This window comes from Pseudomonas akapageensis (assembly GCF_011355085.1).
Lineage (GTDB): Bacteria > Pseudomonadota > Gammaproteobacteria > Pseudomonadales > Pseudomonadaceae > Aquipseudomonas > Aquipseudomonas akapageensis.
Genome location: NZ_VXCP01000005.1, coordinates 1 through 57,671, shown reverse-complemented (window position 1 = coordinate 57,671; position 57,671 = coordinate 1). Strand labels below are relative to the sequence as shown.

The window sequence follows — 57,671 nt, the reverse complement described above, 5'->3', positions numbered from 1 at the left end:
CGATGTTGTACCGTCGCCACGTAGTTGTAGTGCACGGTGCTGACGTGGTAGCCGTCCAGGCCATTTTCATTCTGCAGTTTCCAATTGCCGTCGTAGGTGTAGTTCGACTTGCCTGGTAGCACTTCCAACTCTCCAGTAGACGACTGCGCAACCATCATGTCGAAGAACACTTTGGCGTCCCCGAGGTAGTCTTCAAGGCTGTCGCTGCCGTGTACATCGAGGCTGACAAAGACAAAGCCCTTGTAGCTTTCGATGCGAGCCTTCTTCAGGCCACGCGTGGCCTTGTCAAAGTCTTCCGGGTACTCGCCGGGTGCCTTGACCTTCACCAAACGGCCGTCGCTCTTGTAGCACCACGCATGGAAAGGGCAGGTAAAGGTTGACTGGTTGCCTTTGCCGACCCGCGTCAGGGTGGTGCCACGGTGTTGACACGCATTGATCAGCGCATTGAGCTGGCCTTGGCCGTCACGAGTGATGATCAGCGGCTGACGTCCGGCACGCATTGTCATGAAATCGTGGTTATTGGCAATCTCGCTTTCGTGGCATGCGTAGATCCAGTTCTTTTCGAAGATGAGTTCCATCTCGAGGTCGAACAGTTCAGGTTCTGTAAACATATCTCGGGCGATACGGTAGATGCCCTCGACAGGGCGGAAATCCAGGCAATTCTCGATAAATTGCTGCCATTGCTTCACGCTTCGTGTAGTGCTCATCAGGGGCTCCTTTTAGAGTCATTGGCTTGACTCGATTGAAGCGCCGTCAGAGCGACCCATCTATCCGTTTTACCGGCACAAGCTATCCGTTGGCGCCTGCTTCACGGGCACTGCGATATAGCGTTGTGCGCGCTGGATAACCTTGGTGGCCTAACTGGATAGCTCCTGTGGCCTGTCGGTTCAAACTACCCACAAGGGATGAAGTCCCGCATATCACGGGGTACAGAGAACCTTTGCGGGTTCCGGCAGGGACGAACGCGTTAGCAGTCCTTGTCAGATCAGGCCTGCTTATGGACGCATGTCATATTCACAGGAGAGACAACATGTCTACAGTCATCATCGTTGGCAACCCTAAGCCAAAATCGAGAACCGCACATGCCGCGGAGTTGCTGGCCACTGCGATAACCGGAAGTACTTCACATGAAGTTATCGATGTTGTTGATTTGGGGGCTGCCTTGCTCGGTTGGGAAGAACCAGCGGTACAGAAGGCCATCCAGGTCGCGGCAAATGCGGATTTGCTGATAGTTGCCAGCCCGACTTTTAAAGCCACCTACACCGGTTTGCTCAAACTGTTTATGGATCAGTTTGCAACCGGCGATGGATTGCGCGGAACTGTGGCTGTGCCGCTAATGCTTGGTGCAGGCCCCGCGCACGCGATGGCTCCTGACCTGCTGCTCAAGCCTTTGCTTGTAGAGCTGGGCGCGACTTGCCCGGCGGCGGGTATTTACCTTTCGGATAAGACCTACGAAGACGGAGTGCAGATCGGTAAGTATGTAGACGTTTGGGGAGCACTCCTCAATCACGCAATGGCGGGGAGGGCAAGCTAATGTCTCGTATTCCTGAAGTCAATTTAGTACCGGATCCACCCTTTCAGTCGCTCAAAGGTTTGGAAGAAGAAACCAAACTTCTGAGAAACGCATTCGGTTGCTTCCCAACGGGTGTCGTCGCCGTCAGCGCGGTAGCAAATGATGAGCCCGTTTGTCTGATTGCCAGCAGTTTCGTGGCGGTCTCCATCGATCCTGCGCTGGTCGCTTTTTGTGTCCAGTGGAATTCGCATACCTGGGATATCCTCAAAGAGTTACCCCGGTTAGGCATTAGCGTTCTTGGATACCAGCACAATGAATCTGTTCGTCGACTCGCTTCCCGAGCAGAGGACAAATTTGAAAAGTTAAACTTGTCGATCAGTCCTGAGGGCGCGGTATTTATCGACGGGGCTACTGCGTGGCTTGATTGCACTCTCGAAAATGTATTGCCGGCAGGCGATCACGGAATCGTACTGTTGCGCATTAACGCCTTAACGACCCGTCCATTGGAAGAGCCCCTGGTTTTTCACGGAAGCGCATTTCGTAACTTGGAATCAAAGCCTGCTTCCAGCTGACCGGGCAGCAACAGGAAAAGATGGGGACTATTGTCCCCATTTTTTGTTTAAGCCTTTGTTGCTGTGGTTTCGTCCACCCTTTGCTCAGGGTTGGTTAATTTCCCCTGGAAAAACCGGTTTCGTGCCGCTCATGTGAGGCTGAATTTTTACGGATGGACAGAACGAGAGGCTAAAACGGATAGGCGAGTGTAAGTCGATGCGTTCAAATGAGTTATGCCCAATCGACTCGGTAACAAGGAGTTAAGTCTTGCCTGAAGGGTTTTTAACTCTTGAGGATGCTCCGAAGGATGGGCTAATCATTCGATCGTAGGAGAACAAAATGTCCGAGCATCACATTAAATCCGTGGCTTGGGAATGGGACTGGGAAAAGGACATGCCTCCAGCGCCTGCCATTCGTGCAGGGAACACGATCTACCTCTCGGGGCAGATCGCGCTTAACCCAAAAGGAGACATTGTTGGAGAAGGCGACTTGGAAGCGCAAGCGACGCAGTGCTTCGAAAATATAAAGGCAATTCTGAAACGTGAAGGCGCCGCGATGTCGGACATTGTGAGACTCACCACTTATTTTGCATGCCCCCTCACTTCAGAAGTAACAAAGGAATACTGGGGAGTGCGCAAGAAGTATTTCGGCGAGTACCGGCCAGCAAGTACTGGAGTTGAAGTCAATGCACTGATCTTCCCCTCCATCCTGATTGAAATTGAAGCAGAAGCCGTCGTGCGTTCCTGAGACGGCTGACTGACCCAGTATTTACATTGTAAGTAGCTAACTTTCATTGAGGTGCTCAAGTGAACGATTCAAAATTGATTGAAGTTGGTGTCTTTCTGCCTGTAACAAACAATGGTTGGGTAGCGTCAACTAACGGGCCCAAGCTCCCAGGCACCTACGAGTATGTAAAGCAGGTGACTCTCCTTGCCGAGAAAATGGGGTTCGACTTTGCGCTCAGTCAGGCGAAATGGCGAGGCTACGGCGGCGCAACTAACCATTGGAACACTTCTCTTGAATCGCTGAGCACCATGGCGGGGTTGGCTGAAGCAACGTCCTCGATTGGTGTCTGGGGCACCGTTCACATGATGATTTTTCCGCCAGCAATCGTAGCCAAGATGATCGCTACGATGGATCAGATTTCCAACGGCCGTATAGGTCTGAACCTCGTATCCGGTTCCAACCCGTTTGATCTCGGCCAGATGGGCCTTTGGCGCGATCTGGATCACGCATCCCGCTACGCACTTGCGGAAGAATGGATCAAGGTCGTTCAGCAACTCTGGACGCAGGATCGCGTCAGCCATAAGGGTGACTTTTTCGAGTTGGATGATTGCATGTCCAACCCGAAGCCCAAAAAGATGCCTCCGATCATATGTGCTGGAGCATCAGACCGAGGCTTCCAATTTACAATCGACAACTGCAACGGCAGCTTTTTCCCTTGCAGCGACGACGAAAAATCTCTGGCCCGAGGCAAACGCGTTAAAGAGCTGGCGGCCAGGGCGGGGAAACCTGACTTCAAGTCTTATGGATTGTTTACCTTGATTCCAGGCGCCACCGATGCAGAAGCCAAGGATCGTCTGGATTTCTTCGATGCGGGTGTGGATCGTGAGGCGCTGGCTCGCCAGGCAATGGAATATTCGACGGACAGGAGCGCCAAGGAAAACTTCGCCGCTCAGTATTTCATCAATCAGAATGAGCATGTGAGTTCGGTTCTCGGCGGTGCCTTGACAGGTTCTGTCGAGACACTTGCACGCCGAGTCGCTCATACCATCACTGAAGGGCAATTGGACGGCATCACGATTATCGTCCCCGATTTTGTGGACGATTTGAAAATTGTCGGTGAGCAAATTATCCCGATGATGGCCGACTTTGGCGTTAACACCAAGGTATCTGCACTCGCGTCGAAATAAGCTCGCTTTTTGAACTGATAAGAAGTTGCTCGGCAGGTGGATTTTGCCGGGTGACTTCTCAGGCTGGAGTGTCATGGAAGCAAGGCTGTACGGATGCTGGGTGGCTTTCACATTGGATTTCAGGACGCCATTTCAGCGAGTTCTGAAGAAAATGTTCTGAGCGGCAAAACTGATTAAAGTTGCGCTGATCTTCAATAAGATAAAGAAACCACATTATGTCCAAAGTCGAACACGACCTCTATTTTGAAAGCGTTGAACAACGTAACGTTCAATACAATGCCCGTGGTTCCGTTTCAGATTTCGACGCTTGCGTGCGCGAATACGCGGAGCTTTCTTGCGCTGCCAAGGCAGCCTGTGTGGGTATCTACGATCTGAAGTACGGGTTGGCAGCTGCTGAACGGCTCGACTTGTTCCCGGTCTCGACCGTCAATCAGCCTGCGCCGCTTTTTATATTTATTCACGGAGGATACTGGCGCTCGCAGACCAAAGAAGATGCTGCCCTTATGGCAAAAGTGTTCACCGATGCCGGGATAGCGGTGGCGACAGTGGAGTACACGTTGTTGCCACACGCGACGCTCGCAGAAGTCGTCAGGGAAATACGCAGCGCTGTAGCTTGGCTGTATCGAAACGTTGTGAAGTTTGGTGTGAATCCCTCGCAATTCTATGTGGGTGGTAGCTCGGCCGGCGGGCATTTGGTGGGGATGTTGCTCGCCTCGCAATGGCAAGAGGAATTCGATGTTCCGCCCAACCTGATCAAGGGGGCTGTCGCCTTGAGTGGGCTGTTTGATATTGAACCGCTGTGTGATATAGGGCCCAACGAATGGCTTCGCCTGGAACCCTACCAAGCAAAAGCACTCAGTCCTATCCACCTTATTCCAGAAAGTGCGCCACCCTTGATTTTATCGGTCGGGGGGCTCGAGACCGATGGTTTTAAAAGACAAACCCAGGCTTACGAAGCGGCGTGGAAGGACAAGGGACACGCGGTGTTGACCGTCGCTGCCCCTGAGCGAAACCACTTTAATTTGCTATCGGAACTGTCGCGGCCGGAACAGCCGCTGACTCAAGCAATCATTAAATTAATCCAGGAAACATCGCGCGACTGAGCTGCACTGTTACTAAATTTTGTATGTCTACCCGAACAAAGAACTCGTTTCAATTTAATTATTTCGCCTAAGAGCGAAAGGAGTGGTCATGAATAACAGATGGGTGGCTTTGGCTGTAATAGCAGTCTCATTCCTTCAGTGTACGCTGAACTGGTTCAGCATTGTTCCAACCTTTGGCGCACTGATGATAGAGATGAATCTTGGATATCCTCAACTGGCATTGCTAGTGGGTATATTTGTCGCAGGTTACGGTATTGCACATATCCCTGCAGGAATGATTTCAGAAGCACTCGGATTGCGCACCGCAATGTTGTTGGGCATTGCGGTTCTAACTCTGGGGACGCTCATGTCTGCCAAAGCGCCCAATTATGATCTATTACTCGCTGCCCGATTTGTCAGTGGAGTTGGCGCTTCAATTTATGTCGGTAGCGCGCTTGGCCTCACTGCAGCCTGGTTCAGGGGACGCGAGCTAGGTACAGCGAATGGCATCGTCGACGGCATCGCATTTACCTTGGGTGCCTGCCTCGGGCTGTACGTCTGGATTGATGTCGTTAATCACCATGGCTGGCGCGACGCGCTGCTCTTGGCGGGGCTTGTTGCCGCTGTCACATTTGTGGTCATGCTGTTTTTCTTTCCAACCCCCAGAACGATCGCTGGGAATGGCGTCGACAGAAAGTCGCTCAATATCGAGTCGCTCAAGCGAATCTTTGGGAATCGAAATCTGTGGGTATTGGGTGTTAGCTTTATAGGCGGATACGGTAGCTATTTTACGGCGGCTCAATTACTGCCTCAATACGCCACAGAGCAGTTACATTTGGAGGCGCACGAAGCAGGTCTGCTGGGAGCAATCCTTTTAGTAAGTGGGGCCATAGGTGGCCCGTTGGGAGGATGGCTTGCCGACAGGGTATTCGGTGTAATTCCGACTTTCGTCGTGGCCTGCCTCGTCGAATCAATTGCACTGTTACTGGTGCCCCAACTTGGGCTCGCAGGCTTGCAGGTTGTAGCTGCTGTAATCGGGGCTTCAACAATTATGGCGTTTGCTGCTTGGATCTCGGCCCCAGGATTCTATCAAAACGATCTTGAAGTTTCGGACATTCCAACAGCCTGCGGTTTGATGCTCACACTCTCGGCTATTGGTGGATTCATCGTGCCTGTTATATACGGGTGGTTCATAAGTAATGTCGGAAATAATGCCGCCTGGATTGCTTTGGCTGCAGCTTCTTTCTTGACCACATTGCTTTGTTTTTTTGCAGTGTCTCCAAAAAGTGAGGATTCTGTGCAAAGAACCTTGCTCGTGGATCAATAATAAACTGGCAGATAACCGTCCGGCTTTCAGCCGGACGGCTCGGTAGCCGGAAGTCATCCACTAGGTCTTAAGGACGATCTCACATGCCGCTGAGTAGCATCGAAGATATTATCCGAGACATTCGCGCCAGAAAAATGGTCATTCTTATTGACGATGAGGATCGTGAGAACGAAGGCGACTTGATCATTGCTGCTGAATGCATTACTGCGGCTCACATTAATTTTATGGCTAAGCATGCACGCGGATTGATTTGCATGCCGATGTCTAAAACGCTTTGCGATCAACTATGTCTGCCCCTGATGGTGACCGGTAATGCCTCCGGTTTCGGTACCAGGTTCACAGTATCCATAGAAGCAAAGGAAGGAATTAGTACTGGTATTTCCGCTGCGGATCGAGCACATACGGTACAAGTCGCGGTATCCAGGAATGCCAAATCAAGCGATTTAGTGAGCCCCGGTCACATGTTTCCGCTGATGGCGCAGCCTGGCGGCGTGCTTGCGCGCGCAGGGCATACGGAGGCGGCCTGCGATCTGGCACGTATAGCTGGCTTTGCCGAATGTGGTGTCATCTGCGAGATCATGAACGAGGATGGAAGCATGGCGCGTCGTCCCGAGCTTGAAGCATTTGCCGAAATGCACGGGCTGAAAATTGGCACGATTGCTGATCTCATTCACTATCGCCTGCTCCATGAGCACACCGTTCGGCGCATCGATGAACAGACATTGGAAACCGAACAGGGGCCGTTTCGAATGTTTACTTATCGAGACGAGATCGAAAGCGACGTGCACCTGGCCCTGGTTCGGGGAGATCTGGCCAGCCACGAAGTGCCCCTCGTGCGAGTACACAACATGGATCCCTTGCGTGATCTCTTGCACGTTCAGCAGCCCGGTAGATGGAGTTTGCGCGCCGCCATGGCCCGGGTGGCCGACGAAGGAACTGGCGTGGTGCTCTTGCTGGGAAATTCCCTTGAAGGCGAAGACCTGGTGGCACATCTACGACAACCGACAAAGGCATCCAAAGTACTAAATACCTACAGTACCGTTGGCGCTGGTTCACAAATTTTACGTGATCTTGGAGTGCGTAAAATGAGGCTGCTCAGTTCACATGTAAAGTTCAATTCGCTCTCAGGCTTCGAGCTGGAAGTCATGGATTATATTTCACCCGATATCTGAGACTCGAGAGTAGGGCGCACTTTCTGATAGCGATTTCAAAGCAGAACTATTCGCAGTCATAGACGCAGTAGCTGCTATAGACATCCAGTACCTTCGCCAGTGCTGTGTGTACATGCCGGATAACCCATCACGGTATGTTCTCTTGTGAAGAAAAACTTCCCTCAATGGGGTTGGGTGACAAAGTGATCCTTTGTCGCCCTTTTTTTTGGGGGGGCTTCAGCACCGTTCACTCTTCGCTTGATGCCCATGCATCGAGCAACGCCTTGGCTTGCAGTAAATCAACGCTGTCGAAGCCTTCGGTGAAGAAGCTATAGATATCGGCCAGCATTTCTCTGGCCGCCTCCTTGTCTTGTGTCTCCCATAGCTGAGCAAGGTTCACTGTGGCGCGTAGCTCGAGTGACTTTGCCCCTTGTTGCCGAGCGATCGAGATCGCCTTGTGAAAGCATGCTTGCGCTTTCTGCCGCACGGAAGCGTCCTGTCGTTCTTCTCCTGGACATTGCAGGGTAAGAGCGCCCTTGAGGCGGTACAGCTCTGCTTCGTAAAAGTGCTCGCCTGTTCTGTTCACCATAGCCAAAGCGTCGGTCACGGCCTCCAATCCTGCCTGCGGTTGCCCGGCGCGCCCGTGCGCTGCGGCCAGCAGGGCCAGAAAATAAGAACATCCAAGCTCCGCTCCAGCGGCTTGGTAAGTGGCGATACTGTTGGTGATCTGAGCGATTCCCTCGTCAATGTTTCCCTGCTCGGCGCGAGCCCAACCTTGAAGAATATTCCCCCATGTCAAATAAAACGGAAACCCTCGTTCGAGTGAAAGCTTGATGGCGGCATCTGCACACTCTTCGGCGAGTTTTACGTCGTGCCGAAATTGCCCCAGTATCGACGTAGCGGACAGGGTGAAGGCCAAGCTGAACGGGTGGGACACCTTGGCCAGAGCGAGGGTATCCCGGCTACGCGTGCTTGCCTGATCAGGGAATCCCAAGTACCAAAGACTCCAGGCCGAAAATGACAGGACGTAGTCCGGATCCATGCCGTACGTAATGGCATGAGTGCGATGTCGGTCCGGGTTGTAGAGAACACGTGCCCGCTCCTGATGTTCAAAGGCTTTGCGCAGATCACCCTGGCAAAATAATGTCGCCCCGAGTGCGGCATGGGCATCCACGAGCAAGTCCGGATCCTGCGCAGTTTGCGCAACACTGAGCAGTCGTTCACCCAGTTCGCGTGCAGTTGAGTATTCTGCACGCAACGAGTAGTAAGTCCGCAGTCCCAGCAGCGCAGGGAAAAGCACCGAGTCGTCCCCGACTTGCGCACACAGCGCCAGTGCGCGGGTGTAAGTGGCCGCTACCTCGGGCGCACCATAGCCGCGCACGGCCATCAAGGCCGGCCCCAGGGCGAGTAGCAACGTCAGTTCCTGATGAGCACGGGCGGGCGTGTCGGGCAAATGCTTGAGCAATTCCAGCGCCGCACCGAGGTGACGCATTGCATCGGAAAGGGCGCAATGCTGGAGGGCCTGTTGCCCGGTACGGTGCAGGTATTCCACGGCCTTCGGGACATTACCGCTCAGCCTGTAGTGGTGCGCGAGTTCACTGCAGTATTCTGCGATGCGAGTGGGGAACAGTGTCTCGATGGCCTGCGCCGTGCGCTCGTGCAGCGCGCTACGCCGCTCCGTGAGTAGCGAGTGGCCCGCGACCTCCTGAGTCAGCGCATGCTTGAACGAATACTCCACCTCCGGAAATGCAGGCCGCTGGTAAATGAACTCCGCAGCCTCCAGTCGGGCGAGCAGATCGCACAAATCGTCTTTCCTCCGAGCGTCCTGCCCATCACAGATGCACTGGATCAGACTGAACGGAAACTCTTTGCCGATTACGGCGAGGGTCTGCAGCAATTCCTTTTCCGCAACGGGGAGCCGGTCGATACGGGCGGCGAGTACACCCTGCACGGTGGTGGGAATATGCAGCGCAGCCGGAGTTTGCTCGATCCGATATTGACCGGGGTCACCCAGCAGCAATTTCTCCTCGACCAGCGTTTGCACCACCTCTTCCATGAAGAACGGGTTGCCCTCCGTCTTATTCAGGATGAGCTGTTTGAGGGGGATGAGGGCAGGATCGTCCCCAAGCAGGGTCGCGAGCAGTGCCTGTGCGTCGGCGGCGCCCAGCGGTTCGAGCCGCAGTTGGCTGCAATGCCCTGCGCGCGTCCACGCAGGCTGATACTCGGGCCGATAGTTCACGAGAAGCAGGATCGGGGAGCTCGCCAGGTGGTCGATCAAGTACGCGAGGAACGCTTCGGTCTCGCCGTCCAGCCATTGCAAATCCTCGAACAGCAGCTCGATCGGTTGATTGCGGCTCTCGCGCACCAACAGTTGAGTGATCGCGTCGAAGGTGCGATCGCGCCGGATCTGTGGATCCATTGCCGCGAGCACTGAACTGCGTTCGCCGATACCCAGCAGATAGAGCAGGTAGGGCACGAGATCCTCGAAGCTTCGCTCGAGCGCAAGGGTCTTGCCCATGACCTTTTCCCGGCACCGGCGCTCGTCGTCCTGGGCGGTGATCTGAAAATAGTTGTTCAGAAGCTCGATGAGCGGGAAATAGGCGAAGGCCTTGCCGTGCGATACCGAGAACGTCTCCAGCACCAGACAGCCGTGCCGCGAGCGCTCCTTGAACTCAAGAAACAGCCGTGACTTCCCGACGCCGGCTTCACCTACCACCGCGACGACTTTACTGTGGCCCGCTTTGGACTGCTCGAGCGCCTGATACAGGTGGTCGAGCTCGACCTGGCGGCCGACAAACCTGGCCAGCCCGCGATGTGCCGACAGTTGCAGGCGTGTGCGCAGCGCGCCGAGACCCTGCACCTCGTACACAATAAGGGGCTCGGGAATGCCTTTGACCTGGGCGGCCCCCAGCGCCTTGAATTCGAAATAACCTTCCGCCAGCTTGTACGTAGGCTCGCTCACCAGGATCGATGAGGGTGCGGCGGTTCCCTCCATCCGGGAGGCAATGTGGATCGTGTTCCCGACCGGATCGTAATCGGTGTGCAAATTGTCCGTGCGGATCGAACGCACGACGACCTCTCCGGTATGGATGCCGACGCGGATTTGCAGCGCAATGCCTTTCTCCAGGCGAATACGGTCGCCATGGCGACGTATCGCCTGCTGCATGCGCAGAGCCGCATACAGCGCGCGCTGCGGATGATCCTCATGGGCGATGGGGGCTCCGAACAGCGCGAGTATGCCATCGCCCAGCGTCTTGGCCACATAACCTTCGTAGTGGTGGACGGCTTCCATCATCAGCGCGAGGATTGGCTCGATCAGGCGGTGGGCCTCTTCCGGATCGAGGTCGTGGATCAACGCCGTGGAACCGGCCATGTCGGCAAACAGTGCCGTGACGGTCTTACGTTCACCGGCGGTCTCGCCCCGGGCTTCCATGGCCGCCTGTTCGGCGCGGATGCGCTCGGCAAGGTGGTGGGGCGTGTAATGAATGGGCGCTGGAGAGGGCTCTGAAACAGGCTTGGGGCGTGCTGATGGCGCAGCAGGCGCATCGGTCAGCGGCGCGCCGCATTCACTGCAGAACTTGGCGGAACCGCCCGCCTCATGCCCGCAGCGCGGACAGCTGCGAGACAACCTGACGCCGCACGCTTCACAGAAGCTGGCCCCGGAGGGATTCTCGAGTCCGCAATTTGCACAGCGCATACGATCTCTTCCCTTTTGCACGCGTTCAAGACGACCACTCAAAAGACGGAAAAGCGTGACATCGATCTGGAGACAGACTGAAGTCATCGGGCCAGCAGGTTCAGACGGCCTTGTAGCCCTCCGTTTCAAAGATACGTTTGTATCGTTGTATCGAGAAGTAAAATTCGCTTATTGAGGAAGACCTGCGATGCTTGGCTGGTCACCGACATGCGTCGGAGCAAGGGCCAAGCGCGGTCAGCTGACCCAGGCGACTGCGGGTGCGCGCCAGGTCACTGGCCGCACCACCGAGGCTTTCGCGCAGTGGTCGTTCGCCGATCAGCAGCATGCGCTTGTCCTGGTCGTAGAGCACGTCGATCAGGTTGATGAAGCGTTGCTGGGCGGCGATCGAGCAGTCTTCCAGATTGGGCAACCTGTCGATGATCCAGGTGTCGAAGCGACGGCTCAATTCCAGGTAGTCCATTACCGCTGTGGGTTGTTCGCAGATGTCGCTGAACTGGAAGCCGATGGTGCGCTCATGGCACATCCGCGCCTGCAGTTCACGGGGCCCGACAGCCAGGGGCAAGGGCGGGCTGTCCAGGGGCGGCAATTGCAGTGCCTTGCGCTGCTCCGGCGTGCCCGGCCAGACGTAATGGCCCTGTGTAAACGCCTGCCCGGCACCTGAGTGCGGCTGGCTGCGGTAATCGTGGGGGCCACCGACCTCCATGACCTGCATGTGTGCATTGATCAGCTTGATCACGGGCAGGAAACGCTGGTGGTACAGCGGGTTGGGCAGCAGGCCTTCGGGTGGGTAGTTGGAGGTGACCAGCAAGAAGATGTTGCGCTCGAACAGGGCTTTGAACAGGCGGGCGATCAACATGGCATCGCCGATATCGTGCACGTGGAATTCGTCGAAGCAGAGCAGCCGGCAATCGTCGAGCAGCTCATCGAGGGTGGCTGCCAGTGGGTCCTGCTGGTCGCGCAGGCGAAACATGCCCCCATGCAACCGGGCGAAGAAATCATGAAAGTGCAGCCGGCGCTTCTCGGGCAGGGCAATCGCCTGGAAGAAACCCTCGAGCAGCCAGCTCTTGCCACGTCCCACCGCGCCGTAAAGGTACAGGCTGCGATGACCGGCGCGGCCCGTTGGCGAGGGCTGTTCAAGCGCCATGGCCTGTTGCGCCATGTGCTGGATGACCCGCTGTTGGCTGTGGCTCAGGGTATAGCCTTGCTGGCTGGCTTTTTGGCGGAAATGCTCGCTGATGTGCAGTCCCGGTTCACGGCCGGTCGGTGAGCGGCGCAGGACCTTGCCCAGCCTGTGCAGATGCGCCGTGAGCCGTGATCGCTTTGGCGGTAAAGCCCCCAATGAATGTGTCCTCGCATGACGTCGTGGCTTGAAGCTCACGTCGAGTGAGCGAGGACAATTTTAACCAGATAGTTAATCCCTCGACCACCTTTGTCCGGAACACTCAGATCGCAGGTCCAATGGCCTGCTTGAACGCGGATAGGGCAGGCCCATCGACCGGGCTGACCATCGCGTAGTTATAGCCGGTGCTGGACCAGTATTCGGCCTGCAGTTCGCCGTCGCGGCGGCTGCCGCGCGGCAGCAGGGTATTGTTCGGGCCAGGTGGCCTGATGTAGAAGCTGACCCGGCGACCGCTCGCGTCTTCATAGAGGACCATGGCCGCAGGTCCCTGGTCAGTGCTCAGCAGACGGCCACTGACCGGCTTGAAGCCGGCTGCCTGCAAGTCCGGAAGGCGATGGGCATGGTCGAAGTAGCGGTCCAGCCAGCTTTGCAGTTCGCTGCCTTGCTGCACCCGCAGGTCGGCCGGGAGGATCTGTTGCACGGCGAACATCCGGTAGGCCTGCAAGGCATCGGTCATGGGCAGGGTGTTGCGGCTCAGGGTCATTTCGCGGGCTTGCCAGCCACTCAGCGCGCCGATGCTGACGGCGAGCAACAACGCAGCAGCGCTGGCCAGGTAGCGCCACGATTGCTGGCGCATGCGCTGACGGATCAGCGTCGGGTCGAGTCCGGGATTGGCCGGTAATGACTCGGCACCGGCCAATGCCAGGCGCAGGCGCTGGGCATCCTGCTGCCAGGCCCGGACCTGCGCAGCAAGATCGGGATGGGCGGCCAGGTAGGTGTCGATCCGCTGGCGGTCGTCCGCTGCCAGGCGATGGTCGACGTAGGCCTGCAGGTCGTGTTCGGTGGGGGGCAGGGTGATCATTTCAGTCTCCGCAAGACAGGGCTGGCGATTTCGCCGTCGCTGAGCTGGCGCAGGGCCTGGCGTGCGCGGGACAGGCGTGACATCACGGTGCCAATGGGGATATCGAGCATTTCTGCGATCTCCTTGTAACCGAGGCCTTCGATCGAGACCCAATAGAGCAGGGCGCGTTGTTCCGGGTTCAATTGTTCGAAGGCTTGCAGTGTCGTCTGGGCAATCACGCTGCGCTCGACCGAAGGCTCGTTCTGCGCAGGGCCAGCGAAGAATTCCAGCATGCGGGCATAACGCCGGGCGCGGCGATGGGCGTCGACGAACTGTCGATAGAGAATCGAGAACAGCCAGGCGCGCAGATCGCCCTCGGGGCGCTTGCCGCGCCAGCGTGACAAGGCCCGCTCCAGGCAACTCTGGACCAGGTCGTCGGCGCTACTGGCGTCGCGGGTCAACGACAGCGCGAAGCGCCGCAGGCGCGGCAGCAATTGCCGGATTTCTTCATCGAGGGCATTCATTGCGTGTGATCGGGTCCTGGCGAGCTATCGTGCATTGGACACGGAAGACGATTGAACCCCGGGGTTTATTCCATAGGGAAAAAAATAAGTACAGCCCATTGGGAATAAAGAGAAGGGGGATACGTCCTATAGCACCTTCACCCTACGGCCACTGGCCGAGGAGTTCGCCATGCAAGATCGCTCGGCGCCGCCCCGGCGCCCTTTAAACACTGCAAGCAAGGTCATGCGCCTGACCGGCATCGCCCTGGTGGTGGCCGTCACCGCCGCTGCGTTTGCCTACGTCAACGGGAGCCTCGATTCCCATCGCCTGACCCCCAGGAAGCTGGTCGACAACCTGGAAACCAACAACGGTATTTACCCGGGCTATCGTCGCAATCACGCCAAGGGCGTCTGCGTCGTCGGGTATTTCGAAAACAGCGGCCAGTTGCGCGAATACTCCAGTGCTGCGGTTTTCAGCGATGCCCGCACACCGCTGGTAGGGCGTTTCGCCCTGGCCGGCGGCAACCCGCAGGCACCGGACAGCGGTGCGCCGGTGCGCAGCCTGGCGTTGCGATTCGAACTTGCCAACGGCGAGCAATGGCGCACGGGCATGAACACCATGCCGGTGTTTCCGGTGAGTACACCCGAGGCGTTCTACGAGATGTTGCAGGCCGGTCGTCCGGATCCGGCCACCGGCAAGCCGGATCCTGGGGCAATGCCGAAGTTTTTCGCCGCCCATCCCGAATCGGCAGCCTTTTTACAATGGGTCAAGTCGGCCAAGCCGTCCGCCAGCTATGCGACCGAAACCTACAACGGTATCAACGCCTTCTACCTGGTCAATGCGGCCGGCAAGCGGCAGGCCGTGCGCTGGAGCGTGGTGCCGCTCGATCAGAATGCTGCCGATGCGGCCATCGCCCAGGACGCGAATGTGCTCGAACCGGACCTGGCGCAGCGCCTGGCCTCCGGGCCCTTGCGCTGGCAGTTGCGAATGACCCTGGGCAAGCCTGAAGATCCGACCTCCGATGCGACCAAAGTGTGGCCTGGCGACCGCACAGTCCTCGATGCCGGCACCGTGGTGTTGCAGGAGATCCAGCCGCAGAACAGCGGCGAATGCCGCGATATCAACTATGACCCGTTGATCCTGCCCAGCGGCATCGAAGGCTCGGACGATCCGTTGCTGGCTGCGCGTTCCGCGGTCTATGCCAATTCCTATCTGCGCCGCACCAGCGAAGTGGGCAAGTTGCCCGCAGCCACAGCCACTAAGGAGTCTCGTCAATGAACGGCCAGCCCACCCATTTCGCGCCCTTGGCGCGCCTGCTGCACTGGTCGATGGCGTTATTGATCCTGGCGATGCTGTTCATCGGCGCGGGGATGGTTGCCTCGGTGTCGGAACGGCATGAATGGTTGATCCATATCCACAAGCCGCTGGGTGCGCTGCTGCTGGTGCTGGTGATCCTGCGCCTGATCGTACGTCTGAGCACCCGGCAACCGCCGTTGCCGGCCGATATGCCCGGTTGGCAGGCACTGGCGGCGAAGCTTTCGCATTACCTGCTGTATGCCTTGATGCTGATGTTGCCGCTGGTGGGTTGGGCCATGCTCTCGGCGGCCGGGGACCCGATCATGCTCGGCAGCGCAGTGCAGCTGCCGTCGATTCTGCCGGCCAATGCGACGAGCTTTGCCGTGTTGCGCAAGGCTCATCGCTACCTGGCCTACTTGCTGTTCCTGACCGTTCTACTGCACCTGGCGGCTGCGTTGTTCCACGGCTTGATCCGGCGTGACGGCGTGCTTGAAAGCATGCTCAAGGGCCGGGATTGAGCGTCAGCGCAAGGTCCCGGTCATGTGGGCCACGGTGCTGAGCACATAGCTGGCCAGCTCCCTGGAGCGCTTGCCCGACCAGCCGGTCTGGGCATCGGGTAGATCGTCGTTGTCCTTGAAGGGCATCTCCAGGGTCAACGACAGGCAGTCGAAGGTCTGCCCGACGCTGTTGCAGGCCAGGGTCATGTTGGCCTGGCCTGGCAGGTCGCGGGTGTAACCGTGCACGCTCTGGAACTCGCGGGTCAAGCCGCCCAGGTGGCTGCGGAAGGTCTGTTCCAGCTGGTCGATACGCGGTGTGAACCCCGGGTTGCCCTCGCAGCCTGCGGTGAACACGTAGGGGATTTCCTCGTCGCCGTGGATGTCGAGAAACAGGTCGACGCCGTATTTGGTCATCTGCGCCTGGGCGAAAAAAACTTCCGGGCTGAGCTCTGCACTCGAGTCCTGCCAGGCGCGGTTGAGGTCCTTGCCCATGGCATTGGTGCGCAGGTGGCCATGGAAGGCGCCGTCGGGGTTCATGTTCGGTATCAGGTACAGGTCGGCGACGGCCAGCAGCTGTTGCATTTCAGCGTCCTGGGTTTGCTCCAGGCGCTCGATCACGCCTTCCATGAACCATTCGGACATGTGCTCGCCAGGGTGCTGCTGGGCAATCAGCCAGATCTTGAGCTTGCCGTCGGCGCCGTCGCCTTTGCGCAGCAGCTGGATGTCGCGGCCTTCGATACTCTTGCCCACGGCCAGCAACTCCATGCCGGCCGTGGTCATGGCCCGAGCGATGAGGGTGTCGTGGCGTTCACGGCTGTAGGGCTCGAAATAGGCGAACCAGGCTTGTGGCTGGGTCGGCTCCAGAGAGAATTGCAACTTGCCGTCGATGAAATCGGTGTCGACGCGAAACCAGTTGATGTGATCGTAAGAGGCCACGGCGCGGTATCCGCTCCAGGCTTTGTTGTAGGAGGACTCGCCGGCATTGTCGAGGCTGAAGCTGTGGCGTTGCCCCGGCGTGAGCCCGCCCACCTTGAAGTGGAACCACTGGAAGTGTGGGCTGCGGGTATCGGGCCGCATGGCCAGACGTACCTGGCGCGGGTCACTGGCGTCGAGCACGGTGATGTTGCCGCTGTCGAAGTCGGCAGAAATTTCGAGGGGAGTCAGCGCCACGGTCATAGCGAGGATACCTGTAGAAGTGTTTTATGACGCTTACTCTACACGTATCGACCCTTGCCGCGTCAGGTCCAGAGGTACAGGGCTGCCAATGCGCCAAGGACCAATGCCGCAAGCGAACCGCCACCCCAGGCCAGGTGGGCATGCAGCGGGCGACGGTACCAGTGGCCGACGCCCAGTTCACGAGCCGGGGCCAGCAGCCTGCGCCAGTGCAGTTCAGTGGTGTGAAAGGCTTCGCGGTGGCTGGGCGATGCATCCAGCCAGCGGCGAAAGTCGATGCGTTCACTGGCCGTGGTCATCGGGTTCTGCAGTCGGCTGTACCAATGGCTGGCGGCGCTCGATACCGGGTTACAGGCTGCCTGACTGTGGTCCAGCACCAGGGCCATGTACTTTTCCACGAGGCTCAGGGGCACGTCCAGTGCGTGTGCGATCGAGGCAAAGGGCAGGTCGTCCAGGCGGCTGAGCAGGAACACTTGCTGCACGCGTCTGGGTAATTTTTTCAGGCGAGGCGACAGGGGATCGTTGCCCGTTTCAAGAGGCCTGTGGTGGAAAAGATTCTGGAAGGAAGAAAGCAGGCTGGACATGAATGGCTCCCTGCGGTCGGCGGCACACGGCGCGACTGGGTGAAAGGGGGGCGTCGTCCCTGACGCAATGGCAGCTTAGGCTACATGCGAGTGATTCTCAAGTGCTAAATTGCTATTAGGTTGCGACAGGATGTTTTTTGGCCTTCCGCCGGTCGATAGTCGTTTGCTATCATCGCCGTCATTACGCAATACCCTCTTCATTAGCCTGAAGACACAAAAAAAAAGACCCGGCAAAAAGCCGGGTCTTTTATTTTGTAACGGGGTAAGTCCACCGGCGTTAACGTGGTGGCTTCCTTTCAATACAGTTCGAACATGAAACAGGTTTGGCAGGCTTGCAGGTCGAAGATCTGCGGCCTGGACTGGGTGATCCAGATGCAAGACTGTCAAAAAGTCCCGCTGGAAGGCGGATTCGACTCCGATCAGGACTGCAAGAATCTTGTCATGTAAGTGGTCCGTTCCCTATTGGTCGACGCAATCTAGAACCAAAACTTCTCGGATCTGGATTCCGGGTCAAAGCGCACTTTGAATGGAACGTCATAGGCCGCGCCGCTGGCTTCAAGTCGGCTCATCGGAATGGTGACCCGCTGTTCGAAGAACGATCCGCAGTCACCGGGGCAGAAGTCGATAGCATCGAATACCTCGTAATGCGGGAAGAGTTCGACGCTGACGTAACCGGTGTTACCGAACAGGGTGGTCTTCTCAAGTGTGACGTTCGCGCGGGTGATCTCGCGATAGTCAGCGCCGGCGTCACTGCTGCCGACCCCTCCGGCAATGTGCCCGGCGACAGAGAGCGGATTGCTGTAGTTGATGGGGCGGTTGGCCATCTCTTCCGCAGACAGGAAGTTCGATAGCGACATGGTCGTACTCTCGCCCTCGCGCGGCAATCCGCCTGGTGCTTTGTCCAGTCTCTCGCCAACCAAATCAATCACCGCGTCCATGTCGTTCTTGGTATCCCACGATGACTTGAAGGAGGAGACCACGTAGCTGGAATCGCCCTCGAAAATGACCGGATCCCGGCTATCGCCCGGCCTTCGATCCAGAAAGCTTTCATACAACCCTTTGACCTCTGTGCCGAAAGTTGCCGGTCCCTCTGCTCGCAGGTAGGTGTTTCGAATCCACCACTCGGCAGAATCGATTTCCTCCTGTGTATCATACGGCCTGCAAAAATCGTCATCGTCGCAGTAGCGCTGTACAGAGGCGTACGGGCTGCGGTCCTGCTGCACGACGTGGGTAAGTTCGTGAGCGAGCAGACGCCGGCCTTCCTGCGTCGACGGCGCGAAATGACCCGCGCCGAACACCACATCGTGACCGAGGGTATAGGCCTTGGCGTGAATGTCGCGAGCCGATTGCTGGGCGGCCGCGTCGGCATGTACCCGCACGGCGGAGAAGTCCCGCTGGAAGGTGGATTCGAAAAACATACGAGTATCGATGGCAAGCGGTTGTCCCGGGGAGGCGAGTGCCTGATGAACACTCGCGGTCGCGTCGGCATAATGGGCTCCCGGTAAGCTGTCCGAGGAATCGCTCTTGCGCCGTAACATCTGCTCCTCGTCTTCGGCATTGCAGGCGTCGCACTTTCGCTGCACAGCGCCGCTCGCCCCAGCAATCCCCAACCCGCCCGCTGGCAAGCGCATCACCCGATCAGCCACGGCATCGGCTTCACGCTCGTAGGCATCGTTGGGTGCTCCGATCTTGATTGCGGATTTGGCCAGGCATCGAGGACAAGTACCGCCACAGGGGCATGACGACGCGCGCAGGATTGTGTGGGCAGCACTAGGCGACAACGCATGGCGCTGCTGTACCGGCTGGGTCCCCACAGGGCTGCGCGATGTGGTTGTTTTATGCTCCCGCGTTAGCATGGTCTTACCTCAAGATTTATCGTCCAGCAGCGACTTGATGTTACGTAGTCTGTTCACTACTGTCGTTCCGGCAGGTTTACTTGAACGACCGCGGCTTGCCTGTGCGGTATTCGGTGAAAAACTGGCCGAGAACGTAATCCAGTTCGTCACGGGCTTCCTGCAGGTTTTTCTTGACATGCTCGTTGTACTTCGCAGTCCCGGGCTTGAGACCCTTCGCCGCGATCTCCTTGTCGATGCGAGCATAGTGGCGGTCCCAGACCTCGCGGATCTTTGATTGGTGCAACTGACGCTTACCCGCGACTTCGGTACCGATACCGCGTGCATTCTCGAACGCGTTGAGCTCCTTGGAGGTAAAGACGCCCGGGTAGCGGTCGAGCGCCTGGAGCTCGATGGCGTGATGGACTTGCCCGCTGGACGGCACACCGAGCCGCTTGGCGTAGTCGTCGCGGACTTTCTCGAACTCCTGTCGTGCCGTCTTGCCCAAACCAGTATTCGGGGGGCGCCCCGGCCGGGTAGCCTTGGCGGGGCCCTCGACGAAGTCCGTGCCGACCAATTCCTTCTCCGCCGACTGCGTTGATGCGCCCAACTCCTTCTGCATCGTCTTGGCTTCCACCGCTGCCGCAGCCCTTGACTGGCTTACGGCGCGGGCTTCGTTAAGTCCCTTAACTATCTTGTCCTTACCTGCGCGCCGAACCGCGTCACCGCTCACCTGGACTGCTTCTTTGCCGCCCTTGTAGATTAGCGAGGCACCCTTGGTGGTGTCGCCGAAGATTGGGATGGCCGCCAGGGCTGACAGGCCGGCGTTGCCCCAGTCGCCCTCGATTGCATAGATGCCAGCGTTGATCGCATCGGGGAACGCGCCCAAGGCCGGGAGCATTCCTGCCACGTCTAGCGCATCGTGTAAGGTCTCCAGCGGGCCGGGCGGTGGTTTGGTGCACGAGTCGCCGCTCAGTCCACGCGCTTGCTCCACCTCAATGTTGCCATCCATGCAGCAGTTTGGGGTGGAGTTGAGGGGCCAGATTTCCAAGTACCAGTCATCATTCTCAGACAGACCGGTCCACTGCTGCGAGAATGGAATCCCGCTTGAAGTAGGCAGCCCCATAGGGAACGTGCAGGTCCCAAATTCGTTATCGAAGATCGGATCGTCGCGGACGAGCGTGATGTTGAATTCGGGCCTGCCGCACTGAAGTTCGGCTTCCGTGCCCTGCCACTCTTCGTTCGGCTGCCAACGCGCGAAGGTGGTGACTTTAAGCCCGCCCTCGGTGATCGCAAACCTGCGCGATTCCAGCATGCTGTGGCAGATCCTCATCGTGCTGTTGAAAAGCGAGGATCGCATGATTTCTGGCGTGGGCGAACGCTGTGTGACAGTCGCACTGGAGCCAGTAGGACTGTCATTCGTCAAGGGAGCCGGCTCGCTCTGTTGAACTACGTGGGTCAACTCATGGGCAATCAAGCGCCGCCCCTCGCTTGTCTCCGGTGCGAACTGACCGGCACCAAACACGATGTGGTGGCCCAAGGTGTAGGCTTGGGCGTTGACATCCTTGGCCGATTGCTGAGCGGCCAGATCGGAATGTACTTGCACCGTGGCAAAATTCCAGCCGAATCGCGGCTCCAAGAATGCCCGGGTTTCGGAGCTCAAGGCCTGGCCTGGAGAACGTAAGACCGCATCGACACTGGGAGGCGCGGACATCGTCGAATATGCCGTTGGTGCTGAGGTGGATGAACACTCAGCCTCGGCCTGCAAACGCGGCACTTCACTCTGGTTTTCGCAATCGGTGCACTTGCGCTGGAGGCCGGATGCGGCAGGTGTAACACGCCGGGCGCCGTCGCTCATGCGCATCACTCGATCGGCCACCGCTTCGGCTTCACGCTCGTAGGCATCATCGGGTGCTCCGATCTTTATCGCGGATTTGGCCTGGCAACGTGGACAAGAACCGCCGCAGGTGCACGCACGCGCGAGCTGGACCGTGGGGCTCGTACTTAGCGGCAGCGTGTGGCGCTGCTGCTCCTCCCGGGCTGACGCACGGGCATGTGATGTGGATTTCTTGTGTTCTAACGCGAGCATGGCCGCATACCTCCGGGTTTACCATCCGCTGGCGTCTTGCGTGATCAAGTTCACTTGGGCCTCTTCGGCGTCGCTTCTTCGTCGCCCGACCCATGCAAGGTCTATCCAGAGCAGGCACACTGGAAACACTGGCTCTATTTCTCCTGGTCCGCGGCGGATTCGCGAATCACATGTCCATCTTCCCCCTGCATTGGAGAAACTTCGAGGGGAACGCCAGTCTCCGAACTCTCCAGCGCTCCCGCTTCCAGGCAGACATGGTTGGAGCCTTGGCGGATGATCGTGTCGACTGCCTCTTGCATGATCTTGTAGGAGATCAGCATGTCCTCGTAGGCGAACCTGACCTGGTACTTTTCCTGCTTGGCGATGGCTAGGGCGATGCCGGGTTGCGAGGAATGGCTGACTTCCATTCCTTCCGGAAACGGCAGGTAGTCCGCTCGCTGGGCTGGCCAGAGGAGTTTGCCGCAATAGAGGTAACTGTCATCCGCATTGACGGCACTGCTATGGCAGGCGCCGAGCGCAAACCCATAGGCGATCATCAGGGCACGGGTGATCTTGTCGATGATGTGGCCCTCCATTTGTGCAGATGACCGCTCGGAGCGGAGCCAGTGCTTCCAGCCCAACTGCGAGACAAGCATGGCGCAGTGCGCTGGAAGCTGTTCGGTGCATCCCCCCGAAGGCGAAACGAGCTTGCCGACCAAAGTGCCAGTTTCGCCAGGCGACTTCCTTACACTTGCGACAGTAGGGCGTCGGCCAGGGCGTCGGCGATCTCCTGGCGGTTCTGGGCGGTTTTCTCGGCCGTGGTCGCCTGTGGCGGATTCAGGCGGAACAGAGCGTCGACTGCCGGTACATCCATGAACTCGAGCTCGACCAGGCAGGCGCGGCAAGGATGGGATGCTGTGGTATTGCCGAGTGCGATGTCACTGAGAACCCCCAGACTCTGCTCCTTGACGCGTCGCGGAAAATTCGGCATCTCCAGGGTAGTAGGGTCAATCCTGTGCATGGCGGCGACCACGTTGTCGTGGATCACCTGCGCGAAGGCGCGATCCTCGTCTTTGTTGACATTGACGTTGTTGATCAGCGCCTCCACGCCACGCACCTTCTTGTCGAAACCGTTCAAGTGAATGCTCAGAAAGAACTTCGCGCCCTTGGCCTTGGCCACGGCGGCGCGGGCGTTCAGACCGAGGTTGATGTCCGTTTCTCGTGTGAGTTCCACCTTGACGTTCTTGCCGCTTGCCAGCGCCTTGGTCAGCACCGCTGTCCGGGTGCGCTTGGCAAAGTCCAGCGTCCAGTTCTTTTCCTGTTCGCCTGACGGCGAGTTGGCGTTGTTCGGGCTACTGCCTCCGGTTTTCACTAATCCGCCATGGCCGGGATCGATGACGATCATGACGGGTGCCCCGGCGACCTCGGGCGTTTGCGGTTGTGCAACGGAAAGCGCATCACCCAGGCGCTCCGTCGCTTCGCCGACCAGCGCCAGGACTTGATCGGCGTATCCAGCAGCCGGAGTGTAGATGTGGCCGATAAAACGAATGAAATCCTCGGGACTCACGGCGGCGTGGACCTCCCACCCCTTGTAGGGAGAGCGGGAAAGGAACTTCCAGTAACCGAGGATGAAGGCATCGAGGCTGGCAAACTTGCAGTAAAAGTCCAGTCCGTCATGGGCTTGGTAGGCAACCGACGTGGCAAATCCGACCATCTCGGAGCGCCATTTCAGCCCCCCGAAGTTCAGGTGTTGGGTCGCCAAATCGGACGTGCCGCGACCGGACTCGAGTATCCATTGTGCGAGCGTCACGGGCTTAAGCGCCGGGAAAGCGATGTTCAAGGTCTTGTATCGGCCTGCGAGATCATCAAACAAGCTGGACATGTTGCACCTCCATTTACCCAATGATGGCGAAGCGGGATGGGGCATCCGGCCTATGACTCTCAAGGCAGTTCGAGAGTGCTTGCCGTTACTGTGCTTCGCTTTGATTTGCGACGCTTGGTTGCAGCGTCGTACAACAGCAGCAAGTGCGCCGGGCGAACTCACCTGCGCGATATGGATCTCTTGCATTCATTCGCGAGCGACCTCCTGCCTCAGGGCTTACTGTTCTCTGGTGTCTTGCGCGATCAAGATCACTTGGGTTTTTTCGGCGTGGTTTTCTTCGGTGTAGCTTTCTGTGGTGTAGCTTTCTTCGGCGTAGCTTTCGCATTCGGCGTCCGGCCCACGCGAGGCTTATCCGGCTTGGTCGGCGTCGAGTCCAGCTGCCGCTTGGCCATTTCGGTCAGCCTACTGGCCATCTCCTCGCTGCCGACGATGCCGGCCAGCTTCCTGGCAGTGGTCTCGAGGATGCCTTCGACGTCGACGATGCCACCTTCCATCAACTTCCTGCGTGTCGCGTCGTCGATGCCGAGCGTGTCAAGTGGCGTGCGTACATCTGTCTCTGGTGGCGGTGTCGGTGCTGGCGGCTCGGGTGTAGGAACGGGTGTTCCATAGATCACCGTACCGCCAACCACCACCGACTTCGGCACCACGCGCACCGGCACGACCAGCGTGACCTGCACGTCGGCGCCAGGCGTGAAGTGCAGGGGAGTCTTGTCAAACAGCACCTCCTTGGCGGTGAAGTCCATGACCCGCGCGAAAATCTCACCTGACCGGTTCAAGGCTGCGGTTTGCGATTTGTCGTACGCGGCACTGAAGAAGCCCGAGGTATCGGTGCGGCCAACGGTGCCGAGGAGCGTGCCGTTGGTCTGCAGCAGTTCGACCGAGTAGTCGGCCAGGCCCTGGCCACGGTCGTTGACCAAGCGGCCGCTGAAGGTCGAGCCACCTTCAGGCGTGACGGGTACGCTCACGGCGAGGGCTTGCGCGCTGGAGGCCAGCAAGCGGCTGATTTGTGCACCGGCCGCACCCCGGGCGGCAAGTGCCCGGCTGGCGGGATGGTCGGCACCGTGTTTGGCCGCCATGCGCAACGCTTCGGTCTGGTAGACGCGAGTCGTGGCCACCTGGGTCGCGTTGATGTGGTTGAGTGCCTGGGCCGTAGTCCGCTGCGTCAATGTTGCCAGCTTCGTCGAGCTGAATGCGTTCTGCTGCAATGTTCCACCGAGCTGATTGGCATTGGCGGCCAGTACCCTGACCAGAAATTGAACGATGTCGGACGGTTCGGCGAATAGCCGATTGCACATTTCCCCGTCCAGCACCTGGTTGGGCTGGTCTACCGTCGGCAGCGGGTTGGGCCCCCCCATCGTTTGGGCGACGATGCAATGGTCGGCCTGGTTGAGCACCGTCATGTTCATGCGCATCGCCATCGTCAGCAGCGAGAGGGACTGCGTGACGTCTTCGCGCAAGCGCGACGCGGTTGCGCGCACGCTATCGGCCATCAATACTGCGTTGGCGAAGAAGGGGTCGCCGCGGTAGACCGCAGCGGTATTTGACGCATAACTCAGGTCGTCGGCAGTCAGCAGCACCTGCGAGGTAATCGACCGGTTGAGTAGACCCAGACGCACATAGTTGTCATTGAACATCGTTTCACCGCCCGGAAGTACCCACTCGGCGGCGGTGCGTTCGAATGCCATGAAACGACCGAGCCTGATGCGCGCCAACAGGCGGTGGATACCGCCGAAATTGAGCAGTAGAACACTGCCCCCGGCGGTATCAAGAACGCCGGATGTACCGCAGAACTCGCTGTTGAAATGGTTGTTGGCCACCGATACAGGGCCAAACGCGTAGGCCGTCAGCGCGCGGCCGGCTGGCTGGTCGACGCGGTTGTCGTGCACGCGAAACGCTGCATTGCGCGTGGTAAATGCCCCGGCGAAGCAGATATACAGGCCACCGCAGATGCCCGCGTTGCGCTTGGCCTCGAGGTCCGTAATGGTCGCGCCGTTTGCGGTTAGCACGTTGCCGGTGATCTCCAGGTTATCGCCGTAGCCGACGAACACACCACACACTGGATCGCTGGCGCGTGGGCCATTCTCGTAGACGTGGTTGCCGCTGATCACTGCCGCTGTAACGATCGCCAGCGAAACGCCTCCACGACCAATGAATTGTGCGTCAGCCAGCAATGCCTCGGTGAACGGATTGCGTAGATTGTGGTGTACGCGGTTGTTGAGGATCACGAGGTCACGCACCAGGTCGGTCGCGCGCAGTAGGAGTGTCAGTGCGAGACTCATAGGTGCCGCGTCGATGAAGCTGAGCAGTGCGGCCTTGGGGTCGTTGGTCGGGGGCGTCTTCGTCGAGCCGGTGATGGAGATGCCGGTGCGCAGCGCGAAACCGATGCCCGACAGCCCCATCATCGCAATGTCATTGGCCTCGATCGTGATCTCATGGAGGAAACCGCGCGCTGTCGTACGGCCACTCGGGGCGAGGGTGACTGCGTTGACCAGTATTCTCTCGTTACGCGCCTCGGTGACGCGCACTACCCGGTACTGCGGTGATACTTCGAGTGTGTAGGTGCCGGGCGCGGTCATGATGCTGGTCATGCCTTGCGCGTCGCTGCGGTCGGAGGCTTCGGTCTCGGCTTTGAGGTAGAGTTCGACGTCGGCCAGCGGCTTGCCTTGCTCGTCCTGCACCAGGGCGAGGAATTGGCCATTGTCGGTGACAGTGACGGTCGCTGGCGGTGGCGAGTTCGCCGAAGCGGTGAGGGCGATGCGTGGCTCGTCGGGCTCGGGTGGCGTTGGTGCGGGATCGAGGTCGCCTCCCAGAGTGATGCCGTTGCCGGCGCCGCCGACGATGGTGTTCTCCAGAATGCGTACACGCTCGGAACCGGCTCGCACATGGATGCCGCCGATGGCGCGGTAGGGTTGTTTGGGCAATATCTGGGTGATCAGCAGAGCCCACACCGAGAAGGCATGGAGCAACACCAGTCGAGGGAATTTATAGAGAATTTCCGGACGTGCGCATGGGTCGGCCGGGTCGCGGGTAGGGTCGTCGTCGGGCTGATCCGGTTTTTCGGTTGTCTCGTCGATGAAGGGCAACAGCAGCAGCGCGTTGCGTTCGATCAACACATCGTCGGCGAGCACGGAAATCGTTGCGCGGCCATCGACCGTGTCCAGCAGGTGCAGGCGATTGCAGGCGATCGTCAGCTCGGCGGCGTTGCTGGCGCGGATCGCGTTGGTGCGCGCAATCATGCGGTTGTCGTGGATGCGCACATCCTGGCAGCTGTCTTCGTTGCTGCCGTCGATGCTCACCGCGATGGCGTCGAGGGTAACCAGGTCGAGTTCGCAGACCTCGATGCCGACGCAGTCGATGAAATGCAGTATCGGCTGGGCGCGGGTTTCGGTACGCGGCAGCACCATCGTGCGCCAGCGGCAGCCGTGGATCTTGACGTTGCGCCGGCCTTCCAGGCGTAGATTGGCACGGTGCAGGCCCGGCAACAGGCATAGCTCACCGCCGGCCGCCGGCAAATGCACGGCGGCCTCTTCGAGCGAGTTAAAGTCGCCGAAGCTCGACACGCCGTCGCCGATCAGGAAGGTGCAGCAGATTTTCTGGTTGGTCAGAGGGCGAAAGTGTTTGCGGCAGTCCTCGATCGAACCACTGATCGTGGTATCGCGGCGTGCGGTCCAGTTGATTTCGGCCAGTGGCACGCGGTGATAGACGATGCCCACGGGTGGGGCTTTGTTTATCAGAATCTGCGGATTGGCGATCTCGCCGGCGCGTACCGTGAAGGTCCAGTAGTCACCCGGCCGGTAGTTGCCGGCGGCCGCCGCGTCGAATGCGAGACGAATGCCGTCGCGCAGCTCCAATGGGTTGGCGACGTCGGGGAAGGCGCCGATGTCGGCGATTCCATTCCACAGGCGCAAGAACACCGAGTCAGTGGTCGCCGGCAATGTGCCGAAACTGGGCGGTGAGGCGAGTTCAAGGTCGTGGTCGGTGTTGAGGGTGGCGATGGTGCCATAGACCACGGTCCAGGCGCCGATCAACTCATCGTATTGCAACGCCTCAAGGTAGAACTCGGTCAGGCCGGAGTTGACGATGGCCGCGCGACCGGCGTCGATGATCACGCGATCGGGATCGCTCGTCGCGTCGAAGCGGCCGCGTCCGGTCAGGCCACCGTTGCATTGGCTCCATTTGAACCGCGGCGCCGTTGCAGGTGGCACGTCGGCGATTTCAATGCGGTACAGGCAGTGCTCGAAGCCCGTGTATCCGCCACCGCCGACCACTGGGCAATCGCCAGCGATGGCTACCACCGGCGCGAGCGAAACGCTAAGGCGTCCCTTGGCTGACGGGTCGTCGCGCAGCTTGGCGAGGACGCTTGTGCAGTCTTCGCCGTCGGCCAGGCGCAACAGGCGAACGCGGAAATTAACGAAGGCGCGTTCGGCGGTGTCCGGCCCGCCCAACGCCGGTTCGATCAGTCGTTGCGGATATTGGAAACCGTGCAGTGCTTCTTGCGAAACTTCCAGAATGACCGCGTCGCGGATGCCGTCGACAATCTGCATCGGGGTGGGCAGCGGCGTCGACAATGGCGGCCCGAAATAGGTCGCGAGCCGCACCACCGGCGTCAGAGGGTCAGGTGGTACGCCCGCCAGTCGGGTGAGGATGCCGTCGACCCAGGCGCGACCGGGGCGCAGCAGTACCCGCACCTCCTCATTGACCACCTGCGTCGATACGACTTGAAAGCCCAGCGGCTCGCTGGCCGGCACCGCGCACACGCCGGCGCCGATGATGTCGCGCCCGGCCTGGCCGTTCCAGACGAGTTCGAGTAGTTCGCCCTCGGTCAGGTCGGCGTCGCTCATCACGCGGCCCTGCTGATGCAGTACGCCGCTGAGGTTGCGCAGGACACCCTGGGCCGGCGGGTTCACCACGCGTTCGTGCTCTTGAGGGTCGAAATGGATTACCGAGAAATCACCTTGCATGACGTCCTCCGTTACGTGACAGGTATCAGCAGCGGCCTCACGCCCACCGGCATGAACTCCCGTAGCCGCACTTGCAAATTGGTCCATTTGTGCGCTTCGAGCAGAAAGCCAAAGGCGCCCATGGCATCGTCGTCAGGCCCGAGTTCGCGCACACGGCGGTCGGTTTCGCGCCGTAGCTGCGCATAGCCTGGGTCATTGAAGCGTTCACAGGTGAACATGACGCGCGCGTCCGGCGCATGCACGCAGAAGTGGTTGGGGGGCAAGCGATCGGCGTCACCGCTGAAAACGCTCCATTTGATGCAGCCGTGCTGGTTGTCCAGCACTTCGAAGCGTTGCGTGAAGAGGCCGCCCAAACCGCCAACGGCGGCCACGCGCACCGGGCCGAAGCAGGTCAGGCCGGAAAAATCCAGGTCGGCCGCCCAGCCCTTGAGCGGATCGCTGGCGGCGCTGATGGCGAACTGACCGGTTGGCGCATTGGTGAAGCCGAGGCCAGCGTCGATGATGCTGTCCTGGATATCGAGCCGGTAGCGCGAGTCGACGGCGATAGCGCCGGTGATCGAGCGCTGGATCACGATATCGGGCGTGCGCACGAAGGCTTGGACGTCGACGGGGTCGCTGAAGCCGTAACCGTCGACCAGCCGCAGCGCAGGCTGCATGGGTGCGCGGCTGCCGTCGCGCAAGCTGTGGCCACCGGGGGCGAGGGTGCAGTCGATGATCTCCAGGCGCGCCAGTGCGACACGGTCGATCAGCGCCTGGCCTGCGGGGAAGGGGGCCGCTTCGTCCGCAGCGAGGTACAGACCCTCGAGCCGCAGCTGTGGCGACGATGACGTGGTGCCTGCAGCGGTGAGCGGTCGCAGCGACAAGGGTTGAGCCAGCAACAGGATGGGCCGGTGCTCGCTAGCCGCGCGGATCGTCAGCGACTGCGCGAGGCGCAGCGAGTGGGTGCCGTCGACGGAGGTGCCAGGCAGCAGCGTAAGGTCAATGCGGTGCACCAGGCTGTCGCTGATCTCGATGACTACGGGGCCGGTCGCGGTGTCCAGTCCATCCAGCGCGGCCTGTAGCGTGATGCCGCCGGCGGCTTCACCGACTTGACGCAGCTCCATTGCCGGCTCGAGCGCCGGGAAGTGGCGCGAAACCGGGTGCGCGCCAACCGGCCCGGGGGTGCCGTAGGTGAAACTGGTGTACAGGCGCGACACCAGGGCGCCGTTTTGCGAGACGATCAGCTCGTCAGCCTGCGCTTGCGAGTCAAGGCCGATCAGCACGCGACCGATGTCGGGGTCGATGACGATCTCGCCGAGACGCAACGGCCGGCGCAGGCCGGTTTCCCAGCCACACAGATTGTCGCCGCGGAACCGCCACTGCCATTGGCTGAGCGGCGCCGGTGGCAGCAGAAGCGGCGCCAGCGACTGCGGCATGAACAGGTGCAGCCCGACATCGCCGAGGTCAAAGCCGGTCGGTGGCGTGCTGTCTGCGTTGTAGAAATCGACCTGTACATAGGCTTCTGGATGGCCCGCGGGTGTCTGGCTGGTGAGGCGCGCGTCAAGCATCGGGGCGGGCACGGCATCGACTTCGGCCAGCGGCGAGATGACGCCGCCCGAGGTACCGGGGCGCAGGAAACCGGAGCGGCTGGTGTTGAACAGGCACACCGGGATGTCCAGCGGATGCAGGTCGAAGCGTAGCGCGAACCGTGCCAGGCCGGCCGGTTGGGCACCGAGGTCAATGGCACCCTTGGCCAGCGGTAACACGCACGGCAGTCGGTAGGCCGCGAGCCGCCAGAGAAAAATCGCGAGGTTGGGCAGGTTGATAGGGCGCGTACCGTTTTGAGCGGGCTTTACGTCGGCGGTATAGGCGAAAGTGTCGAACGGCGTACCGATCAGCGCCAGTGCGGCGGGGTCGTGAATCGGTGCGGTACCGCCACGCGGGATATTGAAACGCGTCAACGTCGGGGCACCGTAGGGCGGCTCACCGCCAGCATCGGGCCGCTGGTGATTGAGGTGCTGTGTCCAGCCGAGGTTCTCTCGCAGTTCGACACTGCGGCAAGCCCAGCCCGTGAGGTTGACCGCGAGCCGCTCGATGGCGCCAAGGGTACCTTTGCGCCGTCGCAAGGCGATGGTGTCGGCCACGTCGGCGCGCAAGGTGCGCGGGTCGCCCTTCAAGTGTGTGGTGCCGAGGAGGTCCGCCAGGTAGGGGATGACCCAGTCGTCGCAGGTGTCGATGAACAGGTCTTCATAGAGCTGCGCGATGTTCGCGTGCAGGGCGTCGAACGGCGCTTCGACCGCGGCGAGGTAGGCGCGCAGCTGGTACGGCGGTTTCACCTCGGCGTCGCGGGTGCGATAGATCTCGGGCAGGCGCTCGTACAGGGGAACAGTGGTCATGCGCATTCTCCCGCCGAGGGTTCGGCGACCGGGGTCAGGGTGAAATGCTGTGCAGCGAGCTGAAGCAGTTCGTGTGCGCTGCATGGCAGCACCTGCGCCGCCGGCCGGGGTGCGGGTGGCAGTGATAGCGTGGAGGGATCGAGGACGCCGGCGGTAAACAGGCCCAGCCCGGTGACTTTGCACCACAGCACCCCGACCACATTCTGCAGTCGGCCTTCAATGCGACTGGCATATTCGCTATCCCCAAGCCGCCGCGCGTGCAGGCCGAACAGGCCGCTGCGCTCATGCGCAGTGTCGCCGGCCAGGCCGAGGGCTGCGTGCAGGGCGGTCTCGACATCCTCCTGGCGGTAGCTTGGGTCGAGCGCATAGCTGAGGTCGACGAAAACATGGCGCAGCAGCGCTTGCTGCACCACCAGCGGGAAGCGGTCCGGACCGCGACAGCGCTGGGCGTGCGCCAGCGTTGCCTGGACCTGGGCAAACTCGGCTTCGCGCCCGCCTTCGAGCAGTACGCGCAGAATCACCGCTGGCACGCCGACGTGCAGATCCCAAGCGGCAGTCGCAGTGACCACTCCGGGTACGCTGAGTGTTTCGATTTCGTAGTCCTGGATGCTGACCAGACGCCCGAGGCTCTGAACCTTGCCCGGCGCTGCTTCGCGCGCTTTCTCGCCGTCCTCCGGCTCGGCGCCACCCGAGACAATGCCAGCCAGCACTACCTTGTCGAAACCGGGTGGCCGTTCGCTTGAGGTCGGCGTGGCACCGGGCTTGATTGCGCCGTGGGCGCCGACGCCACTGCGGTAAATAGCGACTATGTTCTTCAGCCCCGACGGCAGGCGCGCCCCGGTTTCGCTGTCGCCAAACTGCACGAAGCTGCGGCCTTGCGCGTCTTCGCGGACGATGTAGACCTGGTCTTGCGGCCCTCGGCCATAGAAAGTGTCGACCCGCGTCCAGAGGCGTCCGTCTACCCATACCTCCAGTACGGGTGTCTGTGGTGGGATGCCACCGGCAGACAGAAAGTAGGTCAGCGGTGATTTTGGTAGCGCGAAGGTTTGCCACTGCTGGCGGTGATCGCCATTGCCAAGGATCGCTTCGTGCTCCGCCTTGCCTTGCGACGCGTCGACCAGGTTGCCGAACACCGTGACACTGGGCGCGGCCTCGTCGAAATCTACACGGGTGAAGGGCGAGGGTGGGCGGTCAAAGGTCAGCGGCCACATCTTCGCCACGTCCGGCGTTGGCGTGGCGAAGCTGGCGAGACTGTTGGTGCACACCAGTTCGACGCTACGGCCATCAGCATGCGTGCAATACAAGCGCCGCCCGGCCAGCGCCCGCACCTGTGTCGCGCTACCGTAGAAGCAGAGGGCATTGCTGCCATTGGCGAAGCCGTTGGCCGATGGACTGGATACCGGCTTCAGGGTGAGCGGCGCATTGGTCACTTCGTAAATCACGTAGTTGCGAATATCGCTGTAGGGCCTGCCTGCCATAAACCGATTGACCAGCGGGTGGTCGAGCGTCAACAGGGTGCTTGCACCATTGAGGTTGCCGAAACCAAGAGTACTCGTTTGCAGCGCAACGACGTTGCGCACCACGCTCAGATCCACGGATGTGTTGATGTCATACATACCGACGCGGGTCTGTACGACCACACGCATGCCCGGTTGCAGGTCGCAGACTTCGGCATCCAGCGGGATCAGTGTCGCAGGTAGTCCGGAATGCGCACTGGTGTTGACGCAAGTGTGGCCGGCGTGGATGCACCGCAGGAAGTAGGTGTCCTCTTCCAGGGTGCCGACAATGAGGCCATTGTCCGTCTTGCTAGTCATCGTCTTGGGCGGTGCGTTGTGCCCGAAATGGCGGAACGAGCGGTTGATCCGGTAGGCCGCGACCGGCTGGTTCCAGCTCTGAAGAAGGGGCGTATCGATGTCGACGATGATCCGGCCGAGCAGGCGCGTGATCTTCTTCACCTTGACCACCTGAGGTGCCTGTTGGGTGGTTAGCGTCGAGCCACTGGAGGTCCATTGCGGTTCCGGTGGTTGCAGCAGCAGACGGTCGCCGGGCTTCAAATCAAAAGCGGCAAGGCTCGCGCTGTCGCTCGCGTTATCCACGCTATGCAGTTCGAACGAGGTGGCGCCGGCGGCCAGAGTCGCGTCGTAGGCACGCGGGCGATAGAGGTTGAAACGGCTGAGGTGGGGCCAGGCATTGAGCTCAGAATCGGTCTGGAAATCGGCCGGTGTCGCCAGGTCAACCAGTTCGGCCTTGACTGCAAAGCCCGCGCGGATAATAACAGGCTGGTCGCCGCGCGCCTCGAAGGCGAGTGTGGCGCGCCCGCCGATGCCCGGCGCCAGGCGGTAACCGGTGAGTCGCACCAGTTCGGCCACGCTCTCGCGCCAGGCGGCGGTGCGCAGGTAGGCCTCGTTGGCATAGTGCTCCTGGTAGAAGCTGAGAATGTCGCCGAGGATGGCGGCGCCTTGCAGCAGGGCGATGCCGGGGTCGTCGGCCTCGCGATGGGTCCAGGCGGCAAGTTCGGGCGCTGCGTCGATGCGGCGGGTCATGTCTTCGACGAAGTCGGCGTAGCGACCGATGCGGTAGGCAATGCGCGGCAGGCCGGGACGATTGTCGACGCGGCGCGGGAAAAGGAAGGGGTCGATGATCAGCGGATTGCAGGACATCAGCGTCTCCCGCCCTGCACGTCGAAGCGGATCAGTCCGCGTTCAAGGTGGTCAGGGTCGTTGGCCAGCAGGACGACCTCGTCGAAACCCATCTCCAACAGCTCCGCGCCGGGTACGCCGGGCTGCGGGGCCGAGAAGCGCTTAATGGTGATACTCACCACGTGCTTGATGCCGGCGATGCGGTGGATACGGCCTTCGATAACGCTGCGGTGCAGTGCCTGGCCGAAGGTCCATTGGTCGGGGTGGAAAAAACCGCGCCGCCCGTCCGAGGTCCAGGTATCGGAGAATTCCTGCTCCAGCAAGAAACGCAGGTCTTCACACCAGTAAGCTTCGTGCGCGCAGACCGTTACGTGGATTTCCAGTGGCACGTAACGCGGCGGACGCAGTTCGAGGTCCTCGCCGATCAGACGAACCGCTTCGAGGTGATCGGCGATGCGTGGTTGCAGCTCGTCCCACAATGCGTCCGAGCTTGCGTCGCCGAGCGCGGTGAAACCCGCCGGGTCGATTGCGATGCGTACCGTGCGCCAGCTACCGGTCCAGGCGTAGCGCGCCACCGCGCGCGCGACGCCGCTCACTTCTTCGGCACGTTTTACATAGTCTGCCAATGTGATCGCCCGCAGCTGGCGCGCGCGAAAGGCTTCGGGCGCGTTACGACGGATGCGTTCAGCCGGCTCCGGGTCGCGACCGTCGGTGACGTCGAATGGATTGGTTACGGCAACCACTGCGCCCACCAATACACCTGTCAGCGGTGCGTAGTTGATCAACCGGTCGGCGCCGATGTTGCCGGCATGTCCCCCGCCAATCTGGTATTGGGTGCGCACCACCGCACCGCTGGGCAGGAGGCGACCGTTGCTGCCGTTACCCATGCGCAGAACGCTGCGCTGGTGTTCGTCGGTCTCGACCATGAAGTGCTCACCGTTTTCCGCCGAGTCGTCGCTGTGCACCAGGCTTTCCACCTCGTTCCAATCGTCGAGCGGCACTTTGGAGGCTTCGACGCGCATAGATAGCGTTGAGCGTGCTGGCTCCTCGCCGTTCGGCACGCCGCCGTTTCGGGGGGGAAGGTAGGCGAGCGGACCTTCGTCGGGGAGTGCGGCGAAGACCCAGTCACGGCCGTTGCCGTAGCGGTCCATGCGCCGGAAGTGGCGGTGTTTTATCGTCGCGCTATCGCTCGGCAGCAGGGTGCCGGGTTCGTGGAAGTGCACTTCCTGCGGTCGTCCCGCGTGCACCGGCAACAGGTTGCCGTAGAAAATCGATACGTCGGTCACGGTCTCGGACGGCGGACCGGGGCAGAAGGTGCTGAAGCTGTAGTCGAAACGCAGCGCATCTTCCTCACGCCAGTTCACCCGTACAAGCCAGGTCGTTGTCAGTGGATCGAAGAGGCTCTCGGCGGCGCCGCGTTCGACGTCGTCACCGGGCAGCAGTCTTAGCAACTGGCGCTTGGCCAAATGCCGGCCGGCTTTTTTGCCGGTCAGCGGGTTCAACTCTTCGACGATCAGGACTTCGCGCCACTGGCCGGCACGCACCAGGTCACGCAAGGCATCGGCCTCAGCTTGCGAGGCAAGCCCCGCAAACGGAACGATGTCCGCGCCGGTACTGCCGGCGGCCAGGGCCGGCTGCGCGTTGCTCCAGGTATGCAAGCGCAGACGGTTGAGCAGCGGATCGAGACGCTGGCGTTGCGCAGTGCCGAGTCGCCACTGGCGGCTGGCAAAGAACACGGCGTCTTGCGAGGCCGGGGCGCCGCCGGTCCAGGTCAGCAGTTCCTGATCGTCCAGAGTGAACGGTGCATGGCCGGCTTCCACCTGCAGTGACAGCCAGGTACTCGCCTGGTTGCCCTCGTGCAGGTGGTAATCGACGAGGCGGGCAAGACGGGCGAGGGAGACGCGCTTGCGCGTGGTCGCCAGATAGGCCTCGGCCATGACACGGTCCTGGAAATCGCTCAGCTCGTCAGCGGCGGCGGCGAACAGGTCGATCAACACCTGGTCGTGGTCCGCCTCGCTGGTACTTGTCCAGCCCGGAACGCGCTCGGCCATCGCTACCATCAGTGTGTGGCGCAATGAGTCGTAGTCCTTGGCCAGATAATCGATCGCCGGGTTGGGCTGCGGCGGGCGACCGGGTAGCAATGGGGCACAGTCGTTGGTGAAGCAACCGGGGCGGAACTTGAAACCGATGGAACTGAAGAACGGATCGATCAGGCTGGCATTCCAGACCAGTTCGAGGCTGTAGGTCGAGTAATCGCCTACCGGTTCAATGCGCATTGCCAGTCGGGTCGCGTCGATGCCCGTCACCGAGGTGACCTGGACTTGCCCCGACGCGCTGCCTGCGACGATGCGCGCGCCACCGCGAATGCGCAGTATCTGGCGTGCGCGCACCGGGTCGCCACCGATGTCGGTGAGGATCGCCGTAATGTGCAGGCCGTTGAAGAACTGCAACTCGACATCGGCATGGTCGGGGTTCGGTCCTGGCGGCAACGACACCAACGCAAGCTTCAGACCGTCGAGGCCATGGTTCTGCAGTTCGTGCACACGAATGCCGACTTGGTCGGGGGACACTATGGCAGGCATGGAAGATGCGTCCTGTCAGGCGTTGCGCTTGAATTTGATGACACGTGAATCGGGGCTGCCGGCGGGCCGGTATTTCACTGTCACCTCCAGCGTCGCCGCGACGTCGTCCCAGACCACGTCAATCAGCTCCACCGTCAGTCGGTGACCGAGCCAGCGTGACAAACTGTTGGTGATGCGCGCCTTTACCACGCCGCGCAACGCCTCCGAGGCGGGTTCGAAAACCAGCTTTCGTACGCCGCCGCCGAACTCGGGCAGGAACAGGCGCTCGGCAGGGCTGGTCAGCAGCAGCTGCAAGAGTTCGTCGTGTACGTGGACATCGTCGTTCGCCGGGCAGACGGTGCGTCCGTCGGTACCGATACGAAATGGAAAGGCAAGATGCCGTCCGTTGGAAAGTGCCATGCTCATAACCCTTTGGCTTTTTGCTGGGTCTGCACGACCAGGGCGATGCCCTGGGGCACCTGTGCAGCGTTGAGGCACAGGCCGACACTGCTTTGCAGCAATACCGGCACACCGTGCAGGGCGGTTTGTGTTGCAGCGGTCACCCAGCGGATAGACAAGCAGGGCATATAGGTGACCGGCGTGAACGGACAGCCGACGATGGGGTGCACATCGGTCTGCAGCAGCATCGGCGCGCCGTCGACCAGCGCCTCGGTGTGGGTCGTGACCAGTTGGGCAATCCCCCCGTGGGGGCACATGACGGTGCTGCTGGTGGTGAGGATGGGGATCATGGCGGAACTCCGAAACTCATCGCCCCGTTGACCAGGCTCACACCGGCCAGGCCGACTTTGATCAGCCCGTTGTTCAGCGAGATGCTCTCATTGCTGATCTTGATTTCGCAGGCGCCGCAGGTGATCACGATCTCGCTGGCGGTGATGGTGATCGTCTTGGCGATGAGCTCGTCGCCGTGAACGATCCTCACCTCGTTCTCCTCGTCGTCGAGGATCACCTTGTGGCCCTTTTCCGAGACGATGACCCGCACACCATCGCCCTGCGGCTCGGGCCGCTCGCCGCTGGCCCACCAGGCACCTGACCAGATCGGGTTGTCCAGCTGGCCCGCCTCGAACTCGATCCACACCCCGGAGCCGACCTTGGGCAGCAGCACCATGCCGTGGCCGTCACCAGCGAAAGGGGCGACCGGCAGGGCCCAGCTGCACTGTTGCTCGCCCAGCACGGCGGGTACGGTGGCACGAATGCGACACTGATTGTTGGGGTCACAGACGTCGGTGACGATGCCGCGGTATTTGCCGAAGTAGCGACCGCCAACGCGCTCGACGAGGCGCTCGATGGTGTTCTCCATCAGGTCGGTCATCAGAATATCCCTCCGCTCATCGACACTGACAATTGCAGGCCGCCACCCAGCGCCTCGGCCACAGCCGCGCCCGAGACTTCAGTCACGGAATCGGACTTGGCCTCAAGTTCCTGGGTGTACAGCGATGGAGTGATGCGATGGATCACCTTGGTGATCAGGTAGTCGCCGCTGTACGGCGTGGCGCCGGCGTCGACACGAACCTTTTGATAGGGCGTCAGCAAGCCGCCATAACACCCAGGAATTACATGGCTGGCCAATTTGTAGACATAGCCGTTGCGCCGCGCCTGAGCAGTGGCGGCCGCGGCCGGGTCTTCGCGGGTGTTGTCCGACGGGTTGAGCAACAGCTTTGGTGTGAGGTCGGCCGGCAGTGCGGGCAGGTTGCGCATCAGGCCGAGGTCCGCCGCGCTGGCTTCAAAGGTGGTGACACCCTGATCATTGACCCGCAACACCTGCGCCTGCGTACGCCCGCCGCCGTTGGGGTCCTGCATGACGCTGGCGTTGGCGAGATTGCGGCCATTGCCGATCAGCACCAGGGGCGGCAAGCCCGCCGCGTCCGTCGGGTCGGCCAGGAAACAGCCGGTGCTGGTGCCGCGCTGGTCGCCCGGTAGTACGTAGATATGGCGATCGTTGGCGCTCGCCAGCTCACGCAAAAATTGCAGTACTGTGCCGCGTCGTGTGGTCGCTTCAGGCGTGGACTGGGTGTCGTCGATGCGCGTGTCGCTGATTTGCACGAAACGGCCGAACAGCTCTCTGGCGATGTCGCTGGCTTTGCGATGCTCGAACGGCGGTTCCGTTTCCTCGTCGCGGTTGAGAAAGGCGCTGTCGTCGCGCACGACGATGGTCGCGGTGCTGCGCCCAGGCTGCGAATCGAGCGCGGCATCGACACTGACCAGCGGACCGTCGATCAAAGGGGCGAAGTGGCCGTTGCCGATGTCGAGTTCGACTCGCACGCGCGAGAAGGGTGCGCTGGTGTCGCCTGGCCAATGCAACCAGACGCCGTTCGCATCCAGGCACACCACCATGCGCAGGTGCGCTTCCCAGAACGCGTCCATTTCCTGGGTAACCTCGATTTCCTCGATGCGGCGCAATTGTTCCTCGCTCGCGGCGGTATCACCGAACCAGACGCGAAAGCGTTGCTCTGTCATGGTCAGTTCCTCGGAACGATGATGGTATCGCCCGGCGTTTCTACCTGGGTGCGGCTGTCGAGCGCGGTGTTGGCGTCGGCGACATGCCAGAACTGGGTGGCATCCCCGGTCCGGGACTGGGCGAGGAGGTCTAGTCGGTCGCCCGACTGCACCGTCTGCGGCTCGCCGCTCATGGGTGTCAGATAGCGCAGTTTCAGGGCGACTACGGTCTCGCCGGTCGAAGTGGTGGTCACGACGGTAGCAACCTTGGCGTAGCGCGAGTTTTGCAGAAACATTCAGCGCCTCCTGCTAGGGAATCAGCTCGACGATCTGTTCGGCCGTGTTGGCCAGGTTGGTGATGGCCTGGGCTTCCTTGGCGATGGTCGAATACTCCAGAGCACCCTTGGCCAGGAGGTCATCAGAGCAGTCGTCCACGGCGATGACGCTGAGTTGCAAATCGACCTCGGCACGGGTCGGGTTCAGCACCGCGTCGTATTCGAGTTCGGAGATGCTCATTGAACCGATGGTCACTGGCAGTACCCGTGTGTGACCCCAGATGAACAGGATGCGTGGGTACTTTTCGCGTGGGATCGGCTGGGCCTGAGGGTTGCCGCCTCCGCCGAGCGCGCTACCGATTGCGTCGATGGCGGCGCCGGCCAGGCTGGCGATCTTCGAACTCGGCAACACCATTTTTTCAAGCGCCGCCAGTTGCGGCCCTACGCCGAACAGCTGCGCCAGCTCTTTGCCCTCGTCGAGCATATTGGCGGCGCTGAAGTGCGCCTTGAAGCTGATTTTCTCGAAGGTCTTTTCACCGGCCTGGGTGTTTTCGCGCTGGGTGACGCCGCTGGGTCGCGGCGGAATCTCCAGCGTTCGTGACAACGATTCCGGATTGAACTGAAAGATCACTACGTTGGGAATCAGCCCGATCAGGTCAGTGCCGTACTCGATCAGTGCGCCGCGCAGCAGGCTCATGTGCGCTCTCCGCGCAAGCTACCGACGACGTGCCGGGCGATTCCCACTGCCAGCTCGTTGGCGCCGGGCGAAGCAGGGAGGACCAAGCGACCGGCATCCAGCCGAGGCTCGGCAACAGTCAGGCGCGCACGATGTTGGGCAAACGCCTGTGCAAATGCAGGCCCCAGCAGACGGGCCGCCGCTTCGACGGTCGTCGGCGGGATGCCGCGCAGGTCGAGTTCGAGCGTGTCGATGTGCAGGCGCGAGCCCGGCGAGGAGGGTGTGGTCATTGTTGACTCTCCTGCAATATCAGGTGGGGACCGTCAGGTTCATCGGGTGATCCATTGTTCAGCGACCAGCCCGGCATAGGGGCCGAACTGTTCAAGGCTGTTGGTTCGCTCCAGCTTGTTGTACTCGCGCTGCAGCGCGCATACCACGGCCGGCATGCCCAGACGTCGCGGCGCGCCTTCGGCGGCGCTCTGCAGGCAGGCATGGAAGACGATGGCGCGGATATGTCCGCCGGCCAGTGCGAAGCGCTGGGCGAGGAACTCAAAGTCGATTTCGCTGGCGTCGACATCGGCGGGGATCACACTGCGCCAGATGCGCAGCCGTTCCACCGGACTTGGCAGCGGAAATTCGACGACGAAGCGCAAGCGGCGCAGAAAGGCTTCGTCGAGGTCCCTCTTGCGGTTGGTGGCCAGGATCGCGAGGCCCTTGAATCGCTCCATGCGTTCGAGCAGGTAACTGATCTCGAGGTTGGCATATCGGTCGTGCGCGTCCTTGACTTCGGTGCGCTTGCCGAACAGCGCATCGGCCTCGTCGAAGAACAGGATGACGTCCGCCGAGTCGGCGACATCGAACAGCCGACGCAGGTTCTTCTCGGTTTCGCCGATGTATTTGTTGACAACTTGCGACAGGTCGATGCGGTACAGCGGCAAGCCGAGTTCGGCGGCAATCGCTTCAGCGGCCATGGTCTTGCCGGTACCGGGTGGGCCAGCGAACAGCGCTGCCAGTCCGCATTCGCTCCAGGGCAGCGCAGTACCCCAATCGTAGTGCACGCGGGTCAGGTTATTCATGGCTGCGACGATTTCGTCGATCTGCGCGGCCTGTGCAGGTGGCAGCATCAGTTCGCTGCGCACGAAGCGCGGTGTGACGGCTTGCGCCAGGGTGCCGAGGTCGAGGTCGGCGCGCGCGGCCGCGAAGAGTTCGGCGCGGACGGGGGGCTGGCTGAGGGTCGCCAGCTCGGCGCCTATTCGACTGATGGCCGCTTGCTCGTAGCGGAAACGCCGCGCGAGTTCGGGCAGCATCGATGCGAATGTGGGGTCGGGCAGCTGTCGACGCCAGCAATCCAGGCGCTGGGCATAGTTCAGCGGAGCAACGTCGATGGTTGGCAGTGTCGCGCCGAGTCCGCGCAGGGTAGTGCGATCCTGCGCGCCGACAAACAGCGTGAGCGCAAGGCCGGGCAGTGGCGGCGCCACCAGCATTCCTTCATGAGTCGTGCTATCGGCCAAGACAGCAGCCGGCAGATACACCGCGCAGCCGCGTAGCCAGGCGGTGCAGAGCGCCTGCGCCAAGTGTTCGCGTGGTAATGCCGGGCTGAGGCGCACAACAGGCACGCCAGCACGTTGGGCGCAGGCTGCCGCCACCTCGGCAAGCGGCGCGCCGGGAGGTCCGATCACCGGAATGACGCGCATCCCGTTAAAGCCACCCGCATCGATCAGACTTGCCACCCTGGCGCAAACATACGCGGCGCTGGCGGTTTCCATACCTTGCGGCAGGGGTGCCAGGGGGATCGATTCAAGTGCTGACGGCAGCTCTCCACCGGCGAACAACAACTCACGCGCGACCATCGATGGCACTGCAAGCGCGGCCTGCCAGTCGCACGCTGCTGCGCCAGGCATGAATGCGAGCACGCCATGGCGCAGCAGCGGATGCGCCGGATCGATGCAGCGCAGCAACTCATCCGGTTCGTCCCACAGGCGCTGAGCCAATGCCAGGGTAGGGGTGGTTCGTGCCAGATCGTTAAGGCAGGTGGCAATGACCGGGCCAGCGGCACTGTCGACACTCGGCAACAGCGCCATCGCCAGCACGAAACACTCGACCGGTGTGAGCTGAAGATGTTGCACGAGCCAGCCGAAAGAGCCGCGCGGGTCGCCTGCCGACGCCGATGGAACGGCCGTGGAGATGCAATCGCTAAGATAGCGCGCAGTGACGTCCTCAGCGAAAAAAACGCGTTTGTCGCGCTCGTAGCGCATAAGGTCGAGCGCGGCCAGTGCCCCGTCCACCAGCGGTGGCAGCGGCGCACCTTCGGTATCACCTGCATTCTGCAGGCGGCGTTCGCGCCATAGCCAACAGACCTCGCGTCGTAGACGCAAACTGACTTGACCCAGCCAGTATTGCGCAAGCGGATCCTGTCCATGGACGCCCGGCAGGAATGCGACCTCGCCGGCGAGCGAGGAAGCAGCGGGTGGATGGGTAGTCATGGCACCACCACGGTCGGGCTGGCTTTCGCCTGCTGGTTGTTGACGCGCAGGATCACACGGTAGCTGCCGGCCGGCACGTTGGTCGCCGCGCCGACAATGGTCAGCGTCTGCTGGTCTGCAGCGCTTGTTACCGTTTCGAACCGCCGCACCGTCACGCCGTCGAATTCGCGGTAGAACAGCACCATCACGTCATCGGCGTCAGAGCCGAGCAGCAGGCCTTGCAACTTCAAAACACCGGCCACGAGCGCGGCGCTGTCCAGGGTCGGTAACAGCCGTGCAGGCAAGAGGTTACTCGAGCGCGTGCGGGTCGGTGACAGCCGACGGCGCACGATCAGTGGCATCTCGCCGGCCGACAATGAGGTGCCCGAGGCGATCGGCGTGCCGGAGCTGCCTTCGGCGGTGACGACGAGCCGGTCCACATGACGCTCGACAATGCTCAGTACCACGCCGCCGAGCACGACTTCCAGCGTGCTGGCGTTCAGCTCGTCGCCGTACAGTGTCAGCGTCGCACCAACCTCGAATCGATCGGGTTCGACCCGCTCCAGGCGGGCGCCGGTTGACGGGATGACCTCCAGGTGGATGCCATCGCTGCCAATGGTGGTTTGCGGCGTGGTGCTGTAATCAATGCCGACCAGCAGCGACCCGCGAGGCAGGCTGGCCGGCGCGATCATCACAGGGCGTATCTGGAAGGCCACCGAAAGCCGGAAGCGTTCATCGGAGCCCTGCATGATTTTGGTCAACAGATCCACCGTCGACTCATCGAAGCTCAGCTTCAGTGGTTCGGGGTTGTTCTCCAGAGCGAGTTGCACGTCAGGCACCACCGAGTGGTCCAGGCGCAAGAAGTTGAGCTCGTGTAGCGCCGCGATGCCGCGACCGAGCAAGTCATGCGCGGCGGCGGTGTCGCTGTTTTCTTTCTCGTCGAAGGCGGTCAGCAGAAACTTCACCACCAGCCACAACGGAGGTGGTTCGCCATCGCGCAGCGACAGGTTGCGCAGATGCGGATCAAAGGTTGTCTCATAAAGGAAAAGATTGAGCTTCTCGTTGGTGTTGTGCCTGGTCGCATCTTCGGGCTTGCCAATCGAGACGTCGAAGCCAAGTCGGTTCAGGTGGTCCTGCAGCAAACGGGTCACTGCGCCAATCGCCCGGCCGGAATCTGCGAGTGCCATGGTCAGATACGGCGCAGCGCGCGCCGTGCCAGGGCGCTGCGCGGTGGTGTGGTGGGGGCCGGCGCACGTGGCGCAGTGGTGGGCGCCGCCGGTGAGCGGACCTGGGTCTGGGCGGTCGGTGCTTCTACGCGCAGATGGATGGCACCAATGGATATCTCGATGGGTTCATCGCGCGGCACTGGTGCGGGCGTTATCGGTGCCGTTAGCAGGGCTGCCGGTTGGCTGGCAAGGCGCGGCGGGGCCTCCATCGTGAGTACGGTGTGCGTCATACTGATGGGCTGTGAGTGAAAGACCGCTTCCGTGTTGGCATCGGCATCGGCATCGGCATCGGCATCGGCATTGGCATTGGCATCGGCTGCAGGTATCAACGTTGGTGTGACGGGCTCGCTGGCGGCGTCCATCACCAAAACCGATGGCTCACGGTTTGTCCGGTCATGGGGCAGGGGTGTGGCCTGCGGCGGATCAGTCGCCACCCAATGCAGGGCCGCGAGCACCACCGTCTGGTCCAGCGGCTGGGATGCCTCAACAGACGAGGGGGTTGGAAGGGGCGGCAGCTCGTCGGTGAGCGGTTGTTCCCGTAGTTTTGGCGATAGCGCTGTCTCTGGGTCGGCCTGCATTGCTGGTCCGCTGAGTTCGATGTTGCTCTGGAGCGGCGCTGTAATACTGGTCCGCGAAGTGACGCTCATCGGCGAACCTTCACCGGGTGCTAGACCGCTGGAACGCATCAAAGCGCCGAAGTAATCGATCATGATTGGCTCTCGATCAAGGCAAGGTAATGCGCGCGCCGGGCTGGGGGTATCGTGAGTACTTGCGATTCGGTCCAGCCATAGTGCGAGGCCAGGGCGTGGATCTCGCGCAGTAACCCGCGCTGGCGGGCACGGAGCCGGGCCAGTGCCGCCGCATCCAGGTCGATGGGTACTTCATTTGGTGCTCCGCAGGCCGGGCACTGGCACGACACCGCGAAAGCAGTCAGCGGGTCGGCCGCCGCGATCGAGTCGGACAGTCGCGCCTCGTCTTGCAGCTGAACTTCGCCGGCAAGCAGCAACGTATCGAGCATCATGCGCACTGCGGCCGTACGCGAGGCTGGCCGGGCAGTTTGCCAGTTACGCAGGTCGTCGCCAGTGGGCCGGCGCAGCGTTACCGAACGCTGTTCGTCGAGGGCCACGTGGATCGGTGAGGTAGCGTCGGCGTCGGCGTCGGCGTCGGCGTCGGCGACCAGTGCAGGCAATGGCAGCTCGAACTCGAAGGTTTCGCCACAGGGCGCTTGTGCACAGCGTGCCGTGAACGAGAATGCGTTCACCTGCTCGGTCGCGGCGACCAGGCGCAGCAGGGCCGCGGTGCGCACGCTCACCGGTTGCGACCACCAGAAGGCAGGATCACTGCATTCGCCACATTGCACGAGCAGCCGGGTCACAAGACTCGGCCTGTCAGCGTGGCCGAAGTCCACATCCAGGTCCGCAGCCTCGCCAAATGGACGCAATGTCATGAGTGACGGTAGCAGGTTCATGGTGTGCTGTCAGCCCGCCAGGGCTGGCTCCGTTGGTTCGGGAACTTCCTGATCGCGTTCCCAGCCCTCGTTCTCGAGCTTGAGTGTCTGAATCGCGATGGCGTTGGCATTCGCGTCGAGGTCGGGCAGTGCCTGGAACTCGGATACCCAGCAACGGTAGATTTTGTAAGCCAACACGACTTGGCCGGTCTCGTTGTAGACCTCGAGGATCAGGTCCTTGCGAAAGTCCTTCAGGCTCACCTCGGCACCGAGTCCGGTGCCGACATGCCAGACCTTGTTGGCCCAGCCCTCGAATTCGAGGTCGTGCGTGACGCCGCGCTCCAGGGTGATGGCTTCGTATTTGGTGCGCCCGGGCGACTTGCGTGAGGTCGACGGGTCGCCGCCTTCGCGGTGCTCGACGACTTCGGTGCTGCGCTTGAGCGCACCGACCTTGCTGACGCCGGCCACGTACCGGCCGTCCCACTTGATGCGGAATTTGAAGTTCTTGTAGGGGTCGAAGCGATGAGTATTGACGGCGAACTGGGCCATGATTCGACTCCCTTATTGCAGATCGCCGGCGATCTGCTGAATGGTGATGACGACGAACTCTGCCGGTTTGAGCGGCGCGAAGCCCACCTGAATGTTGACGATGCCAAGGTTGCGGTCCGCCTGTGTTGTGGTTTCCTTGTCGCACTTGACGAAGAACGCTTCCTGCTGCGTCTTGCCCTGGAACGCGCCCTGGCGGAACAGGCCGTTCATGAAGGCACCGAGGTTCAGGCGGATCTGCGCCCACAGCGGTTCGTCGTTGGGCTCGAACACCACCCACTGCGTGCCGCGGTACAGGCTCTCCTCGATGAAGAGTGCGAGTCGGCGAATCGGGATGTATTTGTACTCGTCGGCCTGCGCGTCGGCGCCCTTCATCGTGCGCGCCCCCCAGCAGACGCGGCCGTAAGCCGGGAAGCTGCGAAGCACGTTGACACCGAGTGGATTGATCTGGCCGTTCTCGAGGTCATTGACCGGCAGTGCGAGGTCCAACACGCCGTTGAGTGTCGCGTCGGTGCCGGCAGGCGCCTTCCAGACGCCACGTGTGGCGTCGGTGCGCGCATAGACGCCGGCCAAAGTGCCTGATGGCGCCATCGAACGGGGGCGCAAGCCGTCGAGCGGGTCGAGAACACGCACGGGAGGGAAGTAAGTCGCCGCATTGCGCGACTGCGAGGCGGCGTTGGTCCAGGCTCCGATTTCGGTAAGCTTAAGACGGAGCGGTGCATCGACAATATAGAACGCGCGGCGATCTTCGCACAGTTTGGTGGCGGCGGGGATGACTGCGGCCTCCTTGCCAGCGGGCATGTCAAAGGTCTCGGGGATGCAAAGGAGGTTGAAAAGATCCACGTCCAACAGGGAGTAGATGCCACTCTTCTTGTCAGGGCTACCTATCAGGTCATTCGGCCCACCTTTATCTCCGGCTCCAAGAGTGCTGGGCGCGACGTTTATTGCGGCTATGGGGCGATGCTCAATCGCGGCAGGGAGTTCTCGGCCGCCGTTTTCCAGCCCCAATTTGATCGCTGCGGTTAATCCCCCGAATGCACCGCGTGTGATCACAACACTCGACGACTCTCCGACGGTCAGGGACTTCAGGCTCAGGTGGCCGTTGCCGGCACCGCCGTCTTCGCCGGTTTCCAAAGCCAGCAGCACAGAGGCCAGACCAGCGTCGGAAATCGCGTCGTTGATCGAGTGGACCAGGGTGTTGATATCGGTCCAAGGAACGGGGATGGGGACGGGGATCAGTAGAAACGGTGTGGTGTCGTCCAGGGTGCCGCCGATCACGGTATTGCTCGGGCTTGGCGGGTGCGCCAAGTCGATTTTGTCGCTGACGGCGCATCCCGTCTGGGCAAACACCAGGCCGGCAACGCGTTCCACTTGCACCAGCGCGGAGGCGTTCTTGACCACCGACTCAACGAACTGTGGGGATTTCGGGTCCATGCTCAGGTTGCGATGAGTCTCGAGCGTCACCGTGCTGCTGTCGGGTTGCAACTGTGAAACGATCAAATTGAAGTCAGCGTGTGGATTGCGCAGCTGCGGGCTATCCCGTTCCACAGTGATGCGCAGGGTATTCGCCCATTCACCTGGACTGGCCGCAGTCACCTTCAGCACATCTGCTGCCCCGTCTCCCTTTAATAACCAGCTCGTCAATTTTTTGCCAGCGACCACCCGCACGATCAAGGCCTGGGTACCGCCGTTGAGGAAGAACTGCCGCACCGCATACGACACCGGGCTGTCGCGGTCCAGTCCGCCGAAGCCGCGCTCGAAGTCGGCGTAGCTGGTGATCGGAACGGCCTTGTCGGGCTCGCCTTTGCGCGTGTAGCCGACGAAGGCCGCGATCGAGGTAGCGACACCGGTGATGGTGCGCACCCCGCTGGCCTTTTCGACAATGTAGACACCGGGGTAGCTGACTTGGGCCATGTCGCTGACTCCTTAGCTGTGCAGGGGACCCACCAGGAAGAGTCTGACGAAGATTTCCTTGGTGGACTGTCTGTATGGATCAGTTCATTTGTTTGAGCGCAGAGATAAAACCAGTGCCGCTATTTGGCTATTAACCGTCAGCTCGCATATTCAAGTTGGCTATCAAGTAGTTGTTGTAGGAGGGGCGGCACCCAAGTAAGCAGGTAATAGGGGCAGGGCAAGATTGATTCATGTCACGTGTTCAGCGCTATAGATTCTGGTCGCGAGAGCGCTCAGAATGTTCAACGAGTTGGTTGGATAAAGTAGCGAGCAAAGCTACCGCAATTCGCTGGCGCAGGGCGGAGCGATAGTTGCAGGATTGAAACATGCGTACTACCAAACTGACACAGTCCCATCGACTGCAGTTGCAGAGAGCTATCAAACATGGATCAGAGCAAAACTCAGGATAGTTCGACTGGGAGGGCACACAATGTTTCTACTGTACGAAACGCTTCTTTCCGACCGATGGATCCGTCGAAAACACTCGATGATAAACATCATTTTTCTACCCTACCATTAGTCGGCCTTTGAGCTTGCGTAGCGACACCGCTAGAAGGGAGGGGCTAACGTCAACGGAGTGACAGTTCGCGCAAGTGAAAGCTTATGAATCGGATAATGGATTTACCCGACGTCGCTTGGTATCTCGTGCAATGCAAGTCTCGTCAAGACCTGCGGGCGAGTGAACATCTGCATCGGCAGGGCTTCGCCTGCTTCTGCCCGACCATGAGCTTTGAAACCATCAAGAGTGGCAAGATCAAGCAACTCACACAGTCGATGTTTCCAGGTTATCTTTTCGTTCATTTGCACGCCCAGGACAACTGGACCGCGCTGCGATCGACCCGCGGCGTGAACAGGATCGTCAGCTTTTCCAGTCAGCCATGCCGCGTGCCCGACGACATCATCGAACAACTCAAGCAACGTTGCTCCATCGTCACTGAGTTCACGGCGCTCAAGCCAGGCGACAAGGTTCAGGTGAAGGTGGGGCCCTATGCCCAGGTGGATGCGATCTTCCTGGCGTTGGAGGGGAAAGAACGGGTCATGCTGTTGCTGAACATCCTCCATCGCGAGCAGCCTGTCCGGGTCCTTTTACAGCATTTGATGGGCTGAGCATGCATTCGAACTGTCGGTTCAGGCGAATCAAAAATAGGATTACCTACCCTTCTGACTGGCCGTTTTCCAGCAGGTCGCCCATGGAGGCGAGAGAGTGAGTAAACCTTTAAAGCTCAAGGAATGGCTAACCGTAAAGGATACCGCAAAGCGCCTGTCTATCAGCGTAGGTGAAGACGTAACCGAGGCTGACATTCTGCGCTTGGCGCTCGATGGGCATCTAACGCTGTCTGTGTACTTCGTGAAGATTTGCGTCCGGTAGCCTTCACGACAAGGCGCAAGCCGTCGCCGTCTTCATAGGAGGCAGGCTAAGACAAGTTGTCAATTTGCTTGGGGGTCAGTTTGCCCACCGATCTCTCCTTTGTCAGTGAGGGATGTTGTTCCCCCATCTGTTCCCCCACTTTTTCGCCGATTGCAACGGAATAGGGTGAACGCTTGCGGACAGATACTAAGTGGTAAACGCCGTATAATCTATGACTTACGGAAAAGTACGAAATGTGGCGGACAGAAAAAGACCCGGCAAAAAGCCGGGTCAAAAACCGTGATTAGCCTGATGAGGAGATAATCTGAGAGTCCGACCTAAGGTCTTTCAGGTTATCCAACCGATCTCGCGACCAGTTGCTTGCAATAATAATCATTATCATTTGTAAGTCAAATGAATTTCCCGTCATCCGCGAAATAATTTTCGTTTCCATATCCTGTGGCTCCAGCGACTGCGCTGCGGCGTATGGGTCCCTGTTCAAATACTTTGTTTATTCAGCGTGCGTTCCACCATGGCTCGCGCCAGGTTGATCATGTGCATGACCGAAAACGCCAGGTCGCGCCGGGCGCCCTGGAGGCTGTCGGCTGATTCGTAGGCGGTCGCTGCGGCGCAACGCAGCAACGCATAGGCATGGGTCATCGCTTGTGCAGTGGTCAGGCCATCGCGAGCGGTGAACATCAATGGTTCGTCATCCTCCTGGCCCGCTGGCGTTGGATTGAGGTAGTAGTCAAGTGCTCGCCTGGCCGCGTCGCTGTCGATGAGCACGGTACGATCGTCGTCTTGAGTGTTACCGGGGTTTTCCTGAGTAGGGGGGATCATGGTCGTCCTTGCTGGATAAATTGGGCTTTTCAGGCTAGTACGGGTCGTATTTGTTGCCAAATCCAACATAATACAATTTGTGTATTGAGCGTGGGATTTCTGTCCGTATCGTGCCAGCGATGGATAAATGGATTCTCCTGGTCAAGGCCAGAATGCGTGAACTCAACGTCACGCAAGAACAACTCGCAGAACGCATCGGGGTGTCCCAAGGCGCCGTGGGGCATTGGTTGAACAAACGCCGCGAGCCCAAGCTCGAGACGATGAACCAGATTCTGGCAGCGCTCGATCTGGCTCACCTACGCATCTGTCCCACGGTTCAGATAGCAGAGCCGGATGGTTCCTACAGTGTTGATGGTGATTCGACTACAGCGTTGCAGGCGTTGGTCCCACAGCACGAATTGTATTTTCGCTATCCGGTCATCACCTGGGAGGCGGCCAGTCAAATGGCTGGCCCGGAGCTGGTCACCTACCCCGACGGGCGCTTCGAGGTGTCCGATTATCAGGCCCAGGGGCCGGCGTTCTGGTTGGAGGTCGAGGGCGATGCGATGACGGCGCCACTAGGTATCAGTGTGCCGGAAGGGATGTTGATTCTGGTGGATCCGGCCCTGGAGGCCGTGGTGGGCAAGCTGGTCATCGCCAGGTGCAAAGACCGTCCGGGGGCGACCTTCAGGCAATTGAGCGAGGAGGGCGGGCAACGTTATCTCAAGCCGCTGAACCCGACGTATCCCAAGGTCGTGCTGACCGAGCAATTCTGCCTGCTCGGGGTCGTGGTTCAGGCCACTATCAAGTTCTAGGCGGCCCATGTAGCCGCTGCCGGAGGCTGCGCTGGGCTCCCAGGCGATCTTGAGATCCTGCGCCCGCTTCGCGGTCGAGCGCAGCCTACGGCAGCGGCTACATGGGCCGGTGTTAAGACTGCTCCAATTCCACCAACGCACTGCCTTCACTGACCATCTCGCCTTCCTGGCAATACAGGGCCTTGATCACACCGGCATGGGGCGCACGGATACTGTGCTCCATCTTCATCGCCTCCAGCACCACCAGTTGCGCACCGGCTTCGACCTGTTGCCCGGCTTCGACCAGCACCCGCACGATACTGCCGTTCATGGGTGCGGTAAGGCCGCCATGATGGGCATGGCTGGCATCGGCCTCGGCAATCGGATCGAGCAGGTTGACGGTCTGCAGTTCGCCTTGCCAGTGCAGATACAGCGAGCCACCCCGGCGGATGGCCAGGTGCTGGCGGCGCAGGCCGTTTTCATCGACTTGCAATTGCTCACCGACCAGACGCAGGTTGGGCGCGGCGCTCTGGCTGAGTGTCAGCGCTTGCTCCTGACCGTTGCAGCTCAGGTGCAGGCTGGTCTGGGCTGGCAGCCCGGCACGAAAACCTGCGGTCGAACTCCAGGGTGAGTGGACGTCATCCCTGCGCACCTGCGCCGGCTGGCTCTGGATGTAAGCCTGCGCAGCGGCCTCCCAGAAGGCAGCTGGCAGCGGGGTCGGGGCCGGCAGCAATTGCTCCTGATAACGCGGGATGAAGCCGGTATCCAGTTCTGCGTCGGCGAAAGCCGGGTGAGCAACGATGCGCCGCAGGAAGCCGATATTGGTTTTCAGTCCGCCGATAGCGAACTCGTCGAGCATGCTCAGCAGGCGCAGGCGTGCCTGTTCGCGGTCTTCGCCCCAGGCGATCAGCTTGCCCAGCATCGGGTCGTAGAAGGGCGAGATGATGTCGCCTTCGGCCACGCCGCTGTCGACTCGCCGTCCCGCACCCGGCGCCGACTCGCGGTACAGCTGCAGGGTGCCGGTGGCAGGAAGGAAGTCATTGCCCGGGTCTTCGGCATACAGCCGCACTTCGATGGCGTGGCCATTGAGCGGTACTTGCTGCTGGGTGATCGGCAGCGGTTCGCCGCAGGCCACGCGAATCTGCCAGGCCACCAGGTCCAGGCCGGTGATGGCTTCGGTGACCGGGTGTTCGACCTGCAGGCGGGTGTTCATCTCCATGAAGAAGAATTCGCCACGGGCGTCGAGCAGGAACTCCACCGTGCCGGCACCGACGTAGCCGATGGCCTGGGCGGCGCGCACCGCCGACTCGCCCATGGCCTGGCGCAGTTCGGGGCTCAGGCCAGGGGCCGGGGCTTCTTCCACCACTTTCTGGTGACGACGCTGGATCGAGCAGTCGCGCTCATTGAGGTACAGGCAATTACCGTGCTGGTCGGCGAACACCTGGATTTCCACATGGCGCGGCTTGAGGACGTATTTCTCCACCAGCATGCGCGAGTCGCCGAAGGACGATTGCGCTTCGCGCTGGGCCGAGGCCAGGGCTTCGGCGAGCTCGCTTTCCTGCTCGACCACTTTCATGCCTTTGCCGCCACCACCGGCGGTGGCCTTGAGCAGCACCGGATAGCCAATGCGTTCGGCGGCGGCACGGAAGGTCTCCAGGTCCTGGGCTTCACCGTGATAACCGGGCACCAGCGGCACACCGGCGGTTTCCATCAGGGCCTTGGCTGCCGATTTGCTGCCCATGGCGTCGATGGCCGAAGCCGGTGGGCCGAGGAAGATCAGCCCGGCTTCCTCGATGGCACGAGCGAAGCCCGCGTTCTCGGAAAGAAAGCCGTAGCCGGGGTGGATCGCCTGGGCACCGCTGGCCTTGGCCGCGGCGATCAGCTTGGCGATGTCCAGGTAGCTTTCCGCTGCCTTGGCACCGCCCAGGTCGACGCGAATATCGGCTTCGCGGCTGTGGCGGGCGTCACGGTCAGTGGCGCTGTGCACGGCCACGGTGGTCAGGCCCAGGGCCTTGGCGGTGCGCATCACCCGGCAAGCGATCTCGCCACGGTTGGCAACCAGCAGGGTAGTCAGGTGCGGGCGGCTCATGGGCGCGGCTCCTTCGCGGTCGGGGTCGATTGCCAGTTGGGTTGGCGTTTTTGCAGGAAGGCGCGCAGGCCCTCCTGGCCTTCGGGGCTGACGCGAATACGGGCGATGGCGTTTTCGCAGTAGCGGCGCAGGGCAGGGGTCAGCTCGCCATGGCCGACTTCACGCAGCAGATCCTTGCTCGCACGCATGGCTTGCGGGCTGTTCTGCAGCAGGTTGTCGACCCATTCGCCGACCCGTTGCTCCAGCTCCGCCACCGGATAGGCTTCGGCCAGCAGGCCCAGATCGCGGGCGCGTTCGCCACTGAAGCGCTCGGCGGTCAAGGCATAGCGGCGCGCAACGCGCTCGCCCATGGCCTGGACCACGAAGGGGCTGATCACCGCCGGGGCCAGGCCGATGCGCACTTCGGACAGGCACAGTTGCGCATCAACCGTACCGATGGCCATGTCGCAGCAGCTGATCAGGCCCAGCGCACCACCGAAGGCCGCGCCCTGGACCACGGCCAGGGTCGGGATCTTCAGCTTGTGCAGGTTGTACATCAGCTCGGCCAGTTCCTGGGCGTCGGCCAGGTTGGTCTGGTAGTCGAGCTCGGCCGACTGCTGCATCCAGGCCAGGTCCGCGCCGGCACTGAAGTGCCGGCCACGGCCGCGCAGCAGCAGAAAACGCAGGTCGGTATCGGCTGCCACCTGGTCCAGCGCCAGGATCAGTTCGCGAATCATCTGCGCATTGAATGCGTTATTCTTGTCTTCGCGGCTGAGCCAGAGGGTGGCGAAACCGCGAGGGTCTTTGAGCAATTCAAGGGTCGTGAAGTCGTTCATGATCACATCCGGAAAATGCCGAAGCGGCTTTGTTCGACGGGCGCATTGAGTGCTGCCGACAAGGCCAGGCCCAGTACGTCGCGGGTTTGTGCCGGGTCGATGACGCCGTCGTCCCACAGCCGTGCGCTGGAATAGTAGGGGTGGCCCTGGTGCTCGTACTGGTCGAGGATCGGCTGTTTCAAGCGGGCCTCGTCCTCGGCGCTGAAAGGGTGCCCAGTGCGTTCGCTCTGTTCGCGCTTGACCTGGGCCAGCACGCCAGCCGCCTGCTCGGCGCCCATCACGCCGATCCGCGCATTGGGCCACATCCACAGGAAACGCGGGTCGTAGGCGCGGCCGCACATGCCGTAGTTGCCGGCGCCGAAGCTGCCGCCGATGATCACCGTGAACTTCGGTACCTTGGCGCAGGCTACGGCTGTCACCAGCTTGGCACCGTGTTTGGCGATGCCGCCGGCCTCGTACTTCTGGCCGACCATGAAACCGGTGATGTTCTGCAGGAACAACAGCGGGATGCCGCGCTGGCAGGCCAGTTCGATGAAGTGCGCGCCTTTTTGCGCAGCTTCGGCGAAGAGGATGCCGTTGTTGGCCAGGATCGCGATCGGGTAGCCATGCAGGTGCGCGAAGCCGCAGACCAGGGTGGTGCCGAACAAGGCCTTGAATTCGTCGAACACCGAGCCGTCGACCAGGCGCGCAATGACTTCGCGCACATCGAAAGGCTGCTTGGCATCGGCCGGAATCACCCCATACAGGTCTTCGCTGGCGTACAGCGGTGCGATTGGGGCGCGCTGCTGGACTTCACCGAGTTTCTGCCAGTTCAGGTTGGCGATGCAGCGGCGGGCGATGGCCAGGGCGTGTTCGTCGTTGTCGGCGTAATGGTCGGCAACCCCGGACACCTTGCAGTGCACATCGGCACCGCCCAGGTCCTCGGCGCTGACCACCTCGCCGGTGGCGGCTTTTACCAGGGGCGGGCCGGCAAGGAAGATGGTCGCCTGCTGGCGGACCATGATCGCTTCGTCGGCCATGGCCGGTACATAGGCGCCACCGGCGGTGCAGGAACCCATGACCACGGCGATCTGCGGGATACCCAGGGCGCTCATGTTGGCCTGGTTGAAGAAGATCCGCCCGAAGTGCTCGCGGTCCGGAAAGACTTCATCCTGACGCGGCAGGTTGGCGCCGCCCGAGTCCACCAGGTACAGGCAGGGCAGGCGGTTCTGCTGGGCGATGGCCTGGGCGCGCAGGTGTTTCTTTACCGTCAGCGGATAATAGGAGCCGCCTTTGACCGTGGCGTCGTTGGCCACGATCATGCATTCCACGCCTTCGACCCGACCGATACCGGCAATCACGCCGGCGGCGGGTACGTCTTCGCCATAGACTTCATAGGCGGCCAGCTGGCCGATTTCGAGAAACGGCGAGCCCGGGTCGAGCAGGCGGTTGATGCGCTCGCGTGGCAGCAATTTGCCCCGCGAGGTGTGTCGTTCCTGAGCCTTTGGCCCGCCGCCCTGGTGAACCTGGGCGAGCAGGTTGCGCAGTGCCTGGACCTGTTCGAGCATGGCCGCGCTGTTGACGGAAAACTCCGCCGAGCGCGGGTTGATCTGGGTGTGCAGGATAGCCATGGGGCGCACTTCCTTATCTGGATGGCTCAGCGTGTTTCGTTGAACAGTTCGCGACCGATCAGCATCCGGCGGATTTCGCTGGTGCCGGCGCCGATTTCATACAGCTTGGCGTCGCGCAACAGGCGCCCGGTGGGGAATTCGTTGATATAGCCGTTGCCACCCAGGATCTGGATCGCGTCCAGGGCCATTTGCGTGGCGCGTTCGGCGGTGTAGAGGATCACCCCGGCGGCGTCCTTGCGGGTGGTTTCGCCACGCTCGCAGGCCTGGGCCACGGCGTACAGATAGGCACGGCCGGCGTTGAGCTGGGTGTACATGTCGGCGACCTTGCCCTGGATCAGCTGGAACTCGCCGATGCTCTGGCCGAACTGCTTGCGGTCATGGATGTAGGGTACGACCACGTCCATGCAGGCCTGCATGATCCCGGTCGGGCCGCCGGAGAGCACCACACGCTCATAATCCAGGCCGCTCATCAGGACCTTGACGCCACCATTGACCACACCGAGCACGTTTTCTTCGGGGACTTCCACGTCATCGAAGAACAGCTCGCAGGTGTTGGAACCGCGCATGCCCAGCTTGTCGAACTTGTTGCTGCGGCTGAAGCCTTTCCAGTCGCGCTCGACGATGAAAGCGGTGATGCCGTGCGGGCCCTTTTCCAGGTCGGTCTTGGCGTAGATCACATAGGTGTTGGCATCCGGGCCGTTGGTGATCCAGGTCTTGCTGCCGTTGAGCACGTAGTGGTCGCCACGCTTGTCGGCACGCAGCTTCATGGAGACCACGTCGGAGCCGGCATTGGGCTCGCTCATGGCCAGGGCGCCGATGTGTTCGCCGCTGATCAGCTTGGGCAGGTATTTGGCTTTCTGCTCGTGGGTGCCGTTGCGGTTGATCTGGTTGACGCAGAGGTTGGAGTGGGCGCCGTAGGAGAGGGCGACCGAGGCCGAGCCACGGCTGATTTCTTCCATCGCCACCACGTGGGCCAGGTAGCCCAGGCCTGCTCCGCCGTATTCTTCCGGCACGGTGATACCCAGCAGACCCATGTCGCCGAACTTGCGCCACATGTCGGCGGGGAACAGGTTTTCCTGGTCGATCTGGGCGGCGCGCGGGGTCAGTTCGGCGGCGACGAAGGCCTGGACCTGGTCGCGCAGCATGTCGATGGTTTCGCCCAGGGCGAAGTTCAGGGATGGGTAATTCATGCTTTCACCTTTGCTGTTTATTCTTGTGGAAGGGGTGAACAGCCGCGGCTGCTCCTGCTATCACCTTTACGTTAACGTAAACCTGAAGAGGGAGGCTGTCAACGCTGTCCAATGGTTTTGATCGACGGTCGGAAAAAGCTTTCTGTTGCCCTTTACGTTAACGTTAATTTGAGCGAGAGTTAAGGCGATTTTTTCGGCTGCTGACTGTACAGTCGACAGTCAACGGCATGCTCCCAGAACAAACACAAAAGGGACCGTCATGGAACAACCAAGCTATTCCAAGGGCCTGCAAGACAAAGCATTGCTGGCGATGACCATCGGCCAGGCCTTCGATGACACTGTAGCCCGTTTCCCGTACGGCGAAGCGCTGGTGGTACGCCATCAGCAACTGCGTTACACCTGGCAGCAACTGGCTGAAGCGGTCGATGTGCATGCCCGGGCCTTGCTGGCCCTGGGACTCAAGACCGGCGATCGGCTGGGTGTCTGGGCGCCCAATTGCGCCCAGTGGGCCATTGCCCAGTTCGCCAGTGCGAAGATTGGCGCGATCCTGGTCAACATCAACCCGGCCTACCGCAGCGGCGAGCTGGAGTACGTGCTCAAGCAGTCCGGCTGCCAGTGGCTGATCTGCGCCGGGGCGTTCAAGTCTTCCAATTACCACGAGATGGTGAGCGGCTTGTTGCCTGAACTGGGTAAGCAACCGGCAGGGCAATTACGCAGTGAGTTGCTGCCGGAACTGCGCGGGGTCATCAGCCTGGACGCACAACCGCCGGCAGGCTTCCTGCCCTGGGAGCAGTTGGCGGCACTGGCCGAAAGCATCAGCGATGGGGCGTATCAAGAGCGCCAGAAGAGCCTGCAATTCGACCAGGCGGTGAACATCCAGTACACCTCCGGTACCACCGGTTTTCCCAAGGGCGCGACCCTCAGCCATTACAACATCCTCAACAACGGCTACATGGTCGGCGAAAGCCTCGGCCTGACCGAGTCCGACCGTCTGGTGATTCCGGTGCCGCTGTACCACTGCTTCGGCATGGTCATGGGCAACATTGGCTGCCTGACCCATGGCAGCACCATGATTTACCCCAACGACGCCTTCGATCCCTTGCTCACCTTGAGCACGGTCGCCCAGGAGCGCGCCACCGCCCTGTACGGTGTGCCGACCATGTTCATTGCCATGCTCGACCAGCCCCAGCGCCAGGAGTTCGACCTGTCGAGCCTGCGCACCGGGATCATGGCCGGGGCGACCTGTCCGATCGAAGTCATGCGCCGGGTCATCAGCGAGATGCACATGAGTGAAGTGCAAATCGCCTACGGCATGACCGAGACCAGTCCGGTGTCCCTGCAGACCGGCCCCAGTGATGAGCTGGAACTGCGTGTTACCACGGTGGGGCGTACACAGCCACAGCTTGAGAGCAAGATCATCGACGAACAGGGCTGCATTGTCCCGCGCGGGCAGATGGGCGAATTGTGCACGCGCGGTTACAGCGTGATGCTCGGCTACTGGAACAACCCCCAGGCCACGGCCGAAGCCATCGACGCGGCGGGCTGGATGCATACCGGCGACCTGGCGACCATGAACGAGCAGGGTTACGTCTGCATCGCCGGGCGTAACAAGGACATGATCATTCGTGGCGGCGAGAACATTTACCCGCGCGAGCTGGAGGAGTTTTTCTTCACCCACCCGGCGGTGGCCGATGTCCAGGTGATCGGCATTCCCGATGATCGCTACGGCGAGGAAATCGTCGCCTGGATCAAGTTCCACCCTGGCCATAGCGCCACGGAGCAGGAGCTGCAGGCCTGGTGCAAGGCGCGTATCGCGCATTTCAAGACGCCGCGGTACTTCCGCTTCGTCGAGGAATTCCCGATGACGGTGACGGGCAAGGTGCAGAAGTTCCGGATGCGGGAGATCAGTATCGAGGAGTTGTCGAACAGGTAACGGTGCTACTCGTTCCCACGCTCCGCGTGGGAATGCCTCGCCAGACGCTCTGCGTCGCCGACACGACCGCTCGGCGCGGAGCGCCTGGGGCTGCGCTCCTTTGCTGCGCGTGGGAGCGAGGAGGGCTGCTCGCAAATCTGAATCCCGGAAAGCACTGAGGGGAGCCGAAGCTCCCCTCTAGGATTGTTGCATGCTCTTTTTTTTATTTTTGGGGTTTAGCCTGTTGTTGTTTTTGTCGGCCTTACCC

45 protein-coding genes and 1 pseudogene (1 of these 46 running past the window's edge) are annotated in these 57,671 nt (G+C 60.9%); 12 read left to right on the top strand and 34 right to left on the bottom strand.

All coding sequences use genetic code 11. From position 1 onward, the window contains the following. Positions 1 to 710, bottom strand: partial view of an anthranilate 1,2-dioxygenase large subunit gene (gene antA / locus F2S13_RS05245; protein ID WP_166359470.1) — the 5' portion only. Its footprint begins 697 nt before the window's first position; 710 of the gene's 1,407 nt are visible here — the first part of the coding sequence; it begins with the start codon at positions 708 to 710; its stop codon lies beyond the left edge, outside the window. 320 nt (positions 711 to 1,030) lie between these two features. On the opposite strand from antA, the gene F2S13_RS05240 reads away from it, so the two are divergent. The 4 genes and pseudogenes from F2S13_RS05240 to F2S13_RS05225 form a co-directional block, all read left to right on the top strand. Beyond that, positions 1,031 to 1,534, top strand: a complete 504-nt coding sequence (locus F2S13_RS05240) for an NAD(P)H-dependent oxidoreductase (protein ID WP_166359413.1) — start codon at positions 1,031 to 1,033, stop codon at positions 1,532 to 1,534. Next, positions 1,534 to 2,085 carry a flavin reductase family protein gene (locus tag F2S13_RS05235; protein WP_166359412.1) on the top strand — a complete coding sequence of 184 codons (552 nt, stop codon included), beginning with the start codon at positions 1,534 to 1,536 and terminating at the stop codon, positions 2,083 to 2,085. Before F2S13_RS05240 ends, F2S13_RS05235 begins: the two co-directional genes overlap by 1 nt. Positions 2,086 to 2,404: 319 nt before the next feature. After that, entirely contained in the window at positions 2,405 to 2,812 is a 408-nt protein-coding gene (locus tag F2S13_RS05230) for a RidA family protein (protein ID WP_166359411.1), read from the top strand. Positions 2,813 to 2,871: 59 nt separating this feature from the next. Continuing rightward, a pseudogene (locus tag F2S13_RS05225) lies at positions 2,872 to 3,822 on the top strand (LLM class flavin-dependent oxidoreductase); the annotation flags it as partial. An 8-nt stretch (positions 3,823 to 3,830) separates the two neighbouring features. On the opposite strand, the gene cas5 reads toward F2S13_RS05225, so the two are convergent. Then, a complete protein-coding gene (gene cas5 / locus F2S13_RS29775; protein ID WP_425500214.1) occupies positions 3,831 to 4,040 on the bottom strand; it encodes a CRISPR-associated protein Cas5 in 210 nt (69 codons plus the stop codon). 153 nt (positions 4,041 to 4,193) lie between these two features. On the opposite strand from cas5, the gene F2S13_RS05220 reads away from it, so the two are divergent. The 3 genes from F2S13_RS05220 (at position 4,194) to ribBA (ending at position 7,559) form a co-directional block, all read left to right on the top strand. Then, on the top strand, positions 4,194 to 5,081 hold the full coding sequence (locus tag F2S13_RS05220) for an alpha/beta hydrolase (RefSeq protein WP_166359409.1): 888 nt from the start codon (positions 4,194 to 4,196) through the stop codon (positions 5,079 to 5,081). Between the two features lie 88 nt (positions 5,082 to 5,169). Further along, positions 5,170 to 6,387, top strand: coding sequence for an MFS transporter (locus tag F2S13_RS05215; protein WP_166359408.1), 1,218 nt, complete (start codon positions 5,170 to 5,172; stop codon positions 6,385 to 6,387). 83 nt (positions 6,388 to 6,470) lie between these two features. Next, on the top strand, positions 6,471 to 7,559 hold the full coding sequence (gene ribBA / locus F2S13_RS05210) for a bifunctional 3,4-dihydroxy-2-butanone-4-phosphate synthase/GTP cyclohydrolase II (RefSeq protein ID WP_166359407.1): 1,089 nt from the start codon (positions 6,471 to 6,473) through the stop codon (positions 7,557 to 7,559). A gap of 226 nt (positions 7,560 to 7,785) precedes the next feature. Here ribBA and F2S13_RS05205 read toward each other — a convergent pair whose 3' ends face one another. From F2S13_RS05205 to F2S13_RS05190, 4 genes are all read right to left on the bottom strand, one after another. Continuing rightward, positions 7,786 to 11,235 (bottom strand): adenylate/guanylate cyclase domain-containing protein, encoded by a 3,450-nt coding sequence (locus F2S13_RS05205; protein WP_166359406.1) that lies wholly within the window; start codon positions 11,233 to 11,235, stop codon positions 7,786 to 7,788. Positions 11,236 to 11,434: 199 nt separating this feature from the next. Next, positions 11,435 to 12,574, bottom strand: coding sequence for a cell division protein ZapE (gene zapE, locus F2S13_RS05200; RefSeq protein ID WP_425500213.1), 1,140 nt, complete (start codon positions 12,572 to 12,574; stop codon positions 11,435 to 11,437). A gap of 103 nt (positions 12,575 to 12,677) precedes the next feature. Next, entirely contained in the window at positions 12,678 to 13,436 is a 759-nt protein-coding gene (locus F2S13_RS05195) for an anti-sigma factor family protein (protein ID WP_166359405.1), read from the bottom strand. Beyond that, the gene (locus tag F2S13_RS05190) at positions 13,433 to 13,939 is read right to left on the bottom strand and encodes a sigma-70 family RNA polymerase sigma factor (protein WP_166359404.1); all 507 of its coding nucleotides are present in this window, start codon (positions 13,937 to 13,939) and stop codon (positions 13,433 to 13,435) included. Before F2S13_RS05190 ends, F2S13_RS05195 begins: the two co-directional genes overlap by 4 nt. A 169-nt stretch (positions 13,940 to 14,108) precedes the next feature. Between F2S13_RS05190 and F2S13_RS05185 the strand changes: the two genes are divergently transcribed. Together F2S13_RS05185 and F2S13_RS05180 are read left to right on the top strand one after the other, a co-directional pair. Next, positions 14,109 to 15,197, top strand: a complete 1,089-nt coding sequence (locus F2S13_RS05185) for a catalase family peroxidase (RefSeq protein ID WP_166359403.1) — start codon at positions 14,109 to 14,111, stop codon at positions 15,195 to 15,197. Beyond that, complete coding sequence (locus tag F2S13_RS05180; protein ID WP_166359402.1) at positions 15,194 to 15,733, top strand: cytochrome b; 540 nt, start codon at positions 15,194 to 15,196, stop codon at positions 15,731 to 15,733. Before F2S13_RS05185 ends, F2S13_RS05180 begins: the two co-directional genes overlap by 4 nt. A 3-nt stretch (positions 15,734 to 15,736) precedes the next feature. Here the strand turns inward: F2S13_RS05180 and F2S13_RS05175 are convergent, their stop codons facing one another. The 23 genes from F2S13_RS05175 to F2S13_RS05065 all read right to left on the bottom strand — a co-directional run bounded on the left by F2S13_RS05175 (position 15,737) and on the right by F2S13_RS05065 (position 46,787). Next, the gene (locus tag F2S13_RS05175) at positions 15,737 to 16,888 is read right to left on the bottom strand and encodes a M14 family metallopeptidase (protein ID WP_166359401.1); all 1,152 of its coding nucleotides are present in this window, start codon (positions 16,886 to 16,888) and stop codon (positions 15,737 to 15,739) included. A gap of 62 nt (positions 16,889 to 16,950) precedes the next feature. Then, a complete protein-coding gene (locus tag F2S13_RS05170; RefSeq protein ID WP_166359400.1) occupies positions 16,951 to 17,469 on the bottom strand; it encodes a DUF4880 domain-containing protein in 519 nt (172 codons plus the stop codon). A gap of 476 nt (positions 17,470 to 17,945) precedes the next feature. Next, positions 17,946 to 19,115, bottom strand: coding sequence for an eCIS core domain-containing protein (locus F2S13_RS05165; RefSeq protein WP_218583823.1), 1,170 nt, complete (start codon positions 19,113 to 19,115; stop codon positions 17,946 to 17,948). A 286-nt stretch (positions 19,116 to 19,401) separates the two neighbouring features. Beyond that, the gene (locus F2S13_RS05160; RefSeq protein ID WP_166359398.1) at positions 19,402 to 21,390 is read right to left on the bottom strand and encodes an eCIS core domain-containing protein; all 1,989 of its coding nucleotides are present in this window, start codon (positions 21,388 to 21,390) and stop codon (positions 19,402 to 19,404) included. 134 nt (positions 21,391 to 21,524) lie between these two features. Then, entirely contained in the window at positions 21,525 to 22,025 is a 501-nt protein-coding gene (locus tag F2S13_RS05155) for a hypothetical protein (protein WP_246237767.1), read from the bottom strand. 89 nt (positions 22,026 to 22,114) lie between these two features. Next, positions 22,115 to 23,251, bottom strand: a complete 1,137-nt coding sequence (locus F2S13_RS05150) for an N-acetylmuramoyl-L-alanine amidase (RefSeq protein ID WP_166359397.1) — start codon at positions 23,249 to 23,251, stop codon at positions 22,115 to 22,117. A gap of 248 nt (positions 23,252 to 23,499) precedes the next feature. Beyond that, on the bottom strand, positions 23,500 to 28,212 hold the full coding sequence (locus tag F2S13_RS05145) for a right-handed parallel beta-helix repeat-containing protein (RefSeq protein WP_166359396.1): 4,713 nt from the start codon (positions 28,210 to 28,212) through the stop codon (positions 23,500 to 23,502). 11 nt (positions 28,213 to 28,223) lie between these two features. Beyond that, positions 28,224 to 30,587 carry a phage tail protein gene (locus tag F2S13_RS05140; RefSeq protein ID WP_218583822.1) on the bottom strand — a complete coding sequence of 788 codons (2,364 nt, stop codon included), beginning with the start codon at positions 30,585 to 30,587 and terminating at the stop codon, positions 28,224 to 28,226. Then, on the bottom strand, positions 30,584 to 33,247 hold the full coding sequence (locus F2S13_RS05135) for a baseplate J/gp47 family protein (RefSeq protein ID WP_166359394.1): 2,664 nt from the start codon (positions 33,245 to 33,247) through the stop codon (positions 30,584 to 30,586). The genes F2S13_RS05140 and F2S13_RS05135 overlap by 4 nt, the downstream gene beginning before the upstream one ends. Further along, entirely contained in the window at positions 33,247 to 35,808 is a 2,562-nt protein-coding gene (locus F2S13_RS05130) for a baseplate J/gp47 family protein (protein ID WP_166359393.1), read from the bottom strand. The genes F2S13_RS05135 and F2S13_RS05130 overlap by 1 nt, the downstream gene beginning before the upstream one ends. A 15-nt stretch (positions 35,809 to 35,823) precedes the next feature. Further along, positions 35,824 to 36,207 (bottom strand): GPW/gp25 family protein, encoded by a 384-nt coding sequence (locus tag F2S13_RS05125; protein ID WP_166359392.1) that lies wholly within the window; start codon positions 36,205 to 36,207, stop codon positions 35,824 to 35,826. Between the two features lie 2 nt (positions 36,208 to 36,209). After that, on the bottom strand, positions 36,210 to 36,536 hold the full coding sequence (locus tag F2S13_RS05120) for a hypothetical protein (protein WP_166359391.1): 327 nt from the start codon (positions 36,534 to 36,536) through the stop codon (positions 36,210 to 36,212). Beyond that, the gene (locus tag F2S13_RS05115) at positions 36,533 to 37,117 is read right to left on the bottom strand and encodes a phage baseplate assembly protein V (protein WP_166359390.1); all 585 of its coding nucleotides are present in this window, start codon (positions 37,115 to 37,117) and stop codon (positions 36,533 to 36,535) included. The genes F2S13_RS05120 and F2S13_RS05115 overlap by 4 nt, the downstream gene beginning before the upstream one ends. Next, the gene (locus F2S13_RS05110; protein ID WP_166359389.1) at positions 37,117 to 38,262 is read right to left on the bottom strand and encodes a hypothetical protein; all 1,146 of its coding nucleotides are present in this window, start codon (positions 38,260 to 38,262) and stop codon (positions 37,117 to 37,119) included. Before F2S13_RS05110 ends, F2S13_RS05115 begins: the two co-directional genes overlap by 1 nt. 2 nt (positions 38,263 to 38,264) lie before the next feature. Then, positions 38,265 to 38,537 carry a LysM peptidoglycan-binding domain-containing protein gene (locus tag F2S13_RS05105; RefSeq protein WP_166359388.1) on the bottom strand — a complete coding sequence of 91 codons (273 nt, stop codon included), beginning with the start codon at positions 38,535 to 38,537 and terminating at the stop codon, positions 38,265 to 38,267. A 13-nt stretch (positions 38,538 to 38,550) separates the two neighbouring features. Then, entirely contained in the window at positions 38,551 to 39,213 is a 663-nt protein-coding gene (locus F2S13_RS05100; RefSeq protein ID WP_166359387.1) for a hypothetical protein, read from the bottom strand. Then, the gene (locus tag F2S13_RS05095) at positions 39,210 to 39,482 is read right to left on the bottom strand and encodes a hypothetical protein (RefSeq protein WP_166359386.1); all 273 of its coding nucleotides are present in this window, start codon (positions 39,480 to 39,482) and stop codon (positions 39,210 to 39,212) included. The genes F2S13_RS05100 and F2S13_RS05095 overlap by 4 nt, the downstream gene beginning before the upstream one ends. 39 nt (positions 39,483 to 39,521) lie before the next feature. Further along, a complete protein-coding gene (locus F2S13_RS05090) occupies positions 39,522 to 41,675 on the bottom strand; it encodes an ATP-binding protein (RefSeq protein ID WP_166359385.1) in 2,154 nt (717 codons plus the stop codon). Further along, positions 41,672 to 42,841, bottom strand: a complete 1,170-nt coding sequence (locus tag F2S13_RS05085) for a Pvc16 family protein (RefSeq protein ID WP_166359384.1) — start codon at positions 42,839 to 42,841, stop codon at positions 41,672 to 41,674. Before F2S13_RS05085 ends, F2S13_RS05090 begins: the two co-directional genes overlap by 4 nt. 2 nt (positions 42,842 to 42,843) lie before the next feature. Further along, entirely contained in the window at positions 42,844 to 43,458 is a 615-nt protein-coding gene (locus F2S13_RS05080; RefSeq protein WP_166359383.1) for a hypothetical protein, read from the bottom strand. Positions 43,459 to 43,586: 128 nt separating this feature from the next. Continuing rightward, positions 43,587 to 44,348 (bottom strand): hypothetical protein, encoded by a 762-nt coding sequence (locus F2S13_RS05075; RefSeq protein ID WP_166359382.1) that lies wholly within the window; start codon positions 44,346 to 44,348, stop codon positions 43,587 to 43,589. A 9-nt stretch (positions 44,349 to 44,357) separates the two neighbouring features. Beyond that, positions 44,358 to 44,876 (bottom strand): phage tail protein, encoded by a 519-nt coding sequence (locus tag F2S13_RS05070; RefSeq protein WP_166359381.1) that lies wholly within the window; start codon positions 44,874 to 44,876, stop codon positions 44,358 to 44,360. 12 nt (positions 44,877 to 44,888) lie between these two features. After that, a complete protein-coding gene (locus F2S13_RS05065; RefSeq protein WP_166359380.1) occupies positions 44,889 to 46,787 on the bottom strand; it encodes a phage tail sheath family protein in 1,899 nt (632 codons plus the stop codon). Between the two features lie 654 nt (positions 46,788 to 47,441). Here F2S13_RS05065 and rfaH point away from each other — a divergent pair. Beyond that, positions 47,442 to 47,933 carry a transcription/translation regulatory transformer protein RfaH gene (gene rfaH, locus F2S13_RS05060; protein ID WP_246237765.1) on the top strand — a complete coding sequence of 164 codons (492 nt, stop codon included), beginning with the start codon at positions 47,442 to 47,444 and terminating at the stop codon, positions 47,931 to 47,933. A 739-nt stretch (positions 47,934 to 48,672) separates the two neighbouring features. Here the strand turns inward: rfaH and F2S13_RS05055 are convergent. Next, on the bottom strand, positions 48,673 to 49,014 hold the full coding sequence (locus F2S13_RS05055; protein ID WP_166359378.1) for a DUF6124 family protein: 342 nt from the start codon (positions 49,012 to 49,014) through the stop codon (positions 48,673 to 48,675). A gap of 119 nt (positions 49,015 to 49,133) precedes the next feature. On the opposite strand from F2S13_RS05055, the gene F2S13_RS05050 reads away from it, so the two are divergent. Next, entirely contained in the window at positions 49,134 to 49,808 is a 675-nt protein-coding gene (locus F2S13_RS05050) for a LexA family protein (protein WP_166359377.1), read from the top strand. Positions 49,809 to 49,920: 112 nt separating this feature from the next. Here F2S13_RS05050 and F2S13_RS05045 read toward each other — a convergent pair whose 3' ends face one another. From F2S13_RS05045 to F2S13_RS05030, 4 genes are read right to left on the bottom strand one after another with little or no spacing between them, the layout of a single operon-like run. Beyond that, positions 49,921 to 51,876 (bottom strand): acetyl/propionyl/methylcrotonyl-CoA carboxylase subunit alpha, encoded by a 1,956-nt coding sequence (locus F2S13_RS05045; RefSeq protein WP_166359376.1) that lies wholly within the window; start codon positions 51,874 to 51,876, stop codon positions 49,921 to 49,923. Next, positions 51,873 to 52,691 carry a gamma-carboxygeranoyl-CoA hydratase gene (locus F2S13_RS05040; RefSeq protein WP_166359375.1) on the bottom strand — a complete coding sequence of 273 codons (819 nt, stop codon included), beginning with the start codon at positions 52,689 to 52,691 and terminating at the stop codon, positions 51,873 to 51,875. The genes F2S13_RS05045 and F2S13_RS05040 overlap by 4 nt, the downstream gene beginning before the upstream one ends. Positions 52,692 to 52,693: 2 nt before the next feature. Beyond that, entirely contained in the window at positions 52,694 to 54,301 is a 1,608-nt protein-coding gene (locus F2S13_RS05035; protein ID WP_166359374.1) for a carboxyl transferase domain-containing protein, read from the bottom strand. 26 nt (positions 54,302 to 54,327) lie between these two features. Continuing rightward, positions 54,328 to 55,491, bottom strand: a complete 1,164-nt coding sequence (locus F2S13_RS05030) for an isovaleryl-CoA dehydrogenase (RefSeq protein WP_166359373.1) — start codon at positions 55,489 to 55,491, stop codon at positions 54,328 to 54,330. 259 nt (positions 55,492 to 55,750) lie between these two features. Between F2S13_RS05030 and F2S13_RS05025 the strand changes: the two genes are divergently transcribed. Beyond that, the gene (locus F2S13_RS05025) at positions 55,751 to 57,424 is read left to right on the top strand and encodes an AMP-binding protein (RefSeq protein WP_166359372.1); all 1,674 of its coding nucleotides are present in this window, start codon (positions 55,751 to 55,753) and stop codon (positions 57,422 to 57,424) included. Positions 57,425 to 57,671: the final 247 nt, after the last annotated feature.

What these genes read in the sequence shown, in the direction of transcription:
- F2S13_RS05155 (WP_246237767.1), bottom strand. Translation starts at nt 22,025, where the DNA reads ATGCTTGTCTCGCAGTTGGGCTGGAAGCACTGGCTCCGCTCCGAGCGG.
- F2S13_RS05030 (WP_166359373.1), bottom strand. Translation starts at nt 55,491, where the DNA reads ATGAATTACCCATCCCTGAACTTCGCCCTGGGCGAAACCATCGACATG.
- rfaH (WP_246237765.1), top strand. Translation starts at nt 47,442, where the DNA reads ATGGATTTACCCGACGTCGCTTGGTATCTCGTGCAATGCAAGTCTCGT.
- F2S13_RS05070 (WP_166359381.1), bottom strand. Translation starts at nt 44,876, where the DNA reads ATGGCCCAGTTCGCCGTCAATACTCATCGCTTCGACCCCTACAAGAAC.
- F2S13_RS05175 (WP_166359401.1), bottom strand. Translation starts at nt 16,888, where the DNA reads ATGACCGTGGCGCTGACTCCCCTCGAAATTTCTGCCGACTTCGACAGC.
- F2S13_RS05065 (WP_166359380.1), bottom strand. Translation starts at nt 46,787, where the DNA reads ATGGCCCAAGTCAGCTACCCCGGTGTCTACATTGTCGAAAAGGCCAGC.
- F2S13_RS05230 (WP_166359411.1), top strand. Translation starts at nt 2,405, where the DNA reads ATGTCCGAGCATCACATTAAATCCGTGGCTTGGGAATGGGACTGGGAA.
- F2S13_RS05040 (WP_166359375.1), bottom strand. Translation starts at nt 52,691, where the DNA reads ATGAACGACTTCACGACCCTTGAATTGCTCAAAGACCCTCGCGGTTTC.
- F2S13_RS05220 (WP_166359409.1), top strand. Translation starts at nt 4,194, where the DNA reads ATGTCCAAAGTCGAACACGACCTCTATTTTGAAAGCGTTGAACAACGT.
- F2S13_RS05135 (WP_166359394.1), bottom strand. Translation starts at nt 33,247, where the DNA reads ATGTCCTGCAATCCGCTGATCATCGACCCCTTCCTTTTCCCGCGCCGC.
- F2S13_RS05090 (WP_166359385.1), bottom strand. Translation starts at nt 41,675, where the DNA reads ATGACTACCCATCCACCCGCTGCTTCCTCGCTCGCCGGCGAGGTCGCA.
- F2S13_RS05125 (WP_166359392.1), bottom strand. Translation starts at nt 36,207, where the DNA reads ATGGCACTTTCCAACGGACGGCATCTTGCCTTTCCATTTCGTATCGGT.
- F2S13_RS05180 (WP_166359402.1), top strand. Translation starts at nt 15,194, where the DNA reads ATGAACGGCCAGCCCACCCATTTCGCGCCCTTGGCGCGCCTGCTGCAC.
- F2S13_RS05195 (WP_166359405.1), bottom strand. Translation starts at nt 13,436, where the DNA reads ATGATCACCCTGCCCCCCACCGAACACGACCTGCAGGCCTACGTCGAC.
- F2S13_RS05215 (WP_166359408.1), top strand. Translation starts at nt 5,170, where the DNA reads ATGAATAACAGATGGGTGGCTTTGGCTGTAATAGCAGTCTCATTCCTT.
- F2S13_RS05100 (WP_166359387.1), bottom strand. Translation starts at nt 39,213, where the DNA reads ATGAGCCTGCTGCGCGGCGCACTGATCGAGTACGGCACTGACCTGATC.
- ribBA (WP_166359407.1), top strand. Translation starts at nt 6,471, where the DNA reads ATGCCGCTGAGTAGCATCGAAGATATTATCCGAGACATTCGCGCCAGA.
- F2S13_RS05145 (WP_166359396.1), bottom strand. Translation starts at nt 28,212, where the DNA reads ATGCAAGGTGATTTCTCGGTAATCCATTTCGACCCTCAAGAGCACGAA.
- F2S13_RS05085 (WP_166359384.1), bottom strand. Translation starts at nt 42,841, where the DNA reads ATGGCACTCGCAGATTCCGGCCGGGCGATTGGCGCAGTGACCCGTTTG.
- F2S13_RS05185 (WP_166359403.1), top strand. Translation starts at nt 14,109, where the DNA reads ATGCAAGATCGCTCGGCGCCGCCCCGGCGCCCTTTAAACACTGCAAGC.
- F2S13_RS05120 (WP_166359391.1), bottom strand. Translation starts at nt 36,536, where the DNA reads ATGATCCCCATCCTCACCACCAGCAGCACCGTCATGTGCCCCCACGGG.
- F2S13_RS05170 (WP_166359400.1), bottom strand. Translation starts at nt 17,469, where the DNA reads ATGTCCAGCCTGCTTTCTTCCTTCCAGAATCTTTTCCACCACAGGCCT.
- F2S13_RS05080 (WP_166359383.1), bottom strand. Translation starts at nt 43,458, where the DNA reads ATGCAGGCCGACCCAGAGACAGCGCTATCGCCAAAACTACGGGAACAA.
- F2S13_RS05035 (WP_166359374.1), bottom strand. Translation starts at nt 54,301, where the DNA reads ATGGCTATCCTGCACACCCAGATCAACCCGCGCTCGGCGGAGTTTTCC.
- F2S13_RS05105 (WP_166359388.1), bottom strand. Translation starts at nt 38,537, where the DNA reads ATGTTTCTGCAAAACTCGCGCTACGCCAAGGTTGCTACCGTCGTGACC.
- F2S13_RS05115 (WP_166359390.1), bottom strand. Translation starts at nt 37,117, where the DNA reads ATGACCGACCTGATGGAGAACACCATCGAGCGCCTCGTCGAGCGCGTT.
- F2S13_RS05075 (WP_166359382.1), bottom strand. Translation starts at nt 44,348, where the DNA reads ATGAACCTGCTACCGTCACTCATGACATTGCGTCCATTTGGCGAGGCT.
- F2S13_RS05160 (WP_166359398.1), bottom strand. Translation starts at nt 21,390, where the DNA reads ATGCTCGCGTTAGAACACAAGAAATCCACATCACATGCCCGTGCGTCA.
- F2S13_RS05110 (WP_166359389.1), bottom strand. Translation starts at nt 38,262, where the DNA reads ATGACAGAGCAACGCTTTCGCGTCTGGTTCGGTGATACCGCCGCGAGC.
- F2S13_RS05025 (WP_166359372.1), top strand. Translation starts at nt 55,751, where the DNA reads ATGGAACAACCAAGCTATTCCAAGGGCCTGCAAGACAAAGCATTGCTG.
- F2S13_RS05095 (WP_166359386.1), bottom strand. Translation starts at nt 39,482, where the DNA reads ATGACCACACCCTCCTCGCCGGGCTCGCGCCTGCACATCGACACGCTC.
- F2S13_RS05055 (WP_166359378.1), bottom strand. Translation starts at nt 49,014, where the DNA reads ATGATCCCCCCTACTCAGGAAAACCCCGGTAACACTCAAGACGACGAT.
- F2S13_RS05205 (WP_166359406.1), bottom strand. Translation starts at nt 11,235, where the DNA reads ATGCGCTGTGCAAATTGCGGACTCGAGAATCCCTCCGGGGCCAGCTTC.
- F2S13_RS05130 (WP_166359393.1), bottom strand. Translation starts at nt 35,808, where the DNA reads ATGCCTGCCATAGTGTCCCCCGACCAAGTCGGCATTCGTGTGCACGAA.
- F2S13_RS05240 (WP_166359413.1), top strand. Translation starts at nt 1,031, where the DNA reads ATGTCTACAGTCATCATCGTTGGCAACCCTAAGCCAAAATCGAGAACC.
- F2S13_RS05190 (WP_166359404.1), bottom strand. Translation starts at nt 13,939, where the DNA reads ATGAATGCCCTCGATGAAGAAATCCGGCAATTGCTGCCGCGCCTGCGG.
- F2S13_RS05150 (WP_166359397.1), bottom strand. Translation starts at nt 23,251, where the DNA reads ATGTCCAGCTTGTTTGATGATCTCGCAGGCCGATACAAGACCTTGAAC.
- F2S13_RS05045 (WP_166359376.1), bottom strand. Translation starts at nt 51,876, where the DNA reads ATGAGCCGCCCGCACCTGACTACCCTGCTGGTTGCCAACCGTGGCGAG.
- F2S13_RS05050 (WP_166359377.1), top strand. Translation starts at nt 49,134, where the DNA reads ATGGATAAATGGATTCTCCTGGTCAAGGCCAGAATGCGTGAACTCAAC.
- F2S13_RS05235 (WP_166359412.1), top strand. Translation starts at nt 1,534, where the DNA reads ATGTCTCGTATTCCTGAAGTCAATTTAGTACCGGATCCACCCTTTCAG.
- F2S13_RS05140 (WP_218583822.1), bottom strand. Translation starts at nt 30,587, where the DNA reads ATGACCACTGTTCCCCTGTACGAGCGCCTGCCCGAGATCTATCGCACC.